Source organism: Halorientalis persicus (assembly GCF_900110215.1).
GTDB classification, from domain to species: Archaea; Halobacteriota; Halobacteria; order Halobacteriales; family Haloarculaceae; genus Halorientalis; species Halorientalis persica.
Window position 1 is genome coordinate 1 of the sequence record NZ_FOCX01000027.1, and the last position, 41,050, is coordinate 41,050.

Sequence of the window (41,050 nt, forward strand, 5' to 3'; positions counted from 1 at the left end):
AGTTGGATCACAGTTTCGTCAACCGCAACGTGATCCGGTTGGCGTCCGTCTTGGGGCTGTAGATCGGCCTTGTGAACCCAGTTATGAACGGTGGATCGTGCGCGGTGGACACCGAATACCTCAAGAAACGAAACAGTATTCGATAGCGATAGACCAGCCAGATGTAACTGAATACTGAGTTTCATCAGCAGTCGCGGTGTCGCTTCTCGCTCCACAAACTCTAACTCGATCTGGTCTAAACAGCCGTTGAGGCGGTCGGTTTTTGGCATAGAGCACTAAAAACCGCTCCCGCCTCACTTTTCAATCTTATCTGAACACCGCCGTGTGTAATACTGTATGGGTTTTGGGAGCTACGATGAGTCGGAACAACGGAACCAGGAGATCGAAACAGACGATGGCGATTCCGAAAGCGTCAGCGTTCACGAACACGAACACGACGGCGACGTCGAATACGAGATCGATGCGTCGACCGATACGCTTCTCGACGAACTACAGAAAATCAAAGACCACACTGAAACGACCGAGTGAGTCTCATCCTCGGACGCAGATCTTTCCCTCTGTTTAGGGCTGACACATCGGACAAGCGGTTACTCGAGAGTCTGATCTGGCGGTCTGGACATCTGTACGCGGCGGGGGTCGCGAGATGCGCCGTCAGGACTCGCGCCACTTGTGGCCGCACTCGTCGCAGGTGAACAGCCGAACCTCGTAGGAGCCGCCCGGCTTCGGCAGCATCTCGTAGTAGGCCCAGTCGCTGTCGCAGTCAGCCGCCGGGCAGGGCTCCTCCATCGTCTCGGTGGTGTCCTGGGTCGCGTCGGCCACGTCCGGTGCCCCGTCGTCCCCCTGTCCATCCTGGGTCGTCATCGCCGCTTCCGCCTGCGAGTCCCGCGGCTCCTCGTTCTCACAGGATCGACACACCTACCTGTCCCCCTCTGTGTGCATCAGCGAACCACACTCGCCACAGAATTGTATTTAGTGTAGCATATACGGGCGTCGGATATCTGTGTTAACTTCCGATCCGTCGATTTCAGGCAACTCCTCATGCTAACTGCGCTTAGTTATCGATGGCTCGACAACCCAGCGGGCAGGTTCGTCAGGTTCCCGAGCGCTGAGAAACAGACTCCGATTTAATAGCATTCCGCGATAACGTCAACCTGAATGTACGATCGGATCCTACTTTCGACGGACGGTTCGGTTGCGTCTGAACAGGCTGAAGCGCACGCGCTCGACCTCGCAGCCACGCATGACGCCGTCCTTCACGTCCTCTACGTCGTCGACGAGGACGTCGTGACTGCCTACAGCGGCGACGAGTACGTCGACGAAGCCGAAGGCCCCGAACACGGTCTCGAAGAACACGGTGAGGAGACACTGTCGGCGCTCCGAAGCCGGGCATCGGATGCCGGCGTCGACATCGAGACGGCGTTGCAACACGGTCGCCCCGCCGAGGCCATCGTCTCCTACGCCGACGATCACGACACGGACCTACTCGTACTCGGCACCAAACGTCGACCCGAAGAATATCGCGCGCTACTCGGGAGTGTTACCGACCGCGTCCTCCGACTGACCACCCGCCCGGCGACTGTCGTGAAGACCGAAGTCACCGAGTAGCGACAGTCTGGCCGGTAGCGACCGTCACAGATGTGGGGCAAGCCGTGACAGTGTACTGCATATCTCGTCGGGCCCCAGAGACGTGACCACGAGATGATCGGATTGCCTGTCCACTTTGGAAACCGCCGGACGGCGGCGGGGTGGTTTTCGGGTAGGGTGTAATTGCCTTCGAGATTGCGTTTACCTCGGGTTCGGACAGGCCAAGAAATCGCAAGACTGCGGAAGGGGAAGGATGCTCCGACAGGGATTCGAACCCTGGTCATTGCCGTGAGAGGGCAATATGATTGGCCGGACTACACCATCGGAGCGCGCGTTATCGGCTTCGGGCATCCCGCACGCCCTCGGCGCGTCTACTCCACGGTAACCGCGAGTTGTGTTTAACAGTTCCGTTTTCGGACCACCGTGGTCCGGGATACCAACCGTCCGTCGGCACAGGCCCACAGCAAAGCGTCGGCGCGAACCGTGTTCGAATGCCGTCTTCCTGCCGGGTACTACCGGTCGCAGTCCGAATCCAGGGGGTATCCGGAGTGAACGGGAAACCGGTCGGTACCGTGGTGGAGCCGTTCGGCCCGCGTCGGGACCCAGTTCGTGGGTAAGCGCCGACTGATCGGCCCGTTTCACGCGAAAATGCTCACACTGGACACTCACGTAGGGATACAGGTGGTTGTGGCGTGGGACGGCCGAGTGAGGATCGGCCAGTCGAGGGGGTCGGCGACTCCTGGGGCGGACCGCCACCGTCGAGCGGTGCGATTCTCGACGGGCGGTGGAGCCTGTGACGCTGCGTGGCCGACGAGGCAACCACGAAAGGGAACACTATGTACGACAAATCACTACTGGCAAAGAGTACCGGCGTCTCCCTGGGCGTGGTCGCGGTCATCGGCCTGCTCTTTCTGAGTACCGGGACGGGACTGGCTGTCCCGATCGCGGGTATCGGCGGATTCACCATCGAGGCCGACAGCATCGAGGGCGACGACCTGGTCCTCTACCCCGACGTGGTCGAGCGGGACCAGGGATCTGACGCGCCGCAGGCGATCATGGAACTCCAGGCCAACCGCATCGAAGGGATGCGACTCGTCAAGACCATCGACCTCGGCGGCGTGTCGCTGGACACCCTCGACGGGACTGCCCGGATCCTGATCGAGTCCGGTGGCACCGTCGAGACCGATCAGATTCTCATTCGATCCCCGGGATTGAACGCGAGCGAGGCGAGTTTCAGCGGGCTCCGGATGACTGGCTCCGACTCCGAGGATATCACCGAGACGTTTCAGGTGACGGCCCCATCCGAGCCGGTCGAGGGAAAGACGGTCGACATCGATGGCGGTGAGAATCCCGGGATCGAGATGACCGACGTCGAGATTCACGCGACCTATCTGGCGACCAACCAGATCACCCTGCCGGACATGGAACTGCGCGTGCAGTACGACGCCGACGGCGACGGCGAGTACGAGTTCGGCTAGCTCACCGGTCGCGAGGCGTCCCGTTCGCGCGGGTCGTGGGACTGGCCCCGTCGGTCCCGCTCACTCGTCGTCGAACGGCGACCCGGCAGCGTCCGGTTCGTGGCCTTTGAGGCTGATGATGTTCTCGCGTCCGACGCGTAGCTTGCTGATGTACTCGTCGTCTTCCATGTCCGAGAGGAGCATACTGACTTTCGACTTCGACCAGCCGGTCTCGTCGACGATGTTGGCCTGTTTCATCCGCCCGCCGTTGTCTTCGAGCAGTGAGAGCACCCGATCCTCGTCGGTCAGCAACTCCTCGTCGGGGACCGGTGACTCCGGTTCCGGTTCGGTCCCGGCCGTATCCTCGGTCTCGGGCTCTGCCGTGGCACCGGCGGCCGGGCCGTCCGTGTCGTCCGGTTCGGTCGTCGCCGACCCGAACATCCCCGTCCGCCAGGCGATGCCCGCGCCGACACCGACGGCGACGACCAACACGCCAACGAGAACGAGCGGCAGGAGGCCACTGCCCTCGTTCGAGACCTGCTCTGGGGTGTCCGTGGTCGTCGCCACCCCGCCGCCGTTACCGAGCGTGCTCGGCTCGCCGGTCGTGAACACGACCTGTGGGTTGTCGTCGGCGAACGACTGCGGGCCGGCCCAGCTGACGGACGCCGTGTCGCCGCTGCTCGTGCTGTCGGGTCGGGGGGCTGTCCGGTCCGTCAGCAAGGAGAGGTCGGGGCCGGCCTCGAAGACGAGTCGTTGCGTCTCCCCGACGTAGAACTCGCCCTGGAACACGTCGCCGACGGTCACGCTGTCGTCGGCCACCTGCGCGAAGTTCGTCCACAGGAACGACATCTCGACGACGCCGGTGTTGCCCTGCGGGTTCAGCCCGGCCGTCCGCCGGAAGTTCACGGCGGTCATGTTCCGGTTGGTCGCGTCGCTGCCGGCCGCCGTCAGCCCTCGCGCGCTCTGCTGAAAGTTCCGCCAGAGGTCGGTCTCCTGGGTCTCGAAGGTTTCGGCGTACTCCTGGAAGTTCGCTTGCTGGGTGCTGTTCTGCAGGACACCGGTGAAGTGCTTGAACGTCCACCGCGCCGTACCGTTCGCGTACACGGTGACGACGAACCGCGTCGACTCGAACTGCTGTGGCGTCGCGAGGGCCCGCCCGTCGTCGGCCTGTGTCCCAGCGCCGTCGACGGCGGTCGCCCCACCGCCCCCCGACGGAGCGGCGACCACACCCTGTCCGAGGACGCCCCCGGCCAGCAGGAGACAGACGAAAGCGAACGAGAGCGGACGAGACATCTAGTGGAGAAAGAACCCCCGCACTGCATAAAAACACTGTGTCTGACCCAACTTCGACGGTACCGACACGTCAGTAGACCCACCGCTTTCCGGTGGTTAGCCGATCACGGCCCGGCTTCGGGCTGCGGTCCACGTCCTCAGGGAGCCAGCCGGTTTTTCCGGTTTTTCATGTGCTCGTCGTAGTACTCGAATGTGATCGGGCACCAGTCGGACGCCAGGTCGAGGATGCTCTCGGTCAGTTCCCGTATCTCCCACTGGGCATCCGCCGCCGCCCGCATATCCGCTACGTGCATCAACATCCGGACGTTCATCGACATGACCATGTTGACCTCGGTGCCGATGGGGAGGACGAACCGGGCGTCCTCGGGCGGCATCCCGAGGTCGAGCAGTTCCTGATACGACTCGACCGCGTCACCGACGGCCTCCCGAAACACTTCCTCGCGCTTGTCGGCAGTCTCCTCGCCCACCGCGCCGCTCTGCTGGTTGCGACCGACCCAGTCTGGATCGGTCGCCGACGGCGGGGTGACGACCAGCTCGCCGTCACGCACGTCGTCCGGGTCCACGTCGTCGAAGGAGACGTACCGCATCGAGCGAACGTCGAACGAGACGTGTCGGTGTCGGGTGATCTGTGCCATACAGGAGCGGCTGATCCCCTTCACCGCGAAGGTGGCCTGCGGATGTTCGAAGGGGCCGAAGTGGCCGTGGTCCATCAGGTGGCCGATCAGGGTCTCCATCTTGCCTTCGGTGGTCTCTCCCTCAACCGTCGCCATGATCTCTTCGAACGTCTGATCCTCGACGAACTCCTCCATGTAGTCGTTGCGCGCGCCCTTGCAGATGAGACGCTCCGGGTCCTGCGTGGCTTCGATTAGTTCGACTTCCATGTCAACTTGTGTTGGTCGTGGTCTGCCTCCGATAAAACGCTTCCTTCGCTTTCTCGTACTGTCTCTTTCCCTCGGTAACGAACTTGTACTCCTACCCCGGGACCGGTTCACCGATGGACTCGAAGAAAACCTCGGTTCCATCGGCTGTCAACATCACTCTCCCGTGCCGGAACGAGGGTGAAACCGGCGTCGAATCGAAGAGTCGATGAATCATCACCCAGTGCTGTGCCAGTCGCTGGAAAGGTTCACCACAGTTCGGACAATCGGTTCCCATACCGTGTCTCGTCCCGGTTTTACTGATAAATTCACCCCCAGGCAACGTCACTGGGTTCTTGTCGATAGCAGTCGTTGATTCCGACATGGGCTACCAGAAAGCTTCAACCGAGGACGTGGAATCAGTGATCGACGACGAGTACGGCGGGATGTGGTTCCTGAAGGAAGCGCTGAACACCGACGAGGTGGGCGTGACCGTGATGCGACTGGAACCCGGCTCGAAAGGCAAGCCACACGACCACGGCGAGGACGGCCAGGAAGAGGTCTACTGCGTCGTCGACGGTGCGGTCGTCGTCGAGTTCGACGGCGAGACGGTGACGCTGAGCGAGGACGAAGCGGTCCGGGTCGATCCGGACCAGCGCCGCCAGATCAGAAACGAGAGCGACGAGCTGGCGCGGCTGGTGCTCGTCGGCGCGCCGATCTAGAGGTCCGTCCAGTCCGTGGGACCGTCGGTCAGCCCCATGACGCGGGCCTCGCGGCCGGCCTCGCCGTCGCGGACCTCGATCAGGCCGTCGAAGGCCTGTTTGATGACCTGGAGGGTCTGGTCGTCGTGGGCACCGCTGTCGATGGTGAACACGCCGATGTAGCCCGCGGCGTCCAGCCGCGAGGAGAGGACGTGACAGAACTTGAATACGGTCTCGCGGTTCGTGTAGGTGAGCATCGTCGACAGCGAGATGAGGGCCATCCGGCCTTCTTCAGCGCCCGCACCGTGGAGCGCTTCCAGACACTTCGTGATCCCGATCCCGATGCCGGTCAGGTCCCCAGGTGAGGAGACCTTGTGAACGTACAGGCCGGGCGGGGTGTCGCCGTCGGCGAGGCCGCCACCCGATCCCTCGGCACGGCAGTCGACGACGCCCAGCTGAAGGTTGTTGACGCCGGCGACGCGGTCGCGGTAGTCCTCGACGATGGTCTCTGCGCTGTCGCTCGTCGAGACGACGAGTGCGCCGTCGTCGTTTCGCGACCCCTCGGCCAGGATCTCCATCGCGAGGCTCTCTTTCCCGGTCATCGCCGGGCCAGCGATCAGGATGCTGGTTCCCGGGCGGACCTCCGACACTGCCTCAGTTTCCAGAACAGATGATAGGTCGTACATTACGTATCCTCACTCCCGCCGATCTGCTGAATCGCCGTGATGAAGTCGGCGTCGTCCTCGACACCGCCCATCGTCTGAGAGAGTCCGTCCTGCAGGTCGGCGATCCGGTTCTGTAACTGTGCGTATTCGTCGCTCTCTGCCAGTTCCGCGCCACTCTTTGCCGTCTCCAGCGTGGCCTGCTTCTCCACCAGTGCGTAGTACTTCTGGAGCAGGCGGTCGTAGGTCGATCGTTCGAGGAGTTTCTCGACGGTCTCGATGAGCTCCTCGCTCCTGATCGGTTTGCTGAGATAGGCGTCGAACCCCATCTCCAGAATGTCGAAGTCGGGTTCGACGGCCGTCACCATCGCCACCCGACAGCCCAACTCCCGCTCCCGAATGCGTTCGAGCACCTCGTCGCCCGACAGCCCTGGCATCATCCGGTCGAGCAGAACCACGTCTACCTCCTCGTCGAGTTTGTCGAGCCCCTCGTCACCGTCCCCCGCGATCCGCACCTCGTAGTCGTCGGCGAGCCAGAGATTGTAGGTCTCGGCGACGTCGGGCTCGTCCTCGACGATGAGCACGACAGGTGCTGCTGAATCAGTCATCTGCGCTCTTGTACGCACTTACCATTCCTCATACATAGCCCTGTGGGTCGATACTCACACCTGATACCGATCCGTGGCTCTCCGTAGACCAACCAGACGCCTGTCAGGTCGTGTCAGCCTGAAGCGACACGCAAAAGCCGCCGCTCGCAGAACCGGGGATATGATCGTCAACCTCGCTCGTGGCGTCCGCGCGTTCACGAGCAACGTCTTCCTCGTGGACGGCGAGCGCACAGTGATCGTCGACGCCGGCAACGAGTTCGACGTCGTCGACGCGGCCCGCGAACACGTCGACGACGTGGACGCCCTCGTGATGACACACACCCACCCCGACCACGTCGGTAACCTCCCGGACATCGTCGCCGCGTTCGACGTGGACGTCTGGGGCTACGACACGAACCAGTCCGGCGTCGACCACGCCATCGACGACGAGGGAACCGTGACGCTGGGCGACCACGACTACCGCGCGCTCCACACCCCTGGCCACAAGGACGACCACCTCTGCTTTTACTCGGAGACCGCCAGCACGCTGTTCGCCGGCGACCTGATCTTCGCCAACGGTGGCTTCGGCCGTACCGACCTCGCCGAGGGGAATCGCGAGGTTCTCATCGACAGTATCGAACGCGTCCGCTCGGTCGTTCCCGAAACCCTCGGTGAGATGCACACCGGTCACGGCCCCAGCGTCCAGACCAACCCCTACCAGGACATCGAACTCGCCGCGCAGGCCGCCCGGATGGGCTGACTACTCCGCCGTAGCCAGCAGTTCCTCGTACCCGCGCTCGTAGGCGCTCGCCACCGCGGACGGGTCCTCCCGTTCATCGCTCGACAGCGCTGGGAGCGGTGCCGACCCCACCGGATCGATCAGGTCGACGACACCCGGCACGCGTTCCTCCAGTTGTCCCTCCTCGGGTCCGCCACTGGTGATCGAACAGGCCTTCCGATACCGCTGGCCCTCGTAGATCCGAACGCGGGCCGGTTCCACGACGGCCACGGCGTCGGGTTCGAACTCACGGAGCGGTCGGGCCACGTCGCCGTAGGACTCGACCACGGCACGCTCTCGCTCCTCGATTCGCCGGGCGATGCCGTCCAGCGCGACCAGATGGAGGTTCCCCATGATCTCGTTCAGTTCGGGGAGCGACGAGACGTGCACCGCTTCCTCCAGCGGGAGGCACTTCCGGACTTCCGCCGGGATTTCGACGGTGTCGTTGACGACGTAGTTCTCGGCCACGCGGTCGACGACGAACTCCCGGTCAGTCTGGCCGAGCATTCCCGCCCCCTCGCCCGGTGACGGCCGCCAGAGCCGGTGGATCGGGTTGATATCCTCCGGATCGAGATCTCCGGGGCTGGCCGCGGCCAGGCGCTTGGCATCCTTCCCGAACAGGCGGCCCTGCTCGACGGCGTGGCGGTAGTCGTCGTGGTGGAACCAGTGGTCGTTGCCGGCACGCGGCTTGAATCCAACCGCGTCGAGGTGATCGAGTAGACCGACGGTGAAGGTGGTCTTGCCGGCGTCGACCCGATCCGCGCCAGCGACGAGCAGTTTCATTCGCCGTCGGCGTCTGCCCCGTCAGTTTCGCCGGCGGGCGTCTCACCGGTCGCCAGCCCGTAGTGGCCGGGCTCGTCGTCGTCGGCTGGCTCGGCGAACACGAAGGCCTCGCTGTTGTCGAGCATCCACGGGATGGTCCAGTCGAGCAGGATATCCTCGGTGGCCGGGTCGAGTTCCTGCCCCGGTTCCAGGCCCTGGAACAGGCGGGCGATTTCGTAGACGGTGTACATCTCGTCGTCGTCGAGCACTTCGTCGGGATCGCGGAACTCCAGAGACCGCAGATCGTCGAATTCGGATTTCGGAACGGGCATACTCGCTGGTTCGCACCGACGGGCCTAAACCCCCCGGAACTGGGCCGGCGATCCACGCCGCTTCGATCCGTGGTCCGTGGTGTGCAATCAGCCGAAACTGGTATTGAGACGGCGCTGTTTCGGGGGTGTATGCCAGACTCCGACCGATTCGGCGACGACCGCGTCAACGACATCTATCGCCGCGGGATGTTGGAGGACGAGACCACGGACTTCCCGGTCTCTTACGCGGACCTCCGGAAGGCCGCCCACGCGGCCATGAGCGAGGAGGGCCGTGCCTACGTCCACGGCGGCGCGGGAAGCGACGAGACCTTCGAGCGAAACAAGGACTTCTCGCCGTGGCGGATCGTCCCCAAGATGCTCCGGGGCGTCGAGTCACGCGACCTCTCGACGGAGATCGCCGGCGTCGACTTCGACGTGCCGATCGCGCTGACGCCACTGGGCGTCCAGTCGTTGCTCCACGACTCGGCGGAGATCGGCACGGCACAGGGGGCCGCCGAGATGGACGTGCCGCTCATCCTCAGCTCGCTCTCGACGGAACCGATGGAGGACGTGGCCGAGGCGCTGGGCGACACGCCGAAGATGTTCCAGTTCTACTGGTCCTCGGACGACGCCATCGCCAAGAGCTTCCTCGACCGTGCCGAGCAGGCCGGCTACGACGCTATCGTCGTCACCGTCGACGCGCCCATCCTGGGCTGGCGCGAGCGCCTGATCGAACGCGGCTACTACCCCTTCCTCGAAGGCGAGGGTGTGGGCAACTACTTCTCCGATCCGGAGTTCCGCTCTCAGCTCGATCAGCCGCCCGAGGACGATCCCTCGGCGGCGGTCGAGCACTTCCTCGACGTCTTCGGCGACTCCAGCCTCACGTGGGAAGACCTCCAGTTCGTCCACGACAACACCGACCTCCCGGTCCTCATCAAGGGCATCCTCGACCCCGAGGACGCACGGCTGGCCATCGAACACGGCGCGGACGGCATCGGTGTCTCCACCCACGGCGGCCGCCAGGTCGACGGATCGATCTCGGCCATCGAGGCCCTGCCGGCCGTCGCCGAGGAAGTCGACGGCGAAGTGCCGATCACGTTCGACAGCGGCGTCCGGCGGGCATCCGACGCGTTCAAGGCCATCGCGCTGGGTGCCGACGCCGTGTTGCTCGGCCGACCCTACGCCTACTCGCTGGCGGTCGACGGGGCCGACGGCGTCGAGACCTACCTGCGGAACTTCATCGCGGAGTTCGACCTGACGATGGGGCTGTCGGGCTGTCGCACCGTCGACGAGATCACCCGGGACCGGCTCCGCCACGAGTCCGAGTTGCACTGAACGCCGGCAGATTCGCGATCTCCCGAGCCCGGCCTCGCGCAGTTCGGCCCCGCGGCGATCCGCTCTCGCGACGAGCCTGCCGCTGACGGGTCGAGCGGCGAAAGAAAAGCGTGGATTGGCGACTTACTCGTGCTTCGAGACGGTCTGCTGGTACTGTTCTGCGACGTTGTCCCAGTCGACCACGTCGAAGAACCCGTCGATGAAGCTGCCGCGGTCCGGGCCGTAGTCGTAGTAGTAGGAGTGCTCCCAGACGTCCAGCGCCAGGATCGGGTGGGAACCCCAGAGCGCGCCCTGGTCGTGCTTGTCGACCGGGACGTTTCGCAGCTGCTTCGCGACGGGGTCGTAGACCAGCAGCGCCCAGCCGCCAGCGGCCGACGCGGCCGCCTTGAACTCGCCCTTCCAGCCCTCGTAGGAGCCGAAGTCCTCCTCGATACGGTCGGCGAGTTCACCCGACGGCTCGCCGCCGCCGTTGGGGTCCATGTTCTCCCAGAACAGCGTGTGCAGATAGTGGCCACAGCCGTTGTGGGTCACGTTGCCCATGGCAGCCGCGGAGCCGCTGAAGTCACCGCTCTCGCGGTTCTCTGCGAGTGTCTCCTCGGCGCTCTCGAGGCCGTTCACGTAGCCCTGATGGTGGGTGTCGTGATGCCATTCGAGCACCTGTTCGCTGATCGACGGCTCCAGCGCGTCGTAGTCGTACGGAAGCGGTGGCAGTTCGGGGTTAGATCTCTCGGGCATATGTAATTCTCCTCCAGCACGATAGTCGGCTGGCTACCTGTTAAAGGTTTAGAAGGCGGGTGATATCGTGCAAAATTCGGCCGATATGTAACCGTTCGCGGCTAGGGCGGAGTGCCACGCGGTCGACGCCAGTCGTCACTCGCTCGACACAGGGGCCGGTGCTTCGATCACCGGCACTGCCAGCCGAATGGTCGTGCCCGACTCGTCGGACTCGACGATCGTGACCGTTCCGCCGAGCCGTTCGATGCCCCAGGAGACGAGCCACAGGCCCAGCCCGCTCGAGTGCTGGAGCGGCGTCTCCTCCTTCGTTCGGAGGACCGACCGCTCCTCGGCGGGGATTCCGGGGCCGTTGTCGACGACGTCGACGATCGCTTCGTCGCCCTCGATCCGGGCGTCGACCCGGACAAACGGTTCGTCGCTGTCGTTGTGTTCGGCGGCGTTTTCCAGCAGGTTCCGGAGGACGGCTCCCAGCGGTCGGTCGCAGGCAGCGTTTCCTTCGGGGGGCGATGCCTCGAAGGCCACCTCCGGGTAGGTCTCCCGTGCGCGGTCGATTTCGAGGTCGACGACCTGCGAGAGGGGAATCGGCTCGTCGTCGCCGTCGTCTTCCTCGTCGAGGATGCGGTCGATCTCCCGGGCCTTGTCGCCGAGGGTGACCATGCGCATGGCCTTCTCCTGGATGCGGTCGACGGCCTCCCCGTCGTCGAGGCGGTCGGCGTAGCCGTAGATGACGTTCATCTCGTTGCGGAGATTGTGTCGGAGGACGCGATTCAGTACGTCCAGTTGCTGGACGCGGTTGCGGCGGTCGGTCACGTCGTGGATCGAGACGATATGGCCGTCCGTGCCGTCGACCGTCGATCCCAGATCGGTCTCGCTGAGTTCGTAGTAGCGAACTCCGTCTTGCTGCTCGATCTCGATGGTCTCGGTGGCTCCGTCCTCCAGCTCCGAGTATGCCGGCAGGAGCGCCGACACCGGTTGTTCGACGGCGTCCTCGCGCGAACAGTCCAGAATGTCCGCGGCCCGTGGATTGCAGTCGATCACCGTGTCGTCGTCATCGACGACGATCACGCCGTCGTCCATGCTCTCGACGACCGAATCCCGGGCGACCCGACTGGAGACCGGGACGGCGTCGAGAAACCGGAACTGCGACAGGGCGGCCAGTCCCGCCGCCCCGGAGATGACGAACATGAACGGCGTCGGGTCGAAGTTCGTCAGCGACAGGTCCGTGCCCGTCAGCAGGACGATCGGGAAGTATTCGGTGGCGTAGACGACGTTTCCGACCCACGGCGCGAGGACGGTCACGAGCAGGGCGGCCGCCTGCCCCCGGTACAGTGACCGACTGCTGACCGCCAGCTGGAGCACGTGGAAGGTCCCGGCCGCCAGCAGCGCGTACGCGTAGGTGATGAATATCCAGAACCAGGGGCCCCGCTGTGCGTCGACGAGTGCGATGTCGCCGTACCGCCGCACGGCCCGATCGGCGTACAGCAGGTGGTGTGCGTCGTTGGTCGCCAGCAAGAGCAGCGTCGCGATCGGAACGACCCCGAGCAGTGCCAGCATCCGGCGCGAGACGTACTCCTCGCGGCTCGTGTACTCCAGGGCGAAGACGAGCCACGCTGGCGGGAGGACGACGGAGCCGAGCCACTCCAGGTTGTGCAGGAGCAGTCGTCGGCCGGAATCGAGCGTGAAGAGGCCGATCGCGGAGGTGACGACCCACCACGTGCCGGCGCCCATCATCGCCGCGAACGGCGTCGCGCCGGGTTTGGGCCGCTGTCGCAACGCCAGCAGGGTCAGCGCGGCGGACGCTGTGATCGTCCCCCAGATGAGCACGAACGAGACGTGAGAGACCGCCATAATCCCGACTCCCGCGTACCTCGTGTGTCTGTCGACATAAAGACAACCGGTGGCGTCCGCGGGTCACGCGCGGACGGCTCCGCCGCACCCCGGTTTCACGCGTCGCCACGAGCGCGCTCGAACATCTCGATGGCCTGCTCGCGCCGTTCACCGTGGTCCACGATGGGTGCGGGATAGTCCGGGGCGACCTGCTGGCGCTGGGTCGGCGAGAGAGTGTGCCAGTCGTGGATCGACGCCGGATCGACCCCCTGGAGTTCCGGGACGTACGTCGTGATGTATTCTGCCTCCGGGTCGTAGCGTTCCCCCTGTGTCGTGGGGTTGAAGATTCGGAAGTACGGCTGGGCGTCGGTCCCCGTCGAGGCGGCCCACTGCCAGCCCCCGTTGTCGTTGGCCGTGTCGTGATCGACCAGTTGCTTCCGGAACCAGTCGTAGCCGTGTCGCCAGTCCAGCAGGAGGTCCTTCGTCAGGAAGGAGGCGACGATCATGCGCACCCGGTTGTGCATGAACGCCTCCTCGCGCAACTGGCGCATCCCCGCGTCGACGATGGGGTAGCCCGTCTCGCCGTCCTTCCAGGCCTGCAGTGCCTCCGGATCGTCGCGCCAGTCGATCGCCCGCTCGTACTCCTTGTAGTTGTCCGTGACCACCTCGGGATTGTAGAAGAGCACCTGCGTGTAGAACTCACGCCAGGCCAGTTGATCCTGGAACTCCGCGACCGACTCGGCCGCCTCGCTTCCCTCCTGAACCTCGAACTTCGCGGCCTCTGTCTCCTCGTACACCTCGCGAATACCGATGGTACCCCACTTGAGGTGAGCCGAGAGCCGGGCGGTACAGTCGTCGGCGGGGTAGTCGCGGCGCTCGCCGTAGCGGTAGATGCCGTCGGTACAGAAGTCGGTGAGTCGATCGCGTGCGGCCGCGGGACTGGCCGGCGGTACGTCCGCCTCCGGCTCGTCGAAACCCAGCTCCGAGAGGGTGGGGAGGGGTTCGTCGTCGGACACGTCGGCCAACTCGTCGCCGGTGGGCGCGTCGAAGGGATCGGGCTTCGGTCGGTCGTGCCACTTCTTCGAGAAGTAGGTGAACACCTGGTAGGGATCACCGTCGTTCGTGGTGATCGCGCCGGGTTCGTGGAAGACGGCGTCGTGGACGCTCTCGCGTGTCACGTCGGCGTCGGCCAGGGCCTGCCGGACCGCGGCGTCGCGTTCGGTCGCCAGCCCGGAGTAGTCCTTGCACCAGGTGACGCCCTCGGCGTCGAATGCGTCGGCGAGGGCCGGGAGGACCTCGCGGGGATCGCCCTGCCGGACGAGCAGGTCGCTCCCGCGGTCGCGGTACCACTCTCTGAGCGAGGTCAGCGCGTCGAGCATGAACGCGACCCGGGGCGGCCCGGCGTGGGCGAGTACGTCACGGTCGAAGACGAACACGGGCACGACACCCGGGGTATCGTCGTCGGCCGCGGCGGTCGCGGCCGCCCGAAGGCCGGCGTTGTCAGCGCCCCGCAGGTCCCGCCGGTGCCAGTGAATGCGCATACAACCTGTAGGGGTGGCCCCGTTCAAAAGCCCCCGCCCAACCAGTGGGGCACGCAACCGATCGACGCGAGCCGTGGCCCTCACTCGGCGGGTGTTCCGGTCGTTTCACCGGGGGACACCTGCCCCTGTGCCTGCGCCCGCGCCTGCTCGAACGTCGCCTCGGCGAACAGCGAACCGACCGCCGCCATCGAGAGCGAGTCGATCAGCGCCGCCGGCGTGCCGGAGACGAGCAACACGCCGAACGATTCCACGGAGTCCTCGACGGTCAGGGTCGAGTCACCCTGAATTTCGGACTGGAACGACGAGATCCCCTCGCCGTACAGTTCCTCCTGCGTGCTTCGGAGCTGCTGTTGGGCCTCCGACTGGCTGAGATCACCGCTCTGTACCTGTGACTGGATCTGGATCTGCTGTTGTTGCAGTTGCTGTTGGGCCTCCTGTCCGAGTTGAAGCTGGAGCGTCACCGTCGCACTCCCCGAGGCCTGTCCGTCGGACCCGTCCTCGGTTGCCGTCCCGTCGGTTGGTGTTCCGTCGGTCGGTGTCCCGTCCGACTGGAGGGCGTTACACCCGGCGATCGAGAGTGCCGTTCCAGTTCCGGCGAGCTGCATGAAGCGTCTGCGGTTCGTGTTCGGGGACATCGGTCCGTCGTTCACGGAAGACAGCAAAAAGGACTGGCTTTCGTGCATCTTCCATTTCGCTGGTATTTCCCTCTCGTCGAGCAAGTATGGCCGCCTGTGGGTGCCGGAACGGCGGCGGTGTACCTGTTGGGTCTCACGAATAACGACACAAACCCTTTTCGGGCCGGTAGCGAACGACGGGGTATGCACGACGAGTTCGACCTGAGTGGACGTGTCGCCGTCGTCACGGGCGGGAGCCGCGGCATCGGGCGGGCCATCGCGGAAGGACTGGCCGGCGCTGGTGCGTCGGTCGTCCCCGCGTCCCGGACGGCCGAGGACGTGGAGACCGTCGCGGCGACCATCCGCGAGGCCGGCGGCGAGGCCCACGCCGCGACGGTGGACGTGACCGACGAGGACAGCGTCTCGGCGCTGTTCGACGAGGCAGTCGACGTCTTCGGCGGCGTTGACGTGGTCGTCAACAACGCTGGCGTCAACCCGGACCCGGCGCTCGGGCCGCCAGAGCGCGTCGACCTCGAAGACGGATTCGACTTCACGGTCGACGTGAACCTCCGCGGGGCCTTCGCGTGTGCGCAGGCGAGCGCGAACCAGCTGGCAGACGGTGGTGGCAGTCTCATCAACGTCGCCAGCGTCGGCGGGCTGGTCGGACTCCCGCGCCAGCATCCCTACGTCGCCTCCAAGCACGGACTGGTGGGGCTGACCAAGAGCATGGCGCTGGACTGGGCCCCCGAGGTACGGGTCAACGCCATCGCGCCGGGCTACGTCGCGACCGACCTCATCGAGGAGGCGATGGAAAACGAGGACATCCGCCAGTCACTGCTGGACCGAACGCCCCTGGAGCGGTTCGCCGAGCCCGAGGAGATCGCCGGCCCGGCCGTGTTCCTGGCCAGCGACGCCGCGAGCTACGTCACCGGCTCGGTGCTGTCGGTCGACGGCGGCTGGACGAGCCGCTAGCTGGGGCCGTCACGGTCGAACAGGCCTGAAATTACAATGTTAGCCCTAACCCACCAGCTGTGAACCACTGGTAGCCGATGCGGTAATCTTTTGAACGGGTGGGCCGACAGGGGTCGTAGTATGTCGGACGAATCAGTGCTTTTCGACGTCGAGGACGGTATCGCAACAGTGACGCTGAACGAACCGGATATGCGCAACGCGCTGACCGGTGACGTGGCCGAGGGGATCGTCGACGCCATGGATCGGGTCGACGAGTCCGACGCCCGCTGTGTGGTCGTCACGGGCGCGGGCGGCTCGTTCTCGGCTGGTGGTGACATCAACGCCATGCTCGAGGGCCTCCACGGGGAAGTCCAGCCCTACGAGAAAGTCCAGAACATCAACGACACCTCGGAGGCGCTCACCCGGGTGCACGAGTGTGAACTGCCGGTGATCGCCAAGATCGACGGCACCTGTTTCGGCGCGGGTGCGAACCTGGCCATCGCCTGTGACGTACAGGTCGCCAGCGAGAACTCCCGGATCAGCTTCGGGTTCCGGCAGGTCGGGCTCGCGGTCGACACGGGGACCTCCTATTTCCTGCCGCGGATCGTCGGCCAGAACAAGGCCCAGGAACTCGTCCTGACCGGCGAGATGCTCGACGCCGAGGAAGCCGAAGACGTCGGTCTGTTCACCCAGGTCTACGACGAGGACGAGTTCGAGGACGAAGCCGCCGAGTACGTCGACCGGATCGCCACCGGTCCGACGGTCGCCCTGAAAACCTCGAAGCGGCTCATCCGGCAGGGACTCAACAGCGACCTCGATCAGGCCATGACCAACGAGGCCGCGGGCCAGGCGCAAGTCTTCGAAACGCACGACCACGAGGAGGGTGCCACGGCGTTTATGGAGGGTCGGGACCCTGATTTTGAAGGCCGGTAATACGAGGCCTTTTATATTAGCTTCGGATTTCCTGTTGTACCGCCAACAAACGCCACGAACATTTATTACCCTCGTTTACAATGTGGTGACAGACACCATGGTTAACGATGGAAGTAGTAGCGGTGCAGGAAGCGCCAATGGTAGCAAAGAAATCGGGGATGAATACAATGGAAATAAATCGAAACTCAATCGTCGGCGGTTCATTCAGGCAGCCGGTGTGGGGGCGGCCGCGACGGGGTTCGCGGGTTGTCTCGGCGGTGGCCCCGGGGAATCGAGCGAAGGGATTCCGAGCGAGGTGACGCTGGGCGTACTCGCCCCGGCACCGGAGAACAACCCGATCGGTGCTGCGATCGCCAACTCGGCGGAGCTGGCCGCCCAGCAGATCAACAACAGCGACGAACTGCTCGGCGCAGCCGACAACGTCACCGCCTCGATCAAGAATACAGAGGAGAGCCCGTCGACGGGGCGGCAGCGCTATCGTGAACTGACGCTGGACGAGGGCGCACACATGACGACGGGTGTGTTCACGAGCGAGGTCTTGCTCCAGCTCATGGACCCAATCGCACAGCAAAAGACGGTCCATATGACGACCGGTGCGGCGTCCCCGAAGGCCAGCAATCAGGTCAACGAGAACTACGAGAAGTACAAGTACCACTTCCGGACCGGCCCGGTCAACGGGTATCATCTGGGGCAGAACATGGTCGACTTCCTCGAGGCGAAAAGCAGCGACCTCGGCTGGGAGTCGGTGGCGCTGCTGGTCGAGAATTACGAGTGGACCAATCCGGTTCAGAAAGCGATCGACGACCACATCGGTGACCTGGATGTCGACGTGGTGATGGAAGAACGGTACGCGTCCGGGACCTCGAACTTCGGTCCGGTCTACGACTCCGTCGAGGAATCCGGTGCCGACGCAGCCTTCGTCGCGATGGCCCACACGGGGACGCCCGCAATCGTCCAGTGGGCCGAGGACCAGCGGCCCTTCGAGTTCGGCGGGATCCACGTCCTCTCGCAGTTGCCGGCCTACTACGGCATGACCAACGGGGCCTGTCGCTACACGATCACCCAGAACACCGCGACGCCCCAGAGCGACCTCACGGACAAGACGATGCCGTACGTCGAATCCTACAACGAAGCGTACGATGCCTACCCGGTCTACACCGGCTATATCACCTTCGACGCGATCATGCAGTGGGCCACCGTCGCGACCGAACGCGGCACGGTCAACGCAGACGAAGTCGTCACGGGACTCGAAGAGAGTTCCTACACCGGCACCGCCGGTAGCCTCGACTACTACGGCCCGGACCACGAGTACGCACACGACATCAAATACAATTTCTCGGCCGACAGCCGGCCGGACGAGGGTGTCAACCCCGTCTTCCAGCAGTGGCAGGAGACTGACGGCAGCGGCTCGCAGGAAGTTCTCCACCCGAGCTACGTCTCGACGACGGACTACACGGCTCCACCCTGGGTGTAACGCCGACAGGTTTTCTCAGATCATATTTCACACATGGTAAATCTATCAGTCATATCCACGATCATCGTACAGGCAGCGATGATCAGCGCCCTGTACGCGCTGATCGCCATCGGATTCACCCTCATCTTCGGTGTCGGGGGTGTCCTGAACCTCGCCCACGGGGCCACGATCACGATGGGCGCGTTCTCGGCGTACTACGCCGGCCAGTTCGGCCTCGGCGTTCCAGGGGCGGTTCTGGCCTCGGTCACGATCCCGGCCCTGTTCGCCGGGGTGCTGTACCTCGGGATGGTGAAACGACTCGAAGACGAACCGATCATGGTGATGATCACCACGCTCGTAGTGAGCGTCGTCATCGAACAGGCCATCGTGGTCTTCGAGGGCACGACCAGTCGGGCGCTCCCGCCGCTCATTCAGGGGCAGTTCTCGATCGCCGGCTCCACGTTCCAGAACCTGCTGGGCGCGATGTTCGTCGTCTCGTGGCTCCTCATCGGCCTACTGTTCCTGTTCGTCAACTACACCAAGACCGGCAAGGGCATCCTCGCGGTCAGTATGAGCCACAAGGGGGCGTCCCTTGTCGGCATCAAGAGCAGTCGCATCAACCTGATCACGTGGATCATCGCGGGCGCGTTCGCCGGCATCGCCGGCCTGTTCCTGGGATCCTGGCTGACTGCCGACTTCGCCATGGGGCAGGCACAACTGGTGCTTTCATTCTCCATCGTCGTCGTCGGCGGTATCGGCTCGATCCGCGGGAGCGTCATCGGTGCGTACCTGATCGGCTTCCTCGAGATCGCGACGACGAATCTCGTCTCGTCCAGCCTCCAGGGGCTGGCACCCCTCGTCGTTCTCGTGGTCGTACTGCTCGTGAAACCAGAAGGGCTCTTCGGCCGGGAGTTCACGGAGTGATACAATGAGTGACAAATCAACCTCTCGACTACGTCTGCTGCTCGGGCAACTGAACCCGCTTGGATTACCGTTGCGACAGAAGATCGGCGTGCTCGGACTGGCGTTCCTCATCGCGTTGCCGCTGCTGGTCTCGCTCCCGGTCGTCGGGCAGTTCGTGGTGCTGATCCTGCCGGCCAGTTCGTGGGAACTCGGGTTGTACAACGTGGCGGCCGCACTGTTCTTCGCCATGTTCGCGATGAGCTGGGACGCCGTCTCCGGCTACACCGGCGAGATCAGCTTCGGTCACGGCCTGTTTTTCGCCGTCGGGGGCTACACCTCGGCGATGCTGAACATGGGCCACGGGTTCTCGCCCTGGATCTCCGTCCTCGGTGGTGTCCTGCTGGCTGCCATCGCCGGGGTCATGATCGGTGTGCCGGCCCTCCGTATCGAGGGCCCGTACCTGTCGCTGGTGACCCTGGTCGCACCGCTCATCCTGCTCCAGGTGTTCATCTTCATGAGCGACATCTTCGGCGGCGAGCAGGGACTCGGTAACCCCGAAAACCTGGTTGGCCTGGGCTTCGTGAGCAACTACTTCCTCGCGCTCGGCCTGTTCGTCGCCATCTTCACGTTGCTGTGGGCACTCACCCGCTCGAACACGGGGTCGATCCTCACTGCGATCCGCGAAGACGAAGACGCCGTGTCGGCCGCGGGCTTGAGCAAGGCGAAGTTCAAGATCTTCGCGTTCGTCCTCAGCGGTGCGATCGGTGGTCTCGCCGGCGCGGCCTACGTCCACACGCCGGTCGGCTCGCCGACGCCCTCGGAGCTGATGTCGGTCATCGTCAACGTCGAGGTCATCATCGCGGCCGTGCTGGGCGGAATGGGAACCATCGTCGGAGCCGCGGTCGGCGGCCTCTTCGTCGCCATGTTGCCCGACTACCTGAACCTCGTCGAGTTCACCGTCCCGGTGATCGGGAAGTCCATCTCGTCGATGTCTTTCTTCCTGTTCGCCATCGTGACGCTCTTCCTGTTGAACATCTTCCCCGGCGGCGTCCTCCGCTGGGGCATCGCGCTGGGCCGGCGCGCGACCGGCCGCGACGGCGGTGACGAAGGCATGGCGGCCGACGGTGGCCAATCCCCCGAGGACGCCGGCACAAACCCGGTCGCACAGACAATGGAACGCTACCAGGAGTACTACGACAATATGTTCGGAGGTGACGACGAATGAGTACCGACACGAGGGCAGACGAGGCGGCGTCCGCGACGACCGACAACGAGGTCGGGCCCGACGACGGCATCCTCGCCGTCGAAAGCCTGCGCAAGGAGTTCGGCGGCCTCGTGGCCGTCGACGACCTCTCCTTCGCGGTGCAGGAAGAGGAGATTCTGGGCTTTATCGGCCCCAACGGCGCGGGCAAGTCGACGACGTTCAACTGCGTGACGGGCACGTACCCCCCGACCGACGGCACCGTCTGGTACAAGGGCGAAGAGGTGACCGGCACGCCGCCACACGAGATGGTCAAACGCGGGATGGCACGGACCTTCCAGTCGTTCGCGCCACTCGAAGACCGCAGCGTCCTGAAAAACGTCGCGCTCTCGATGATGGACGACAAGCTCGTCACGATGGACGGCCTGCTGGGCGAGTTCCACGACGAAGCGCGAGCGATCTGCGAGCGCGTCGGGCTCGGTGACCGGCTCTACCAGACGCCCGCAGAACTCCCCCACGCCGGGATGCTCCGGCTGGAACTCGGCCGGGCACTCGGCACCGACCCCGACCTCCTGCTGGTCGACGAGCCCTTCGCGGGCCTCTCCGGGCCGGAGGTCGAGAGCGTCTCCGATCTCCTGCTCGAACTGCGCGACGAAGGCATGACGCTCGTCGTCGTCGACCACAATATGCGCGGACTCTTGCAACTGATCGACCGCGCCATCGTGATCAACTTTGGGTCACTGCTCGCGGAGGGCTCGCCCGACGAAATCACCGACAATCCCGAGGTTCAGGAGGCCTATCTCGGAGGTGGTCTCGAATGAGTTCCGACGCCGGGAGTCCCGAGGCGGCAGTCGGCTCCCAAACCGGCGGCGACTCGATCCTCTCCATCGGCGACGTGCACGTCTCCTACGGGAAGGTGCAGGCGCTCAACGGCGTCGATCTGGAGATCGGGACGGGTGAGTTGATTTCAGTTATCGGCCCCAACGGCGCGGGCAAATCGACGCTGGCAAACTCCATCTCCGGATTCCTGCCCTACGATGGATCGATCTCCTACCAGGGTGACGAGGTCAGCGAGAACGACCCCGAGACACTCGTCGAGCGCGGGCTCATCCAGTGTACCGAGAAGCGGGACCTGTTCGGGTTCATGTCCGTCGAGGACAACCTCGACCTGGGTACGTACGTCCGTGGCGACTACGAGGAACGCCTGGAGTTCGTCTACGACCTGTTCCCGACGCTCGAAGAGCGCAAGGACCAGCACGCACACACGATGTCCGGCGGGGAACAGCAGATGCTCGCCATCGGCCGCGCGCTGATGAGCGACCCCGAACTGCTGGTGCTGGACGAACCGACGCTCGGGCTCGCGCCGGTCATCCTCGACGACATCAGCGAGGGCATCGACCGCATCCAGGAGGAAGGCGTCACTATCCTGCTCTGTGAGCAGAACGTCACCTTCGCGATGAACCACGCCGACCGGATCAACCTGCTCGAAAACGGCGAGGTCGTCCGCCAGGGCTCGCCCGAGGAACTCCGCGACGACGACTACATCCGCGAGTCCTACCTCGGCGGATAGACCCTCCCTTGCCCGCGACGCCGCTTCCGTTGTAAGCTCCACCGCCCCACTCGGTACCGTTGTTAGGTATTGACACTATATGGCGAAACGATGGTGGAGGATAAGACAACTATTTTAATCACGTCAGCCGTTGGTGTCGACTGATGACAAACCTCGTAAACGACGTAGCCGAGACGGTCGCAGAACACCCCGCCCAGACCGCGATCTCGTTCCGGGATACCGAGATTTCCTACGAGGGGTTCTGGCACCGGACCGGACAACTCGCGGCCGCACTGCGTGACGCGGGTGTCGAGCCCGGCGACCGCGTGGGCGTCTACCTGCCGAACCTCCCACAGTTCGTCACCTCCTACTACGGTGTCCTCCGGGCCGGCGGGGCCGTCGTGCCGATGAACCCCCAGTACAAGGCCCGCGAGATCAGCCACATGCTGGAAGACAGCGAGGCCAAAGCCGTCGTCGCGCTGGCCGATCTGGTCCCGTTCGTCCGGGAAGTCCAGGACGATACGAACGTCGAGCAGATCGTCAGCGTCGGCGGTGACGCCGAGGGCGCGACCGAATTCGACGCCTTCCTCGCCGACGAGCCGATGGAGACCGTCGAGCGCGACGACGAGGACGTTGCCGCCCAGCCCTACACCAGCGGGACGACGGGCACGCCGAAAGGCGTCATCCTGACCCACCGCAACCTCGGGTGGATGAGCCGGCACGCCGGCGACGTGATGGAAGAGGACTACGGCCCCGAGGACAAACTGCTCGGCGTCCTTCCCCTGTTCCACATCTACGGCATGACCGTCGTGATGAACGCCGGGCTCTACAACGGGTCGACCTACTACCCGCTGCCCGAGTGGGACGCCGAGACGGCGATGGGGCTGATCCAGTCCGAGGAGCTGACCATCATGCACGGGGTGCCCGCGATGTACAACGACATCATCAACCACCCCAATGCGGGCGACTACGACTTCTCCAGCCTGCGCTTCGTCAACTCCGGCGGCAGCAGCTGTCCGGTCGAGGTCATCAACCGCTTCGAGGAGATCTTCGGCGTCGAACTGTACGAGGGCTACGGCCTGACCGAGACCAGCCCGATCACGCACGCCAACCGGCCCGGCGCGCGCCGGAAGGGCTCGATCGGTCAGCCGATCCCCGGCGTCGACGCCAAGATCGTGAACGAGGACTTCGAGGAGATGCCCCGCGTCGAGGAAGGCCCGATCGACGAGGAAGAAGTCGACCTCGACGAGATCGTCGGTGAGGTCGTCGTCTCCGGCCCGAACGTCATGAAGGGCTACCACGACCGCCCCGGCGCGAACGAGGAGGCGTTCACCGAGGTCGACGGCAAGACGTGGTTCCACACCGAGGACCTGGGCTACTGGGACGAGGACGACTACTTCTACGTCATCGACCGCGAGAAACACATGATCGTCACGGGCGGGTACAACGTCTACCCGCGCGAGGTCGAGGAACTCCTCTTCGAGCACGAGGACGTGGCCGACGCCGCGGTCGTCGGCATCCCGGACGAACGCCGCGGCGAGACGGTCAAGGCCTTCGTCGTGCCCAGGCCCGACGCCGACGTGACCCCCGAGGAGATCAAGGAGTACTGCCTGGAGCACATGGCCGAGTACAAACACCCCCGCGAGGTCGAGTTCGTCGAGGAACTCCCCCGCACCACGACCGGCAAGGTCCAGAAGTTCGAACTCCGCGAGCGCGACGAGGACTGAGACGCCGCCGCGGTCACGCCCGCGGTTTCTCCCGCTGTCGGCTGGCACTGACGTGCTCGATAGCCGACGCCACGAGTTCGTCCCGGCGGCCGTGGACCCGTTCGCGCAGGACGGTCAGCCGGTACTGGACGCGTTCGAGCCGGCCCTGATCGGGCATCCGCTCCTTCTCGGTCGCGAGGTACCACAACTGGTCGGCGAGGTCGTCCAGTTCGTCCTCCAGCCCGGTCTCCGGCGGGGTCTCGATGGCGTCCAGCAGCGCCCGGTTGGCGGCTTCGAGGTGCTCCCGTGTCATATGTTCGGGTCGTGTCCGCAGCCCCAAAAGCGGCTCTCACCGAGAGTATCGCGTGCCCGCCGACCGCGTCTCAGGGGACGGTCCCCCGGCGGAACGCTTCGCGCGTGATCGCCTCGCCACAGACGACACAGCCGTTGGCGACGAGGAGCCGCCGGACGGGTTCGTCGACGACCGTCCGCTCCCCGCAGTGTGGGCACTCGAACACGATGTCGGTCATCGCCACTCGCTTCGACGACTGCGGGACTAAAACGCGGGCCACAATGCTGTGGGGAAGGAGGGGTCGGGGGCCGGCCACTGTCACCGGCCCTTTAAACCACCGCGAATTTTTGATCGGGAAGCTACCGGCGGCCGGGCCGAACCGCAAGCCGACGCGTTCGCGTCGGGGGCGGTCGACGGCGACGAACTGGAGGCGGCCGTCGAGGCGGTCGGCTACGACACCGAGACCATCGCCCGCCGCGAGGACGTCCTGGAGGACGTGGCCAGCGTCTACGAACTCGACTTCCGCCCCTACGGCGGCACGCTCATCCAAGAGGACGGCAACGAGGAGGGCACGACCGAAGCGGACGCCTGGTAGCTACCCCATCACGGCGTCGACCAACCGCTTGCCGCCGAGGTGGACGAGGTACAGCAGCGTGACGGAGACGGCGATGAAGGCGGCGTCTTCGAGCGTCGAGAGCAGGCCGAGCGAGACGATCAGCGTCGTCGCGCAGGCCGGCGCGTGTTCGGTGCCGGTCGCGCGCATCCCCGCCGTCGTCAGGACGACCGAGACCACGGCGCTCGTGATGAGCCGGAACTGCCCCGCGGAGTAGGCGGGCTCGGCCGGGACGATCGCCAGCCCGCTGGCGATGGTGTGGTAGGCGATCAGGCCGGCGACGATGCCGATCAGGTGGCCACCGATCACGCGCCGGCCCGTCTGGATCTCCGTGTGGACCGTCGCGAGCAGGTACGCCGTGGGGCCGAGGCTCGGGAAGACGAAGGCCTCGCCGGTCACCCACGCTAGCGTTCCGGTCACGACGAGCAAGACGCCGGCGTAGCCGGCATCGACGAGTGGGCGTGCACGCGCGAACGCGGCCCAGCCGAACGACGACTCTCGCATCCGTCGCCCACTGGCCCGGTCACGGGTTTATCACTGACGAACCGAATCGGCGAAAACTGGGCGGTCGGTCGGTTTACTAGTCAAGTACGATGTCGGCGAACGCCGGCGCACCGTTCTCGTACTCGGGGGACTCCTCGGAGTCACGGAACCGTCGGACGCTCTCGACGACCTCCGTAACGTCGGTGGCGTGTGCGATGCCGTCGATGTTCTTTCGCTCTGCCTCCTCCGCGAGGGCCTCCTGGAAGGGCAGGAAGGGGTAGATCACGCAGGGCGTGCCCGCGACGACCGTGTCCGCGATCGAGGAGAAGCCGGTACAGACGACGACGTCCGCGGCTCCGGTGTAGGGCGTCATCGCCGGCGTGATGTCCCAGTCGTCGTCGGTGACCGACCGGACGTCCAGCCCGTCGGCCTCCAGTCGCTCCCGAATCTCGTCGAAGTTCTCCCCGTGCGTGCCGGGGTTGATCAGCACGTCGAAGGGTTCGACCTCTTCCTCGACCTCGCCGTCCTGAGCGAGCGGGCCGACCCGGGTGATCCCCTCGGGGTCGGGTTCGTCGGCCCACAGCGACGTGACGATGATCCCCTCGGCGAACTGCAGCGAGATCTCGTTGTAGATCTTCAAAGGACCTCGCCAGACCGGGTCCAGCAGGTCCTCGGTCAGGTGGTCGATCCGGTAGAACTCGATGCCCAGTTTCGCCGCCGCCAGGCCGGCGAACACGTCGTCGGTCACCAGTTTGTCGGGGTCTTCTTCCTTCAGCCACTGGTAGACCTCCCGCATCCGCCGGGCCGCCGAGGGGATCAGATCGAAGGCGGTGTGTTCCAGAAACTCCAGGGGCGTACTCCCTTCGACCGTCACCGTGGTGAGATCGGGGTGGTCGTAGCCGTTGATCTCGACGAACTTCTTGCCCTTGCCGCCGCCGGCCATCGCGACCTCGACGCCGCGGGACTGGAGTTCGTTCGCGACCGGGATACTCCTGGCCGCGTGCCCCGCGCCGTCACACCAGTAGACGATTGCGACTTTCTCGGTCATACCCGACTCAAGACCCCTGCCGAATAAATCGGATGTGGTCTCCGATCCGGCATCGATCGAAGTCACAGTTACTAATACGCCCCCGATGTGGCATCCGCCATGGAAGACGTTGCTACGGGACGAAAGAACGTCGTGTTCCTCGTTCTGGACTCACTGCGGAAGGATCGGACCTCCGTCTACAACGAGGACGTCGACTTCACGGGCCACCTGCAGGAGCTCGCGGACTCGGGCGTCGTGTTCGAGGACGCCGTCACGCAGGCCCCGTGGACGCTCCCGTCGCACGCGTCGATGTTCACCGGCGAGTACCCCTGGGACCACGGCACGACCCACGCCAGAAGTTACTTCGACGGCCGGGACACGTTCGTCACGGAGTTCGACAGCGCAGGGTACTCGACCGCGGCAATCACCCCGAACGTCTGGATCACGCCACACAAGGGCATGACCGACGATTTCCACCACGTCGAGAACTTCCTCGGGAAGGCCGACAACCAGCTGAGCGTCACGCTCTCGAAACTCGGGACGAAACTGTTCAACACACTCGGCGACGGCACGCGTCGCGTGCTGGGCCGCCAGCTCGACCGGATCTTCCGGTTGTTCGGCGTCGACGACTCTAACAAGTCCGAGGAGACGGTGGAAGCGGTCGAGGGGTACCTCGACGACCGGGGCGAGGACGGGGAGGACTTCTTCCTCTACGTCAACCTGATGGAGCCACACGAGCCGTACCATCCCCCGACGTCCTACAAGGACCGCCACGGGGTGACCGACGAGTCGAAGATCCCACACCGGCAGAAGGATATGTTCACGAAAGACGACATCGACTTCGGCGAACTCCGGAAGGTCTACGACGCCTCCGTGGACTACACGGACGACCTCGTGGGGCGGGTCGTCGACGCGCTGGAAGCCAACGACCTCGACGACGACACCGTCGTGGTCGTGGTGTCGGACCACGGGCAGGCGCTGGGCGAAGACGGCGAGCAGTTCGGCCACCAGTTCACCGTCTCCGAACCGGTCGTGAACACGGTGTTGCTGGTCGATCACCCGGACCTCGATCCCGGCAGCGAGGACCAGCCGATCGAACTCCGGAAGCTCCACGAACTGGTGCCATACTACGCCGGCATCGCGGACCGTCCCGAGGATGTTTTCAGTGAGACGGTGAAAGGCGGCATCGAGTACCCCGAGAACTTCACCGGGTACATCCCACGGGATCGCTGGGACGAGTACTACCGGAAGCTCAGGTACGCCAAACGCGACGGGCGGAAAGTCGTCAAGTCGGTCGGCGAGGACGGCGAGGCACGATACGAGGCCTCCGATCTCGCAACCGACACGGAAATCGAGGTTCCCGACGACCTCAAAGCGGCAGTCGACGGGGTCGGATCGGCCGAGACCGCGGGCGGGGACGCCGATCACGATCACGAGATGGTCGAGGAAGTCGAACAGCGGCTCGAAGAACTGGGCTACAAGTAACCGAGACGACGAGAGATGCACGGACCTACACAGTCGACCGGATCGCGACGACGCGAGTGTCGGCCCGATAGTCACCGGACTCCGATCCGGCAGGCGTCGGGACGGGTGCGCGTCACGGCCGAACCGGAATCGTGGGTGAAGACCCACGGGGGGCGTCGATGCGACTTCCGATAAGCATCGGCTGGAAGGGCGCGGCCTGGTTCGGCGTCACCGGGGTGTTGTTTGCGGGACTGCTCTATCTGGCGGACCTCGGTGAGTTCCTGTCGTCGATCGGCCGTGCCGATCCCACCTTCTTCGCGATCGCCATCGCCGTTGGGTTCTCGTCGCTGCTGGTCTGGGCGCTCGTCTGGCACCGGTACTTCCGACGGATGGCGATCGAGACGACGCTCTCACGAACCGTCCGGATGTTCCTGACGGGCCACTTCCTGAACTCGATCACCCCGCTCGGGCAGTTCGGCGGCGAACCGATCATGGCCTACATCGTCTCGGACAACACCGACACCGACTACGAGACCTCACTGGCGTGTGTGATCTCGGCCGACATCCTGAACGCCACGCCGTTTTTCACCTTCACGCTCGGCGGACTCCTGTATCTCGCCGTGTTCGGGTCGCTAGAGGGGTTGCTCGTCGACATCGCGATTCTCTCGGTCTTGATCGTCCTCGTCGGCGGGCTGGTCGCGTACCTGCTGTGGTCCGACAACAGCGCGCTCGGGACCGCCGTGAACCGACTCCTGACCGCCGTCGGGGGCCGGTTCGACCGCGCCGAATCCCTCGTCCGATCGCTGCAAGAGCGAGTCGACCGGATCGAGGAGGCCTTCCAGGAGGCTGGCAGCGACCCCGGATTCCTGCTGACGACCGCCGGCGTCTCACACCTCGCGATCGTCGCACAGATCGTCTCGCTGTACTTCGTCTTCCTGTCGATCGGTATCGAGCCCGATTTCGTTCCGCTGTACCTCATCGTGAACCTCTCGGTCATCGCGACGCTGTCGCCGACCCCCGGCGGGTCGGGGACGTACGAGGTCGCGTTCTCGGCGCTGGTGACGCTGTTTTTCCCGGTCGAGCTGGCGACGGCAGTGACGGCCGCCGTCCTCTTCCGCCTCACGACTTACTGGCCGGGGTTGCTCGTCGGGTACGTGTCCATGCTGACGCTGCGGAGCAGCCCGACGCCGGACGGGGCCGAGTAGCGGTTCGTCATTCTGCACACTCTCATCCGAGCGCCTCCGGATAGGACTCGGGCACGCCAAAGCCCGCGGTGCGCAACCGCTCGTGACCGTCGGTGAGTCGGTCGACCCACTGCTGGCCGGCGTCGGTGAGCGCCGTCGCGGCGTACCGGATCGGTTGCCCTCGGACCGTCCGGTCGTCGAGGTCGTAAGCGGCCCGGGCGTAACTGTCGGCCCGATCAGGTGAGGAGAAGTCGATCCGGTCGGACAGGGTGACGTAGGGGAGGTCGCGCTCGACGGCCATGTTGCGGTAGACGAAGGCCGCGTCGAGGTCACCCCGTTCGAGGACGTTCGCCAGATCCGTCTCGGGCAGGATGCGAGCGTTGCCCAGCGCTCGGTCGGCGTCGAGCAGGTCGTCCCGCGCGGCCAGATCGAGCGCCATCACCGTCCGGTAGCCCAGCGGGTCGACAGCCGGATCGGTCCGCCCGACGGCGACGGTCGACCGCTGGACGGCGCTCGTCCAGTCGTCGCGGATAGCGTCCGCGTGCCCGGATTCGGGGTTGTACGCCACCACGAGCGCGTTCGTCGCGAAGGCCGTCACCGTCGTCGCGATCCCCTCGAACAGTCGCGGGTCGGCCAGTGCGACCGCGTCCGGATCTCGGAGTCCGTCCCGGATCAACTGCCGCACGGCGACGCTCCCGTGGGCCTCGACCGTCGCACCGGGTACCTGCGAGGCGACACTCAACAGACTCCCCGCGACGAGCGCCGACGGCCGCTCGTCCGCGGAGTCAGTCACCACACCGTACACCGCCGCGCCGAGTCCACCCGCGACGGCCGTGCCACCGAGCCCCGCGAGGAGATTCCGACGTGTCAGATTCATCGGCTTCTGTGTTGGGAGATAGTAACTGCGATCGGTCACGCTAGCTCTACTTCGTGGTTGAATATCGTTTCGGACGCGGCATAAGTATGTCCCCGAACGCCGCCAGCGCACCGCGTTCCCGGAGCCTGGAAACACCCGCCCGTTTATATTCGGGATCGGATCGCAGTGAGCAGTATGTACGGGAGCATGACCCTCCTGACCGCCGCGAAGGCGGTGACGTTGCTGTTCGGCGGGATACTCACATTGCTGTCGCTACGGGCCTATCGACGGACTGGATCGCCGGCTCTCCGGGCGCTGACCGTCGGTATCGGGCTCCTCACTTCGGGTGCGATCCTCGGCGGTGCCCTCCACCAGCTACTGGGACTGCCACTGAAGACGAGCGCGACGCTCCAGAGCGTGTTCACTGCTATCGGGTTCGGTGTCCTCACGTACTCGCTGTACACGAAATCCCCGGCCCCGTCGCGCGACCGCCGGTCGGGTCATCAGCCGGGCGACGACTGACGGAAGACGGGACTGGAAGGAGCGGCATCGAGCGTGTGAGCGGCCCGCGAACCCCGAAATCGAGGCATCTCGAAGTGTGTCTCTGGGCACCGGACCGCCGTGGAAACCGACTGTCAGTCCAGCAGTCCGTTCAGGGCGTCGGCGTGGGTCTGCAGGAGCGACAGGCCGTCGGCGGTCAGCGTGTACCGGTTCGTCCGCTTGTCGATCTCGCCGCGTTCGACGAGCCCGAAGTCGACCAGTTCGTCGAGGTTCGGGTAGAGCCGGCCGTGGTTCACGTCGTCGTCGTATCGGTCTTCGAGCCGGCGTTTGATAGCCAGCCCGTAACTGTCCTCGTCGCTCGACTCCAGTCGTCGCAGGACGATGAGCACGTCGCGCTGAAACGCACTCAGGTCCGCGTACGTTACCTCGGCCGTGGTACTAGATTTGGATTCGGTCATCTGAGATCACTCGGCCCACCGTCGATACCGCAACCGTTCGCCCACCCACACAGGGTCGGCCCCGTCGAGCACCGTGTCGTTCGCTCGTCGAACTCGGTTGCGGACCGCCCGGGTCCGTCACGCGGCGACTAACCGCCTGTATCAACAGCCCTGTTGGTAATACACTTAATTGTTACCACAACGACCGTCGATACACCCCACCTGTGTCAAATCGCTGGCTCGGCTGTTTCGAATCCTTCAAATGGAAGCGTATTGACAATCCTGTCCAAAAGCTAGCCATGACTCACACCCCTCCACTCTCGGGATAGTCCCCACTCCATACTGCGTTGGTCCCCATGAAACGACGACTCACCGGCCTCCACGACCGCTTGCTGTCAGCCCTTGCTCTCAGCCTCAGCGTCGTGCTTCTGGGCGTCGTCGCAGCAACCCTCAAACCCTCGATTTCGACGACCGCCGCACCCACTCCGCCAACATCCGGCTCCGGCTCCGACTTCTCCTTACTCGCGCTCCTTTACCGCCTCATCAACGCCGTGCTCTCGGCTTTCGGCATCTCACTCGAACGTCCCTCCGGTCAGGCCTCCGGCAGCTCCATCCTCAACTTCGTATTCGTCATCCTCCAGACCATCTACCAGTACCGTCTCACCATCATCACAAGCATCGGCCTCCTCGTTATCCTCGGCCTCCTCTATCAGTACCGCCACCACCTTGCCCTGCGCGTCCGCCAGTCGCCGGACGACACATCCAATACAACCTCACCATCCACGGACACTGACGGCCAGCGCAACTCGTGGCCGCCGACCCCAGACTCGGACGCAGACTCCGTACAGGAAGCGTGGGTCAGGATGATTCGCCACGTCGACGACACCGTCGACGAACCGGCCTCGCGAACACCAACCGAATGGCAAGCCATCGCGATCTCCCACGGCTTACCCGCCGACCTCGTCGAAACGATCACCGCAACGTTCCGCGCCATCCAGTACGGCCCAACCACCGAAACAGCTTCCCACCGCGACCGCGTGCAGACCGCGCTGTCGGCCCTCGAAACCCATCAGGAAGCCACCGATGAGTAACCTCCCGCTCTCGCGAACAAGCATTCGCGGCTGGGGCACCCTCCTCGGAGGACTCCTTGCCCTCACAGCGGCCCTCGTCATCCTGGCCGCCGCCATCAACCCTGCACTCCTCGGTCCCCTCCAGCATCCCCGCGCTGACCGCTTGGTCATCACGGGCTTTCTCATAGTCGCCATGCTCGCTGTGCCACTCCTCTTCCCCCTGTACTTCGAGCCCGCAGACGACGATACGGACGCCTACGAGCCGGAGGCAACACCCGACATCCCGTACGCAGGAACAGACATCGAGCCACTGACCAGGCACCCGCTGGCCGGCGCTCGCGCCACGGCCAGCGAGCAAGACGAAATCCATGACCGACTCCGGACTGCGGCCATCACCATGATTCACCGGCACACAGCCGACACGAGAGACGAGGCGAGCGCCCGCGTCGACCGTGGAGACTGGACGCAGAACGCAGCCGCCGCGTGGTTCCTCGGCGAAACGCCACCGCCGCGGTCGATCCGGTTCTACAGGCGACTTTCCGACGGTCTCGCCTTCCGGCACGGCGCTCGCGAGACAATTCACGAGATCGTCGCCTACGAACAATCCCACACTGGCACGCAGGAGGACGCCACATGACGTCGGTTGAGCGGACCCACCGCTGGCGGACCGCCTTCGGATTCGCCCTCTTCACCACGACGGCTGGCCTGTACCTCAGGTCCCCGGCAGTGTTTCTCGCCTCGATCCTTGGTGTCGCGTACGCTGGCTACCCGCTGTTCGTCAGCCCACCACCCGTCGACGTCGCGCTCTCCCGAACGGTTACAGATGCAACACCCAACCACGGTGACAACGTAACGGTCACCGTCACCATCACGAACACCGGCCAGCGGTTGCTTCCCGATCTTCGAATCATCGATGGCGTTCCGGCGCTGTTGACGGTCGTCGACGGGACGCCACGGCATACGGCCACGCTACGACCGGGAGCGTCGACGACGTTCCGGTATACGGTCGCAGCGAAGCACGGCAGTCACCGGTTCACGCCAGCAACGGTGATCGCTCACGATATTAGCGGGGGGACGCGGGTCGAGACGGAGGTAGCGGCTGGCAAGCAGACGACTGTGCGTGAGAAACTGGACTGTTCGGTCGACCTTCGGGAGTTCCGGCTGCGCCAGGAGGCGCGACAGTATTCTGGACAGACGCCTGCGGATGCGAGTGGAACGGGGCTGGAATTCCAGCAGATGCGCGCGTACCAGCGGGGTGACCCGGTGAATCGAATCGACTGGAAGCGGTACGCTCGAACTGGTGATCTGACGACAGTCGAGTTCCGGGAAGAACAGCGGACCGCCGTCGTATTGTGTCTCGACGCCCGCCCGGAAGCAGTTCGAGCAGCAGCGGGGACAGACCCACATGCAGTTGCGTACTGTGTCGCCGCTGCCCAGAAAGTTCTCGCAGCGCTCGAACAGCAACACGAGCAAGTTGGCGTCGCGATCTTTGGGACTGATTTCGACTGGCGCGCGCCACGCGCAAGCCAACAGCAGTACGCTCACATCGACCAGCTTCTACGCGCCCACGAGTACGAGCAGCCAACCCCGGTCGACGACACAACGACATCCGCAGGCCTGGACATCCAGCAGTTGCTGGGGCAGACGCAGGGGGCACTCGAGGTGATAGTGTTCTCGCCGCTCCTCGATGCGTTCGGGGAGACAGCAGCACAGCAGTTAGCCGCGCGTGGACACGCCGTGACGGTGATTAGCCCGGACGTGACAACTGACCGGACGGTGGGTGCGGAATTCGTTCGGGTGGAGCGAGCGAACCGCGTCCAAGTACTACGGAAGCAGGGAGTTCCGGTTGCGGACTGGTCGCCGGAAGACCCACTGGTGTGGCCAGTGCGGGCCCACGGAGGGAGAGCCTGATGGGTGAGTCGGCTCTCGCGAAACAACCGGCGTACGCGGGGAGCGTGCTCGCTGTAGTCGCGGCGGCGTGTGTAACTGGTGTGCTGGCGAGTCAGCCGCTCCAGGTGTCGATTGCTGGAATAGAAGCTGTTGGTGCGCTCCTGTTGTTAGGGAGTGGACTGGTTCGTCGCCGGGGTCATCATGTCGTTGGCGGCGTGTCCGTCGTCGCTGGCAGTGGCTTGATCTGTCTCTCACTGGGATTGAGTCTAGTGGTTCCGGGCAGGTTGTTCGAGCGAATCGTACTTCTCGGGGGCGTGCTCGCGATGGCGTTCGTGACACTCAGTGTGCTTCCACTTAAGCAGTCGTGGGCGCGTGGTTTCAACGGGATTGGGGTTGGGCTATTTAGTTGTAGTCTCGTCTTCCTGGCGTGGATTTCGACGCCGAGCAGCCTGCAGATACTGCTGGGTGTTGGGCTAACTATCGTCACCTGGGATATGGCTAGGTACGCAATTACGCTCGGGGAAGATGTCGGGCGGAGTGCGCGGACGTACTCGGTGACAGGTATGCACTTCAGTGGGAGTCTGGGCGTCGGACTGACAGCAGGCAGTGTCGCAGCCGCGGGAAGTCGGATCACGTTGCCCGCTGTTCCGATTGCAGCGCTCGCGTTGTTCTTGAGTGCAGTTCTGATATTGTTGTTCGTGGTGTTTCTCGGAGATACTGCTTGGTTATCAGGTCGCGAGGAGTAGCCCGCAGTCCGGGGAGGTACATATCTCACGACGGAGTTGGCAGGATGTGGGTGTTGCTCACGCTCCCCGGCGTCGTATCTCGCGAGGTGACTGTGAAATGAGAATGAATTTTAAGTAGCCCGTCATTACGACACGACGATGCAGCCGCCCCTGGCTTCCTGGATGACGCCCGTCGACCGCGACGTGCTGGAGTTGCTCCGGAACGGGAACGAGCGGGAGCTCGTCCTCACTCCGGGCGTGATCGCGGCCAACACCGACTGGAAACGACAGACCGTCCGCGAGCATCTCCTCCAGCTCACGGACGAACGACTCGTCGAGTACGCCGACGAGGCCCGCGCCCTCTACCAGTTGACCGACCGCGGCCGGCGATACCTCCGTGGCGATCTCGCAGTCGAGGCGCTCGAAGCCGACGACTGACTCGCAACTACTCGGCCGGTATCCGAAAGAAAGGAGTTCATAAGAGCCTCGGGGTTATCGCCGAACGGACATGATCGAGCCCCTCCTGCGACTGGTCCTCGGCGTCGGTATCAGCGTCCTCGCGGTGCTGGTCGCGCTCCCGGTGACGCTCGCACTCGCGCGGGCCTTCCGGCGAACCCTCGGCGGCAGTACCGTCCGTCGCGTCTGTGACCGGATCGGCGGTGACGGCTGGACCTTCGAACTCGCCGACAAGGTCGAGACTGCCATCATCGGCGGACTGATCGGTGGCGTCGTATTCGCCAGTCTCAGCCCCGCCATCGGCCCCGTGATGTACGACTTCCACGTCCAGAGCGGGATCGTCGACAGACCCGCTCCCGACGTCGAGGTCCACGAGCTGGAAGTCCCCGACCGGGAACTGCAGGAGCGGTACAACCTCAGCGTGGGCAACTACACCGCCTACGAACTCGAACTCGCCAATCCGGACCAGCGGACGCTCCGGAACTTCGATCTCAACGCCCGATTCCCGGGCTGTGTCGAACGCTCGGCGCTCGGGGTGACCAACTTCGGCACCGCCGTCGTCTCCAACGAGACTCAGGAGGTGCGAGTCGGCGAGTACACCAACCGCTCGGCCAACGCCACCTGCTACGGCGCGGTCTCCGTCGATGAGTTCGCGCCCGGCAAGGCCGCCCACGTCACCTTCGTCGTCGACGAGAACGCCTCGGTCAACCGCACCCGCCTCTACGACGCCCCCGAGTCAGAGTCCGTCCTGCTCGCTGACTCGTTCTCCTGGGAGTACAACGGCCGCAGCTACTCCGATCCGGCCGACGTGACCCACGAATCCGTGGTGGCGAACCGGACGCGGCGGACCTGAACTCGACGAACGAACGTGACAGGACGATCTGTCAGGACGGCTGTATTTTAGTCGAACCGTCGACTCTCGCGAGCCGTGAACCGTCGTCAGTACCTCGCAGCGGTCGGTGCCCTCGCCACGGTCGGGTGTCTGAACGCCGACGAACCGGAACCCGATACACCCGACAGCAACGGTGCGACGCCGCCACGGGTCAGCACCGACGCCTCGACCGAACAGCCCGCCCGCAGTTCGACCTGCACCGTCGAGAACGGTACCGACCGGGTTGCGGCGAAGCCGATAACGTTCCGCGATTTCGCCCCCGACGATGCGGGCGTGGTGCTCGAGGCGACGGTCAATGGCCGGGTGCAGGCGACCGTCGACGAGGACCCCGACGACGCCAGCGTCGCCGTCCCCAACGAGAGCGATCAGGTGTTCATGGTGTTCCGCATTCGGCTCCACAACCCCGCTGACCACCCAGTTCCACTGAACCGTTTCTGGCTCATGAAATCGCACGAGACCGCTGGATCCACCGGAAACTGGTACGCCCCCACCTCACACGACCTCCCAGAAGCGGGACGGATCGAGGGCGGCGACACGGTCGGCTACTGGGAAGAGCGGCTCATCCCCGAATCCGCGACGAGAGGGCTCGTGACCGTCAATTCGGCGGCGTACGACGACACTCTCGTCGGTGCGACCTTCACGTGCGACGAATCGCTCGATATCGGTGTCGTCGAGTCCAGCGACTAGAACGCACCCGCCCGTTCGTCCCGCGTCACTCCAGGACAGCGCCAGAAGCGGGATATCGAACCACGACTCCCCTCGTTCAAATCCCACCCGAGACTCTTTGTCCTCGTGAGACTCGGACAAAAGAGCCAGGGGTGGGATTTGAACCCACGAACTCCCGATTACAAGTCGGGTGCTTGGACCGCCCAAGCTCCCCTGGCACACCTCCAGGTAGCGCCTACCCCTTTGAGTGATTATCGCTTTCCACCGACTTCTCCAGTTGCACTCGATGCGGATCGTAGCCCTGTCGCCGGTAGAACCGACGCGCCGCCTCGTTGGCCGCCAGCACCTCCAACTTCACCGCGTCGACTCCGCGCACCGCCAGTTTCTCCTCCGCGACCCCGATCAACTCCCCGCCGATTCCCCGGTCGCGGTACTCGGGGCGGACGTACAGGTTCTCGATGGTTCCCCGTGTCGACGTCGTCGCAAGCAGTTCACTCCCCGCGCTGAACATGACGAATCCCAGCACGGCCCCCGGCTCGGCGTCGAACTCGTCGTCGGGTTCGGCGACGGCGACGTAGAGGCCGTCGGCGACGATGGCCCGGCGGACGTTCTCGCCGATGGTGTCGCGGTTCTCGGCCGCCCGGAGGTGCGAGCCGACATCGCGCTGTTCCTCGGCGAGGTCGACCCAGAGGTCGGCGATGGCGTCGGCCGCGTCCGTGTCCGGGCGTTCGACGTTCACTACTCGCGCAGCACCTCGACCGCCGGCAGTTCATCGCCGGTGAGCAACCGGAGGGCCGCGCCCCCGCCGGTACTGACGTGATCGAAGCCCTCGATTCCCAGCTGACGCAGTGAGGCCGCCGTGTCGCCGCCGCCGACGATGCTGTACTCGGCGTTGGCCGCCGCGCCGAATATCTCGCGGGTCCCGTGGGCGAACCGCTCCTCTTCGAACACGCCCGGTGGACCGTTCAGGATGGCCGTCCCGGCAGTCTCGAACACGTCCGCGTAGGCGGCCGCAGTGTCCGATCCCACGTCCAGCGCCGGCGCGTCGACGGGTAACTCGTCGATGCCGACTTCGACGCGTTCGCCGTCGCGCTCGACGGCCACGTCCTCGGGGACGTGGATCTTCTCGCCGTACTCGGAAAGGAGCGCCTCGGCCTGCTCGACGGCCGTGGCGTCGCGGTCGGTGATGGCGTCCATCGACGGCTCGCCGATATCGACGCCGCTTGCCGCGAGGAAGGCGTTCCCGGTCATCCCGCTGGTGAGGATCTCGTCGGCCAGTCCGCGTTCGAGGACGCTCTCGGCCACGTCGAAGGCGTCGGCGATCTTCGCGCCGCCGAGCGCGTACACGCGCGGCCGCGGCGTGTCCTCGATGTTGCTGAGCACGTCGAGTTCCCGTTCCATGACCCGGCCGGCGTAGCTGTCGACCCGCATCGGCAGGCCGACGATGGAGGGCTGTGAGCGGTGTGCGGCCGCGAACGCGTCGTTGACGAACGCGTCGACGACCGGGGTCAGCCGGTCGACGAGGAACGTCTCGGCGGCCTCCGCGGGCGGGAACTCCATATACTCCTCGCTGTAGAAGCGCGTGTTCTCCAGCAGGACCGCCTCGCCCGAATCGAGGGCCGCGATGGCGTCGCGAGCGTCCGTCGAGAAGGTGGCGTCGCAGTAGGTTATCGGGTGGTCGAGCAGTTCGCCGAGGCGGTCGGCGTGGTCTTCGAGCGTGGCGAACTCGTCGCCACCGGGCCGGCCCTGGTGGGCGAGGACGGCGAGTTTCCCGCCACGGTCGAGCAGTTCCTGCAGCGTGCCGACGTGCGCGTGCAGCCGGGCGTCGTCGGCGAGACGTCCGTCCTCGTCCAACGGGCTGTTGATGTCAACGCGCACCCCCACCGTCGTGCCGTCGACGGCGAGGTCGTCAAGCGTCGGTATCCCCATGCTCCCCTCTCCCGCTCGGTGGAGGATATGTGTTTTGTTGTGGGGTCGGCCGAATGGGGACGTGACGGTTCGTCCGTCGGCGAGAGCGCTAGACGTTCTTGCAGTCGCTACAGACGAGCTGGCCGTTGAACGTCGAGAGATCGCGGCTCAGCGACCCACACAGCTCACAGATCCCCTGGTTCGAGTACTCTTCGTCCGTCGCCGCGCCCTCGGCCGTCGCCGTCACCGCCTCGACCGTAGCCCGTTCCGTCTCCACCCGCTCGCTCTCGATCCCGGGATCGAGCGTCGAGGCCGTTACCACGTCGTGTTCGGTGATCACACCAGCCAGTTCGTCACCCTCCATCACGAGGAGGTGGCGCGAATCCGTTCCGGACATCCGGTCGGTCGCCGCCGCCAGCGACTCACCGGGGCCGACCGTCGGCGCATTGTTCTGCATCACGTCCGCGACGGTCACCGAGTCGAGGTCGCCCCGCTCGACCGCCGTCTCCAGCACGTCACGCTGGGTGACCATCCCGATGGGGTCGGTCCCGCGCAACACGACGACCGTCTCGACGTCCTCTTCGAGCATCAGCGCGGCCGTCTCCGCGAGCCCGTCACCCTCGCTCGCGCCGACGTAGTCCCGTCGCATCACCTGTCCGACCGTCACGTTGCCGTTCATGTCATACACTATCACACACGGTGTCTAAAAGCTACCTGCACCACGCTTAATACCGCTCGTGTCCTACCTCCGAGTCCTTCGGCGATTCCTGCGACGGGGCTCAGAAGTCCAGTTCCACGTCCGCGCCGGTCGCGCGGCACTCCTCCAGGGCGTGTTTCGCGGCCATCCCAGCGTTCTGGGCCGTCCGTCCGCGACCGACGCCCACTTTGAGGTCAACGTCGACGGCCTCGTGGACGTGGTCGATAGCGTCACGATAGTCGTCGGCGTCGAGGTCCGGACAGACCGCGATGACGTTGTCACCGCCGACGAAAAATGACAGCGAGCCGTGCGCCTGGCGCATATACCGCATCAACTCGGCGTAGCCCTGTTCGATGTGGATGAACGTGTCGAACTCGTTGAGCTCGTCCGTGTACTTACCCGTCGCGTCGTTCACGTCGAAGTGGGCGATCTGCACGTCCGCCTCGGTCCGGAACTCCTCGTCGATGGTCCGGCCTCGCAGAATCTCCCGACGGTGTTCGTCCTGGGCGCTCCCGGCGTCCTGGAGTTCGCTCGTGGCGTCACCCAGTGCTTTGGCCGGCGTCGTGCCCGTCGCGACGGCCATGCTCATCGTCACGGGGTAGCGATTGCCGACCGATTCCTGAATCATCGCGTGGTCGTCCACGTCGAGCCCGTTGGTCACCGCGATCATATTGTCGAACCTGGAGAAGAAGACGTAGCCGTTCCGGTTCCCGAACAACTGTGAGAGGTCGGCATACAGCCGGGATTGGAGCGTCTGCAGGTCGACCTCGCGTCGCGGCTCCGGAGTAACCGTCCAGGGGCCGTAGTTGTCGATCTGGACGTGGGTCACCTGCGTGTTCGTCACAGTGACGATGGCTTGGCCCCGACCCGCTATTTGTCTTTGGTTCCGACAGTTATCTCCGCGGCTTCAGGGCTCCTCGTCGAGCCGTTCGGTCAGTCGCGGGCCGCCCGTGTACTCGACGGTCCCGAGCCGAGAATCGAACGTGACGACTCCTGTCTCGGTCAGCCGCGGCAGGTGTCGCTGATAGATGTCTGCCCGCGCTCGCTGGCGGTCGGTCGGTACCGCCTCTCCCTCGCCTGCGGCCGTGTCTGTCCCCTCGCCGTGGGCCGCCGACGCTGCGACGGCGGCCGCCAGGTCGTCGACGGGCATCGCCTCCCCCGCGTTCCTGAGCTGTCGGAGTATCCGTCGGCGCGCCGGCGACGCGAGCAGGCTATCCACCACGTCTGGCGGTAGCTCCAGGTCCCCCTCGCCGCTGGATCTCGTGTTCACTGTATGGGTGGCCATGGCTCGTCGTAGAGCTACGCCACCCCCGCACAAGTATGTGTCGCGGTGACACACCGCTCGACCAGGGGTTTCGACTGGGGAAAATCGGTCGGTGGCCCTCAAGCGAGTTCGTAGGGCCAGTACCCCGCATCGCGCATGGACTGTCCGACGACCCGGTGGAAGTGCGGGAAGTCCTCGAACTCCTCCTGGTCGACGTTCTCGAAGATGTCGGCCACGCTGACGACCGTCTCGTAGTCGATCCGGATGGGCTCGTCGCCGAACTCCTCGACGAACTCCTCCTGGGAGAGGGGGAAGTCCTCGTCCTCGTCGATCTTCTTGGCGAGGATCGCCTGCCCGTACTTGCGGCGTCCCTCGCTACCCTCGTCGCCGTCGGGATCGTGGGGCCAGTCGCTCATACCACACGCTCGGGCCGAACCACGCAAAAGCGTTACTCTCCGCGCTCGCCCCCGCACACGCCGAACCGGTCGCCGCGGGCTACCGGCGGATCACGAACACCGCAATCCCGAGTATAAGTAGTCGGCTCTATTGAATCACTAGACAGCGTCGGTGTAGGTCGGTAAATCAAAGGAGTTGAAGCGGGTGAGTGGTAGTTTGGATGAACATCACCACCCGCTTCACCGAGGAGATGGTGTCGCTGGCAAAAAGTTATTGCGACAATCCCGATGAAGCTGCCGCCCCGGAAGGCGGCGGCAGCTTCGCAGAGTACGCGATGATTTCCCTCCACGGGCTACGGATTTTCCTCGATGAGACCTACAAGATGACCATCGACCGGCTGGAGGTGATGCGACCAATTCTGGAGATTATTGGACTTGAGCCCGACGATCTCCCACATCCATCGACGTTGAATAAGTGGCTTGATAGAAT

The 41,050-nt window shown here is 64.7% G+C and carries 48 protein-coding genes, 2 tRNA genes and 2 pseudogenes; 26 read left to right on the forward strand and 26 right to left on the reverse strand.

All coding sequences use genetic code 11. From position 1 onward, the window contains the following. Positions 1–269 (reverse strand): annotated as a pseudogene (locus tag BMX17_RS19895) (IS6 family transposase); the annotation flags it as partial. Positions 270–336: 67 nt separating this feature from the next. On the opposite strand from BMX17_RS19895, the gene BMX17_RS19900 reads away from it, so the two are divergent. After that, positions 337–528, forward strand: a complete 192-nt coding sequence (locus tag BMX17_RS19900) for a DUF5786 family protein (protein WP_092663404.1) — start codon at positions 337–339, stop codon at positions 526–528. 123 nt (positions 529–651) lie between these two features. On the opposite strand, the gene BMX17_RS19905 is transcribed toward BMX17_RS19900, so the two are convergent. Next, positions 652–915 (reverse strand): RPA12/RPB9/RPC11 RNA polymerase family protein, encoded by a 264-nt coding sequence (locus BMX17_RS19905; RefSeq protein ID WP_244515066.1) that lies wholly within the window; start codon positions 913–915, stop codon positions 652–654. A gap of 240 nt (positions 916–1,155) precedes the next feature. Here BMX17_RS19905 and BMX17_RS19910 point away from each other — a divergent pair, with 240 nt between their 5' ends. Next, the gene (locus BMX17_RS19910) at positions 1,156–1,605 is read left to right on the forward strand and encodes a universal stress protein (protein ID WP_092663406.1); all 450 of its coding nucleotides are present in this window, start codon (positions 1,156–1,158) and stop codon (positions 1,603–1,605) included. A gap of 233 nt (positions 1,606–1,838) precedes the next feature. On the opposite strand, the gene BMX17_RS19915 is transcribed toward BMX17_RS19910, so the two are convergent. Beyond that, a tRNA-Glu gene (locus BMX17_RS19915) sits at positions 1,839–1,913 on the reverse strand. A gap of 507 nt (positions 1,914–2,420) precedes the next feature. Here BMX17_RS19915 and BMX17_RS19920 point away from each other — a divergent pair. Further along, complete coding sequence (locus BMX17_RS19920; RefSeq protein WP_092663408.1) at positions 2,421–3,062, forward strand: DUF6230 family protein; 642 nt, start codon at positions 2,421–2,423, stop codon at positions 3,060–3,062. Between the two features lie 60 nt (positions 3,063–3,122). On the opposite strand, the gene BMX17_RS19925 is transcribed toward BMX17_RS19920, so the two are convergent. Together BMX17_RS19925 and thyX are read right to left on the reverse strand one after the other, a co-directional pair. Further along, entirely contained in the window at positions 3,123–4,334 is a 1,212-nt protein-coding gene (locus BMX17_RS19925; RefSeq protein ID WP_092663410.1) for a DUF7343 domain-containing protein, read from the reverse strand. Positions 4,335–4,471: 137 nt separating this feature from the next. Further along, positions 4,472–5,215, reverse strand: a complete 744-nt coding sequence (thyX, locus tag BMX17_RS19930) for an FAD-dependent thymidylate synthase (RefSeq protein WP_092663412.1) — start codon at positions 5,213–5,215, stop codon at positions 4,472–4,474. A gap of 359 nt (positions 5,216–5,574) precedes the next feature. Here thyX and BMX17_RS19935 point away from each other — a divergent pair, with 359 nt between their 5' ends. After that, the gene (locus BMX17_RS19935) at positions 5,575–5,913 is read left to right on the forward strand and encodes a cupin domain-containing protein (RefSeq protein WP_092663414.1); all 339 of its coding nucleotides are present in this window, start codon (positions 5,575–5,577) and stop codon (positions 5,911–5,913) included. Here the strand turns inward: BMX17_RS19935 and BMX17_RS19940 are convergent. Continuing rightward, positions 5,910–6,578, reverse strand: coding sequence for an RAD55 family ATPase (locus BMX17_RS19940; RefSeq protein WP_092663416.1), 669 nt, complete (start codon positions 6,576–6,578; stop codon positions 5,910–5,912). The two genes, BMX17_RS19935 and BMX17_RS19940, sit on opposite strands and share 4 nt — an antisense overlap. Then, positions 6,578–7,162, reverse strand: a complete 585-nt coding sequence (locus BMX17_RS19945; protein ID WP_092663419.1) for a HalX domain-containing protein — start codon at positions 7,160–7,162, stop codon at positions 6,578–6,580. Before BMX17_RS19945 ends, BMX17_RS19940 begins: the two co-directional genes overlap by 1 nt. A 160-nt stretch (positions 7,163–7,322) precedes the next feature. Between BMX17_RS19945 and BMX17_RS19950 the strand changes: the two genes are divergently transcribed. Beyond that, a complete protein-coding gene (locus tag BMX17_RS19950; RefSeq protein ID WP_092663421.1) occupies positions 7,323–7,901 on the forward strand; it encodes an MBL fold metallo-hydrolase in 579 nt (192 codons plus the stop codon). Here BMX17_RS19950 and BMX17_RS19955 read toward each other — a convergent pair whose 3' ends face one another. Next, complete coding sequence (locus tag BMX17_RS19955; protein WP_092663423.1) at positions 7,902–8,702, reverse strand: ATPase; 801 nt, start codon at positions 8,700–8,702, stop codon at positions 7,902–7,904. Next, the gene (locus BMX17_RS19960) at positions 8,699–9,013 is read right to left on the reverse strand and encodes a DUF5827 family protein (protein WP_092663425.1); all 315 of its coding nucleotides are present in this window, start codon (positions 9,011–9,013) and stop codon (positions 8,699–8,701) included. The genes BMX17_RS19955 and BMX17_RS19960 overlap by 4 nt, the downstream gene beginning before the upstream one ends. A gap of 129 nt (positions 9,014–9,142) precedes the next feature. Here BMX17_RS19960 and BMX17_RS19965 point away from each other — a divergent pair, with 129 nt between their 5' ends. Further along, on the forward strand, positions 9,143–10,327 hold the full coding sequence (locus tag BMX17_RS19965) for an alpha-hydroxy-acid oxidizing protein (RefSeq protein ID WP_092663427.1): 1,185 nt from the start codon (positions 9,143–9,145) through the stop codon (positions 10,325–10,327). A 123-nt stretch (positions 10,328–10,450) separates the two neighbouring features. Here the strand turns inward: BMX17_RS19965 and sod are convergent, their stop codons facing one another. The 4 genes from sod to BMX17_RS19985 form a co-directional block, all read right to left on the reverse strand. Beyond that, entirely contained in the window at positions 10,451–11,062 is a 612-nt protein-coding gene (sod, locus tag BMX17_RS19970; RefSeq protein WP_092663429.1) for a superoxide dismutase, read from the reverse strand. Between the two features lie 135 nt (positions 11,063–11,197). After that, a complete protein-coding gene (locus tag BMX17_RS19975; RefSeq protein ID WP_092663431.1) occupies positions 11,198–12,910 on the reverse strand; it encodes a sensor histidine kinase in 1,713 nt (570 codons plus the stop codon). 95 nt (positions 12,911–13,005) lie between these two features. After that, on the reverse strand, positions 13,006–14,430 hold the full coding sequence (locus BMX17_RS19980) for a cryptochrome/photolyase family protein (protein WP_092663433.1): 1,425 nt from the start codon (positions 14,428–14,430) through the stop codon (positions 13,006–13,008). A gap of 80 nt (positions 14,431–14,510) precedes the next feature. Further along, positions 14,511–15,065 carry a hypothetical protein gene (locus BMX17_RS19985; protein WP_092663435.1) on the reverse strand — a complete coding sequence of 185 codons (555 nt, stop codon included), beginning with the start codon at positions 15,063–15,065 and terminating at the stop codon, positions 14,511–14,513. A 183-nt stretch (positions 15,066–15,248) separates the two neighbouring features. Between BMX17_RS19985 and BMX17_RS19990 the strand changes: the two genes are divergently transcribed. From BMX17_RS19990 to BMX17_RS20025, 8 genes are all read left to right on the forward strand, one after another. Continuing rightward, positions 15,249–16,016, forward strand: a complete 768-nt coding sequence (locus tag BMX17_RS19990) for an SDR family NAD(P)-dependent oxidoreductase (RefSeq protein ID WP_092663437.1) — start codon at positions 15,249–15,251, stop codon at positions 16,014–16,016. Positions 16,017–16,136: 120 nt separating this feature from the next. After that, the gene (locus tag BMX17_RS19995; RefSeq protein WP_092663439.1) at positions 16,137–16,928 is read left to right on the forward strand and encodes an enoyl-CoA hydratase/isomerase family protein; all 792 of its coding nucleotides are present in this window, start codon (positions 16,137–16,139) and stop codon (positions 16,926–16,928) included. A 97-nt stretch (positions 16,929–17,025) separates the two neighbouring features. Then, positions 17,026–18,402 carry an ABC transporter substrate-binding protein gene (locus BMX17_RS20000; RefSeq protein WP_092663441.1) on the forward strand — a complete coding sequence of 459 codons (1,377 nt, stop codon included), beginning with the start codon at positions 17,026–17,028 and terminating at the stop codon, positions 18,400–18,402. Between the two features lie 33 nt (positions 18,403–18,435). Then, positions 18,436–19,305, forward strand: coding sequence for a branched-chain amino acid ABC transporter permease (locus tag BMX17_RS20005; protein WP_092663443.1), 870 nt, complete (start codon positions 18,436–18,438; stop codon positions 19,303–19,305). A gap of 4 nt (positions 19,306–19,309) precedes the next feature. After that, positions 19,310–20,509: a branched-chain amino acid ABC transporter permease gene (locus BMX17_RS20010; protein ID WP_092663445.1), complete on the forward strand. Its 1,200-nt coding sequence runs from the start codon at positions 19,310–19,312 to the stop codon at positions 20,507–20,509. Beyond that, positions 20,506–21,306: an ABC transporter ATP-binding protein gene (locus BMX17_RS20015; RefSeq protein WP_092663447.1), complete on the forward strand. Its 801-nt coding sequence runs from the start codon at positions 20,506–20,508 to the stop codon at positions 21,304–21,306. The genes BMX17_RS20010 and BMX17_RS20015 overlap by 4 nt, the downstream gene beginning before the upstream one ends. Next, on the forward strand, positions 21,303–22,055 hold the full coding sequence (locus BMX17_RS20020) for an ABC transporter ATP-binding protein (protein WP_092663449.1): 753 nt from the start codon (positions 21,303–21,305) through the stop codon (positions 22,053–22,055). The genes BMX17_RS20015 and BMX17_RS20020 overlap by 4 nt, the downstream gene beginning before the upstream one ends. A 143-nt stretch (positions 22,056–22,198) precedes the next feature. Further along, entirely contained in the window at positions 22,199–23,761 is a 1,563-nt protein-coding gene (locus tag BMX17_RS20025) for a long-chain-fatty-acid--CoA ligase (RefSeq protein WP_092663451.1), read from the forward strand. Positions 23,762–23,774: 13 nt separating this feature from the next. Here BMX17_RS20025 and BMX17_RS20030 read toward each other — a convergent pair whose 3' ends face one another. Together BMX17_RS20030 and BMX17_RS26390 are read right to left on the reverse strand one after the other, a co-directional pair. After that, the gene (locus BMX17_RS20030) at positions 23,775–24,053 is read right to left on the reverse strand and encodes a DUF7553 family protein (protein WP_092663453.1); all 279 of its coding nucleotides are present in this window, start codon (positions 24,051–24,053) and stop codon (positions 23,775–23,777) included. Positions 24,054–24,123: 70 nt separating this feature from the next. Further along, positions 24,124–24,270 (reverse strand): DUF7560 family zinc ribbon protein, encoded by a 147-nt coding sequence (locus tag BMX17_RS26390; protein WP_170845496.1) that lies wholly within the window; start codon positions 24,268–24,270, stop codon positions 24,124–24,126. A 48-nt stretch (positions 24,271–24,318) separates the two neighbouring features. Here BMX17_RS26390 and BMX17_RS20035 point away from each other — a divergent pair, with 48 nt between their 5' ends. Beyond that, on the forward strand, positions 24,319–24,627 hold the full coding sequence (locus tag BMX17_RS20035) for a hypothetical protein (RefSeq protein WP_092663455.1): 309 nt from the start codon (positions 24,319–24,321) through the stop codon (positions 24,625–24,627). Here the strand turns inward: BMX17_RS20035 and BMX17_RS20040 are convergent, their stop codons facing one another. Continuing rightward, positions 24,628–25,149 carry an HPP family protein gene (locus BMX17_RS20040; RefSeq protein ID WP_092663457.1) on the reverse strand — a complete coding sequence of 174 codons (522 nt, stop codon included), beginning with the start codon at positions 25,147–25,149 and terminating at the stop codon, positions 24,628–24,630. Between the two features lie 76 nt (positions 25,150–25,225). Continuing rightward, a complete protein-coding gene (locus tag BMX17_RS20045; protein ID WP_092663459.1) occupies positions 25,226–26,176 on the reverse strand; it encodes a glycosyltransferase in 951 nt (316 codons plus the stop codon). Between the two features lie 99 nt (positions 26,177–26,275). Between BMX17_RS20045 and BMX17_RS20050 the strand changes: the two genes are divergently transcribed. Together BMX17_RS20050 and BMX17_RS20055 are read left to right on the forward strand one after the other, a co-directional pair. Next, on the forward strand, positions 26,276–27,640 hold the full coding sequence (locus tag BMX17_RS20050) for a sulfatase-like hydrolase/transferase (RefSeq protein ID WP_092663461.1): 1,365 nt from the start codon (positions 26,276–26,278) through the stop codon (positions 27,638–27,640). A gap of 158 nt (positions 27,641–27,798) precedes the next feature. Then, entirely contained in the window at positions 27,799–28,824 is a 1,026-nt protein-coding gene (locus tag BMX17_RS20055) for a lysylphosphatidylglycerol synthase transmembrane domain-containing protein (RefSeq protein WP_092663463.1), read from the forward strand. A 22-nt stretch (positions 28,825–28,846) separates the two neighbouring features. Here BMX17_RS20055 and BMX17_RS20060 read toward each other — a convergent pair whose 3' ends face one another. Next, positions 28,847–29,680, reverse strand: coding sequence for an extracellular solute-binding protein (locus BMX17_RS20060; protein WP_092663465.1), 834 nt, complete (start codon positions 29,678–29,680; stop codon positions 28,847–28,849). 174 nt (positions 29,681–29,854) lie between these two features. On the opposite strand from BMX17_RS20060, the gene BMX17_RS20065 reads away from it, so the two are divergent. Then, positions 29,855–30,181, forward strand: coding sequence for a DUF7521 family protein (locus tag BMX17_RS20065; RefSeq protein WP_092663467.1), 327 nt, complete (start codon positions 29,855–29,857; stop codon positions 30,179–30,181). Positions 30,182–30,294: 113 nt separating this feature from the next. On the opposite strand, the gene BMX17_RS20070 is transcribed toward BMX17_RS20065, so the two are convergent. Further along, a complete protein-coding gene (locus tag BMX17_RS20070) occupies positions 30,295–30,618 on the reverse strand; it encodes a PadR family transcriptional regulator (protein ID WP_092663469.1) in 324 nt (107 codons plus the stop codon). Positions 30,619–30,953: 335 nt separating this feature from the next. Here BMX17_RS20070 and BMX17_RS20075 point away from each other — a divergent pair, with 335 nt between their 5' ends. The 7 genes from BMX17_RS20075 (at position 30,954) to BMX17_RS20105 (ending at position 36,317) form a co-directional block, all read left to right on the forward strand. After that, positions 30,954–31,688, forward strand: coding sequence for a DUF4129 domain-containing protein (locus BMX17_RS20075; protein WP_092663471.1), 735 nt, complete (start codon positions 30,954–30,956; stop codon positions 31,686–31,688). Next, the gene (locus BMX17_RS20080) at positions 31,681–32,304 is read left to right on the forward strand and encodes a DUF7269 family protein (protein ID WP_092663473.1); all 624 of its coding nucleotides are present in this window, start codon (positions 31,681–31,683) and stop codon (positions 32,302–32,304) included. Before BMX17_RS20075 ends, BMX17_RS20080 begins: the two co-directional genes overlap by 8 nt. After that, positions 32,301–33,578: a DUF58 domain-containing protein gene (locus BMX17_RS20085; protein ID WP_092663475.1), complete on the forward strand. Its 1,278-nt coding sequence runs from the start codon at positions 32,301–32,303 to the stop codon at positions 33,576–33,578. The genes BMX17_RS20080 and BMX17_RS20085 overlap by 4 nt, the downstream gene beginning before the upstream one ends. Beyond that, entirely contained in the window at positions 33,578–34,303 is a 726-nt protein-coding gene (locus tag BMX17_RS20090; RefSeq protein WP_092663493.1) for a DUF7519 family protein, read from the forward strand. The genes BMX17_RS20085 and BMX17_RS20090 overlap by 1 nt, the downstream gene beginning before the upstream one ends. A 138-nt stretch (positions 34,304–34,441) precedes the next feature. Further along, complete coding sequence (locus BMX17_RS20095; protein WP_211611404.1) at positions 34,442–34,720, forward strand: helix-turn-helix domain-containing protein; 279 nt, start codon at positions 34,442–34,444, stop codon at positions 34,718–34,720. Positions 34,721–34,790: 70 nt separating this feature from the next. Next, a complete protein-coding gene (locus tag BMX17_RS20100) occupies positions 34,791–35,591 on the forward strand; it encodes a hypothetical protein (RefSeq protein ID WP_092663477.1) in 801 nt (266 codons plus the stop codon). A 75-nt stretch (positions 35,592–35,666) separates the two neighbouring features. Further along, positions 35,667–36,317, forward strand: coding sequence for a hypothetical protein (locus BMX17_RS20105; protein ID WP_092663479.1), 651 nt, complete (start codon positions 35,667–35,669; stop codon positions 36,315–36,317). Between the two features lie 123 nt (positions 36,318–36,440). Here BMX17_RS20105 and BMX17_RS20110 read toward each other — a convergent pair. The 7 genes from BMX17_RS20110 to BMX17_RS20140 all read right to left on the reverse strand — a co-directional run bounded on the left by BMX17_RS20110 (position 36,441) and on the right by BMX17_RS20140 (position 40,581). Further along, a tRNA-Thr gene (locus tag BMX17_RS20110) sits at positions 36,441–36,514 on the reverse strand. A 17-nt stretch (positions 36,515–36,531) separates the two neighbouring features. Further along, positions 36,532–37,035 carry a GNAT family N-acetyltransferase gene (locus BMX17_RS20115; protein WP_092663481.1) on the reverse strand — a complete coding sequence of 168 codons (504 nt, stop codon included), beginning with the start codon at positions 37,033–37,035 and terminating at the stop codon, positions 36,532–36,534. After that, positions 37,035–38,225 (reverse strand): phosphoglycerate kinase, encoded by a 1,191-nt coding sequence (locus BMX17_RS20120; RefSeq protein WP_092663483.1) that lies wholly within the window; start codon positions 38,223–38,225, stop codon positions 37,035–37,037. Before BMX17_RS20120 ends, BMX17_RS20115 begins: the two co-directional genes overlap by 1 nt. Before the next feature lie 88 nt (positions 38,226–38,313). Then, the gene (locus BMX17_RS20125; RefSeq protein ID WP_092663485.1) at positions 38,314–38,883 is read right to left on the reverse strand and encodes a CBS domain-containing protein; all 570 of its coding nucleotides are present in this window, start codon (positions 38,881–38,883) and stop codon (positions 38,314–38,316) included. Between the two features lie 100 nt (positions 38,884–38,983). Continuing rightward, the gene (locus BMX17_RS20130) at positions 38,984–39,745 is read right to left on the reverse strand and encodes a GTP cyclohydrolase III (RefSeq protein WP_092663487.1); all 762 of its coding nucleotides are present in this window, start codon (positions 39,743–39,745) and stop codon (positions 38,984–38,986) included. Positions 39,746–39,808: 63 nt separating this feature from the next. Continuing rightward, positions 39,809–40,186, reverse strand: coding sequence for a DUF7344 domain-containing protein (locus BMX17_RS20135; RefSeq protein WP_092663489.1), 378 nt, complete (start codon positions 40,184–40,186; stop codon positions 39,809–39,811). Positions 40,187–40,284: 98 nt separating this feature from the next. After that, positions 40,285–40,581, reverse strand: a complete 297-nt coding sequence (locus BMX17_RS20140) for a DUF5785 family protein (RefSeq protein WP_092663491.1) — start codon at positions 40,579–40,581, stop codon at positions 40,285–40,287. 200 nt (positions 40,582–40,781) lie between these two features. Between BMX17_RS20140 and BMX17_RS20145 the strand changes: the two are divergent. Further along, positions 40,782–41,050: pseudogene (locus BMX17_RS20145) on the forward strand (IS5 family transposase); the annotation flags it as partial.

Bases quoted from the DNA above. Each gene is read 5' to 3' on its own strand.
- BMX17_RS19965 (WP_092663427.1), top strand. From the start codon at position 9,143: ATGCCAGACTCCGACCGATTCGGCGACGACCGCGTCAACGACATCTAT.
- BMX17_RS20135 (WP_092663489.1), bottom strand. From the start codon at position 40,186: ATGGCCACCCATACAGTGAACACGAGATCCAGCGGCGAGGGGGACCTG.
- BMX17_RS20090 (WP_092663493.1), top strand. From the start codon at position 33,578: ATGGGTGAGTCGGCTCTCGCGAAACAACCGGCGTACGCGGGGAGCGTG.
- BMX17_RS19960 (WP_092663425.1), bottom strand. From the start codon at position 9,013: ATGCCCGTTCCGAAATCCGAATTCGACGATCTGCGGTCTCTGGAGTTC.
- BMX17_RS20040 (WP_092663457.1), bottom strand. From the start codon at position 25,149: ATGCGAGAGTCGTCGTTCGGCTGGGCCGCGTTCGCGCGTGCACGCCCA.
- BMX17_RS20080 (WP_092663473.1), top strand. From the start codon at position 31,681: ATGAGTAACCTCCCGCTCTCGCGAACAAGCATTCGCGGCTGGGGCACC.
- BMX17_RS20015 (WP_092663447.1), top strand. From the start codon at position 20,506: ATGAGTACCGACACGAGGGCAGACGAGGCGGCGTCCGCGACGACCGAC.
- BMX17_RS20070 (WP_092663469.1), bottom strand. From the start codon at position 30,618: ATGACCGAATCCAAATCTAGTACCACGGCCGAGGTAACGTACGCGGAC.
- BMX17_RS20055 (WP_092663463.1), top strand. From the start codon at position 27,799: ATGCGACTTCCGATAAGCATCGGCTGGAAGGGCGCGGCCTGGTTCGGC.
- BMX17_RS19985 (WP_092663435.1), bottom strand. From the start codon at position 15,065: ATGTCCCCGAACACGAACCGCAGACGCTTCATGCAGCTCGCCGGAACT.
- BMX17_RS20125 (WP_092663485.1), bottom strand. From the start codon at position 38,883: ATGAACGGCAACGTGACGGTCGGACAGGTGATGCGACGGGACTACGTC.
- BMX17_RS20075 (WP_092663471.1), top strand. From the start codon at position 30,954: ATGAAACGACGACTCACCGGCCTCCACGACCGCTTGCTGTCAGCCCTT.
- BMX17_RS19990 (WP_092663437.1), top strand. From the start codon at position 15,249: ATGCACGACGAGTTCGACCTGAGTGGACGTGTCGCCGTCGTCACGGGC.
- BMX17_RS20005 (WP_092663443.1), top strand. From the start codon at position 18,436: ATGGTAAATCTATCAGTCATATCCACGATCATCGTACAGGCAGCGATG.
- BMX17_RS19995 (WP_092663439.1), top strand. From the start codon at position 16,137: ATGTCGGACGAATCAGTGCTTTTCGACGTCGAGGACGGTATCGCAACA.
- BMX17_RS20100 (WP_092663477.1), top strand. From the start codon at position 34,791: ATGATCGAGCCCCTCCTGCGACTGGTCCTCGGCGTCGGTATCAGCGTC.
- BMX17_RS20000 (WP_092663441.1), top strand. From the start codon at position 17,026: ATGGTTAACGATGGAAGTAGTAGCGGTGCAGGAAGCGCCAATGGTAGC.
- sod (WP_092663429.1), bottom strand. From the start codon at position 11,062: ATGCCCGAGAGATCTAACCCCGAACTGCCACCGCTTCCGTACGACTAC.
- BMX17_RS19920 (WP_092663408.1), top strand. From the start codon at position 2,421: ATGTACGACAAATCACTACTGGCAAAGAGTACCGGCGTCTCCCTGGGC.
- BMX17_RS20120 (WP_092663483.1), bottom strand. From the start codon at position 38,225: ATGGGGATACCGACGCTTGACGACCTCGCCGTCGACGGCACGACGGTG.
- BMX17_RS19980 (WP_092663433.1), bottom strand. From the start codon at position 14,430: ATGCGCATTCACTGGCACCGGCGGGACCTGCGGGGCGCTGACAACGCC.
- BMX17_RS19945 (WP_092663419.1), bottom strand. From the start codon at position 7,162: ATGACTGATTCAGCAGCACCTGTCGTGCTCATCGTCGAGGACGAGCCC.
- BMX17_RS20045 (WP_092663459.1), bottom strand. From the start codon at position 26,176: ATGACCGAGAAAGTCGCAATCGTCTACTGGTGTGACGGCGCGGGGCAC.
- BMX17_RS20065 (WP_092663467.1), top strand. From the start codon at position 29,855: ATGTACGGGAGCATGACCCTCCTGACCGCCGCGAAGGCGGTGACGTTG.
- BMX17_RS19940 (WP_092663416.1), bottom strand. From the start codon at position 6,578: ATGTACGACCTATCATCTGTTCTGGAAACTGAGGCAGTGTCGGAGGTC.
- BMX17_RS20020 (WP_092663449.1), top strand. From the start codon at position 21,303: ATGAGTTCCGACGCCGGGAGTCCCGAGGCGGCAGTCGGCTCCCAAACC.
- BMX17_RS19910 (WP_092663406.1), top strand. From the start codon at position 1,156: ATGTACGATCGGATCCTACTTTCGACGGACGGTTCGGTTGCGTCTGAA.
- BMX17_RS20050 (WP_092663461.1), top strand. From the start codon at position 26,276: ATGGAAGACGTTGCTACGGGACGAAAGAACGTCGTGTTCCTCGTTCTG.
- BMX17_RS20030 (WP_092663453.1), bottom strand. From the start codon at position 24,053: ATGACACGGGAGCACCTCGAAGCCGCCAACCGGGCGCTGCTGGACGCC.
- BMX17_RS20095 (WP_211611404.1), top strand. From the start codon at position 34,442: ATGCAGCCGCCCCTGGCTTCCTGGATGACGCCCGTCGACCGCGACGTG.
- BMX17_RS20060 (WP_092663465.1), bottom strand. From the start codon at position 29,680: ATGAATCTGACACGTCGGAATCTCCTCGCGGGGCTCGGTGGCACGGCC.
- BMX17_RS19925 (WP_092663410.1), bottom strand. From the start codon at position 4,334: ATGTCTCGTCCGCTCTCGTTCGCTTTCGTCTGTCTCCTGCTGGCCGGG.
- BMX17_RS19955 (WP_092663423.1), bottom strand. From the start codon at position 8,702: ATGAAACTGCTCGTCGCTGGCGCGGATCGGGTCGACGCCGGCAAGACC.
- BMX17_RS26390 (WP_170845496.1), bottom strand. From the start codon at position 24,270: ATGACCGACATCGTGTTCGAGTGCCCACACTGCGGGGAGCGGACGGTC.
- BMX17_RS20085 (WP_092663475.1), top strand. From the start codon at position 32,301: ATGACGTCGGTTGAGCGGACCCACCGCTGGCGGACCGCCTTCGGATTC.
- BMX17_RS19900 (WP_092663404.1), top strand. From the start codon at position 337: ATGGGTTTTGGGAGCTACGATGAGTCGGAACAACGGAACCAGGAGATC.
- BMX17_RS20010 (WP_092663445.1), top strand. From the start codon at position 19,310: ATGAGTGACAAATCAACCTCTCGACTACGTCTGCTGCTCGGGCAACTG.
- BMX17_RS20140 (WP_092663491.1), bottom strand. From the start codon at position 40,581: ATGAGCGACTGGCCCCACGATCCCGACGGCGACGAGGGTAGCGAGGGA.
- BMX17_RS19935 (WP_092663414.1), top strand. From the start codon at position 5,575: ATGGGCTACCAGAAAGCTTCAACCGAGGACGTGGAATCAGTGATCGAC.
- BMX17_RS19975 (WP_092663431.1), bottom strand. From the start codon at position 12,910: ATGGCGGTCTCTCACGTCTCGTTCGTGCTCATCTGGGGGACGATCACA.
- thyX (WP_092663412.1), bottom strand. From the start codon at position 5,215: ATGGAAGTCGAACTAATCGAAGCCACGCAGGACCCGGAGCGTCTCATC.
- BMX17_RS20025 (WP_092663451.1), top strand. From the start codon at position 22,199: ATGACAAACCTCGTAAACGACGTAGCCGAGACGGTCGCAGAACACCCC.
- BMX17_RS19950 (WP_092663421.1), top strand. From the start codon at position 7,323: ATGATCGTCAACCTCGCTCGTGGCGTCCGCGCGTTCACGAGCAACGTC.